Genomic DNA, 55151 nt, shown 5'->3' on the forward strand with positions numbered 1-55151 from the left:
GCTTCGCAATCCGCGAAGGCGGCCGTACGGTCGGCGCAGGTGTGGTTGCCAAGATTCTCGAGTAAAATCGAGGGTTGAAGTTGCAGTAAGTGGTGCCCGGAGCCGGGCGCCAGCGCCATAGCAGGTGCCCGGCTCTACGTTCTTTTACTATCTGGCGGCGCAATACCGCCTCGCTCTTTCCAAGGAATTGTCATGCAGAACCAGAAAATCCGCATTCGCCTGAAGGCTTTCGACTATCGCCTGATCGATCAATCGGCAGCTGAAATCGTCGACACGGCAAAGCGGACTGGCGCAATCGTTCGTGGTCCGGTGCCCCTGCCGACCCGCATTCAACGTTTCGACATCCTGCGTTCGCCGCACGTCAACAAGACGTCGCGCGATCAGCTCGAAATCCGTACGCACCAACGTCTGATGGACATCGTCGATCCGACGGACAAGACCGTCGACGCACTGATGAAGCTGGACCTGCCGGCTGGCGTGGACGTGGAAATCAAGCTCCAATAAGGCTTGTAGCGGTTGCCTGGCGTGCCGGGCAACGCTAAGTCATTGATTGCTTGCGGAAAACGAAAAGCCTCGCTATAATAGTGGGCTTTTCGCGCATTTGCGCAAAAAAGTCGGTGTGCTGCAGCGTGATTTCACGCCCGAAACGGCACCGGCATTTTGTAAATTAGCCCCGACCAATCGCAGTCGGGAATGGAGAAAACGATGAGCCTTGGACTCGTAGGTCGCAAGGTTGGCATGACCCGTATCTTCACGGCAGAAGGGGATTCGATTCCCGTTACCGTGCTGGACGTGTCCGACAACCGCGTGACGCAGATCAAGACTGTTGAAACCGACGGCTACACCGCCGTGCAGGTTGCATTCGGTACGCGCCGTGCATCGCGTGTGACGAAGCCGTTGGCCGGTCATCTCGCCAAAGCCGGTGTTCAAGCCGGTGAAATCCTCAAAGAATTCCAGATCGATGCTGCCAAGGCTGCCGAGTTGTCGAACGGCACCGTGGTCGGTCCCGACCTGTTCGAAGTAGGCCAAAAGGTCGACGTGCAAGGCGTGTCGATCGGTAAGGGCTACGCCGGTACCATCAAGCGTTACAACTTCGCATCCGGCCGTGCATCGCACGGTAACTCGCGCTCGCACAACGTGCCGGGTTCGATCGGTATGGCGCAGGATCCGGGTCGTGTTTTCCCGGGTAAGCGCATGACCGGTCACATGGGTGACGATACGGTAACCGTGCAAAACCTCGAAATCGCTCGTATCGACGCTGACCGCAAGCTGTTGCTGGTCAAGGGCGCCGTTCCGGGTGCGAAGGGTGGCAAGGTATTCGTTACGCCGGCCGTGAAGACGCGTGCCGTGAAAGGAGCGAAATAATGGAACTTAAGCTCCTGAATGCCAATGGTCAGGAAGGTGCAGGCGTTAGCGCGTCGGACGTAGTGTTCGGCCGCGATTACAACGAAGCCCTGATTCACCAGGTTGTGGTGGCGTATCAAGCGAATGCCCGTAGCGGTAACCGCGCGCAGAAGGACCGTGAGCAAGTCAAGCACACGACCAAGAAGCCGTGGCGCCAAAAGGGTACGGGTCGCGCCCGTGCCGGTATGTCGTCGAGCCCGTTGTGGCGCGGCGGTGGCCGGATCTTCCCGAATTCGCCGGAAGAAAACTTTTCGCACAAGGTTAACAAGAAGATGCATCGCGCAGGCCTCTGCTCGATCTTCTCGCAGCTGGCTCGCGAAGGCCGCATCTCGGTGGTTGACGAGCTGACGCTCGAAGCGCCGAAGACGAAGCTGCTGGCCGAAAAATTCAAGGCGATGGGTCTCGACTCCGTGCTGGTGATTACCGACACGGTTGACGAAAACCTGTACCTCGCGTCGCGCAACCTCGCCCATGTGGCAGTTGTCGAGCCGCGTTACGCCGACCCGCTGTCGCTGATCTACTTCAAGAAGATCCTGATCACGAAGGCTGCGGTCGCCCAGATCGAGGAGTTGCTGTCATGAGCGAGATTCGCAAGAACGATCATCGTTTGATGCAGGTCCTGCTCGCGCCGGTGATCTCCGAAAAGGCGACGCTGGTGGCCGACAAGAACGAGCAAGTTGTGTTCGAAGTCGCGCCCGATGCCACGAAGCAGGAAGTGAAAGCTGCAGTCGAGCTGCTGTTCAAGGTGGAAGTCAATTCCGTCAACGTGCTGGTCTCGAAGGGCAAAGCCAAGCGCTTTGGCCGCTTCATGGGCAAGCGCAAGGACGTGAAGAAGGCGTACGTCTGCCTGAAGCCCGGCCAGGAAATCAACTTTGAAGCGGAGGCCAAGTAATCATGGCAATCGTTAAAGTTAAGCCGACTTCGCCGGGTCGCCGTGCGATGGTCAAGGTGGTCAATAAGGATCTGCATAAGGGCAAGCCGTTCGCACCGCTGCTCGACTCGCAATCCACGACCGCCGGCCGTAATAACAACGGTCACATCACCACGCGTCATAAGGGTGGTGGTCACAAGCATCACTACCGTGTCGTCGATTTCCGTCGCAACAAGGACGGCATTCCGGCAAAGGTCGAACGTCTTGAGTACGATCCGAACCGTAGCGCGAACATCGCGCTGGTTCTGTACGCAGACGGCGAGCGCAAGTACATCATCGCTCCGAAGGGTGTGACGGTTGGTCAGCAACTGATGTCGGGTTCGGAAGCTCCGATCCGCGCAGGTAACACGCTGCCGATCCGCAACATTCCGGTCGGTACGACGATCCACTGCATCGAAATGCTGCCGGGCAAGGGCGCGCAAATGGCGCGTTCGGCTGGTACGTCGGCGATGTTGCTGGCTCGTGAAGGCATCTACGCACAGGTCCGCCTGCGCTCTGGTGAAATCCGCCGCGTTCACGTTGAATGCCGCGCGACGATTGGTGAAGTTGGCAACGAAGAGCACAGCCTCCGTCAAATCGGTAAGGCTGGCGCGAACCGCTGGCGCGGTATCCGCCCGACGGTGCGTGGCGTTGCAATGAACCCGGTCGATCACCCGCACGGTGGTGGTGAAGGCAAGACGGCTGCAGGTCGCGATCCGGTGAGCCCGTGGGGCACGCCTGCTAAGGGTTATCGCACCCGCAGCAACAAGCGCACGACGAGCATGATCGTCCAGCGCCGTCACAAGCGTTAAGGAGTAGGCAATGGCACGTTCTGTAAAAAAAGGTCCGTTCTGCGACGCCCATTTGCTGAAGAAAGTTGAGTCGGCAGCCGCTGCACGTGACAAGAAGCCGATCAAAACCTGGTCGCGTCGTTCGACGATTCTGCCGGATTTCATCGGTTTGACGATTGCTGTGCACAACGGACGTCAACACGTTCCGGTGTACATCTCGGAAAACATGGTCGGCCACAAGCTTGGCGAGTTTGCATTGACCCGGACGTTCAAGGGTCACGCAGCCGACAAGAAGGCTAAGAAATAAGGGGCTCATGATGGAAGTGAAAGCAATTCATCGCGGTGCCCGCATCTCGGCGCAGAAAACGCGCCTTGTGGCTGACCAGATCCGCGGTTTGCCGGTCGACAAGGCGCTGAACGTTCTGACGTTTTCGCCGAAGAAGGCTGCGGGAATCGTGAAAAAGGTCGTGCTGTCGGCGATCGCGAATGCGGAGCATAACGAAGGCGCCGATATCGACGAGCTCAAAGTAACGAGCATCATGGTCGACAAGGCTGCATCGCTCAAGCGTTTTACTGCGCGCGCTAAAGGCCGCGGTAACCGCATCGAGAAGCAATCCTGTCACATCACTGTGACGGTCGGGAATTAAGGGGTCATACGATGGGACAGAAAATTCATCCGACTGGCTTCCGTTTGGCCGTCAGCCGCAATTGGGCGTCGCGTTGGTACGCGAACAACAACAATTTCGCGGCGATGTTGCAGGAAGACATCGGTGTTCGTGAATACCTGAAGAAGAAGCTGAAAAACGCTTCGGTTGGTCGCGTCGTTATCGAGCGTCCGGCGAAAAACGCGCGCATCACGATTTATAGCTCGCGTCCGGGTGTCGTCATCGGTAAGAAGGGCGAGGATATCGAGCTGCTGAAGTCGGAACTGCAACGCCGCATGGGCGTTCCGGTCCACGTCAACATCGAAGAAATCCGCAAGCCGGAAACCGATGCGCAACTGATCGCTGACTCGATCACGCAACAACTCGAGCGCCGGATTATGTTCCGCCGCGCGATGAAGCGTGCGATGCAAAACGCAATGCGTCTGGGTGCTCAAGGCATCAAGATCATGAGCGCTGGCCGCCTGAACGGTATCGAAATCGCTCGTACGGAATGGTATCGCGAAGGTCGCGTGCCCCTTCATACGCTGCGTGCTGATATCGACTACGCAACTTCGGAAGCGAAGACGACGTACGGCATCATCGGCGTGAAGGTGTGGGTCTACAAGGGCGACACGCTCGGCCGCAACGACGCACCGGTGGTTGAAGAAGTCGCCGAAGAAAAGCGTCCGCGCCGTAACGCACGTCCGGGTGGCGATCGCCGTCCGCGTCGCGATGGTGAAGGTGGTGGCCCGGCAGGTGCACGCCGTGGCGCTCCCCGTCGTGCTGGCGGTGCCGGCGACGGCGGGAAGACTGGAGAATAACGATGCTGCAACCGAAACGCAGAAAGTATCGCAAAGAGCAGAAGGGTCGTAACACCGGTATCGCTACCCGCGGCAACGCGGTGTCGTTCGGTGAGTTCGGCCTGAAGGCTATCGGTCGTGGTCGTCTGACCGCGCGCCAGATTGAAGCGGCACGTCGTGCAATGACGCGTCACATCAAGCGTGGTGGCCGCATCTGGATCCGCATCTTCCCGGACAAGCCGATCTCGCACAAGCCGGCTGAAGTACGTATGGGTAACGGTAAAGGTAACCCTGAGTACTACGTCGCAGAGATTCAACCGGGCAAGATGCTGTACGAAATGGACGGCGTAACCGAAGAGCTGGCACGCGAAGCGTTCCGTCTGGCTGCAGCTAAGCTGCCGCTCAAGACGACGTTTATCGTGCGTCAGCTCGGCGCCTAAGGAGCAAATGATGAAGGCTTCCGAACTTCACCAGAAAGATCAGGCCGCGCTCAACAAGGAGCTGTCGGACCTGTTGAAGGCGCAATTCGGCCTGCGCATGCAACTCGCGACCCAGCAGCTCACGAACACGAGCCAGCTGAAGAAGGTTCGTCGCGACATCGCACGTGTGCGGACCGTCCTGACTGAGAAGGCGAACCAGAAATGAACGATAGCGTAAAAACCTCGCTCAAGCGGACGCTGGTCGGCAAGGTCGTCAGCAACAAGATGGACAAGACGGTCACCGTGCTGGTTGAGCACCGCGTGAAGCACCCGATCTACGGCAAGTACGTTGTGCGTTCGAAGAAGTACCACGCGCACGACGATGCGAACACGTACAACGAGGGTGACCTCGTTGAAATCCAGGAAACGCGTCCGATTTCGAAGACGAAAGCTTGGGTTGTGGCTCGCCTGGTCGAGGCTGCTCGCGTCATCTGACGCCGCAAAGTTGTAGAAGTAGTTGAAATCGCAGTAAGTTTCGCTTGCAAGACCGAGATTATTTGTTATAATCTCGGTCTTCCCTCTTTTATGGGAGCCCCGTCGCGGGCGAAGTTGGTGGGGGAAGCGGTGCAGGCGCCAGTCTGTTCCGAAGGATTCACCGGATTGCGATGGCGGGTTTCGTTTGCCGTCGCTGCTGTTCATACCCAAGCAGCCGATTGGCTGACGGGACCAAGACTGACCGGGTACGCCATGGTGGTGTGACCGGATTAAGTTGGGATAGATAAACCATGATCCAGACCGAAACTCGGCTTGAAGTGGCCGACAACACCGGTGCGCGTGAAGTCATGTGCATCAAGGTTCTCGGCGGCTCGAAGCGTCGTTATGCCAGCATTGGCGACATCATCAAGGTGACCGTCAAAGAAGCAACGCCGCGCGGGCGCGTGAAGAAAGGCGAAATTTACAACGCCGTGGTGGTTCGCACCGCCAAGGGCGTGCGCCGTCAGGACGGCTCGCTGATCAAGTTCGATGGCAATGCTGCAGTGCTGTTGAATGCCAAGCTCGAACCTATTGGCACCCGTATTTTCGGGCCTGTTACGCGCGAGTTGCGCAGCGAACGATTCATGAAGATCGTTTCGTTGGCACCTGAAGTGCTGTAAGGAGTCGCGATGAACAAGATTCGCAAAGGTGACGAAGTTATCGTCATCACCGGCAAAGATAAAGGCAAGCGCGGCGTCGTGCTGTCCGTTGGCGAAGACAAGGTAATTGTCGAGGGCATCAACCTCGTCAAGAAGCACGTCAAGCCGAACCCGATGAAGGGTACGACGGGTGGCGTGGAAGCCAAGACGATGCCGCTGCAAATTTCGAACGTCGCATTGGTCGACGCGAATGGCAAGGCGTCGCGTGTAGGCATCAAGGTCGAGGGAGACAAGAAAGTCCGTTTCCTTAAGACGACCGGTGCCGTGCTGAGCGCCTGACGCTGCGGAGTAAAAAAATGGCTCGTTTGCAAGAGTTTTACAAAGAGAAGGTTGTACCCGGCCTCATCGAGAAGTTCGGTTACAAGTCCGTGATGGAAGTGCCGCGCATCACCAAGATCACCCTGAACATGGGCCTTGGCGAAGCGGTTGCTGACAAGAAGATCATCGAAAACGCCGTTGGCGACCTGACGAAGATCGCAGGCCAGAAGCCGGTGATCACGAAGGCACGCAAGGCAATCGCTGGCTTCAAGATCCGTCAGGGCTATCCGATCGGTGCAATGGTCACGTTGCGTGGTCAGGCAATGTACGAATTTCTGGACCGTTTCGTGACGGTTGCGCTCCCCCGTGTGCGCGACTTCCGTGGCGTGTCGGGTCGTGCGTTCGATGGTCGCGGCAACTACAACATCGGTGTGAAAGAGCAGATCATTTTCCCCGAAATCGACTACGACAAGATCGACGCACTGCGTGGGCTGAACATCAGCATCACGACAACTGCGAAGACCGACGACGAAGCAAAGGCTCTGCTCGCCAGCTTCAAGTTCCCGTTCAGAAACTGAGGTTACCGTGGCTAAACTGGCACTGATCGAACGTGAAAAGAAGCGTGCTCGCCTGGCCGCTAAGTACGCTCCCAAGCGTGCTGAGCTGAAAGCGATCATCGGCGATATGAGCAAGTCGGACGAAGAGCATTACGCAGCACGTCTGGAACTGCAACAACTGCCGCGCAACTCTAACCCGACCCGTAAGCGCAATCGTTGCGCAATTACCGGTCGCCCGCGTGGCACGTTCCGTAAATTCGGGCTGGCGCGTAACAAGATTCGCGAAATCGCGTTCCGCGGCGAGATCCCTGGCCTGACCAAGGCGAGCTGGTAATAGGAGAAACGTAAATGAGCATGAGTGATCCTATCGCCGATATGCTGACTCGCATCCGCAATGCGCAGATGGTTGAGAAAGTTTCGGTGACAATGCCCTCGTCGAAAGTCAAGGTTGCGATTGCGCAGGTCCTTAAGGACGAAGGCTATATCGATGATTTCGCAGTGAAGTCCGAAGGTGCGAAGTCTGAATTGAACATCGTGTTGAAGTACTACGCTGGCCGTCCGGTGATCGAGCGCATTGAACGCGTTTCGAAGCCTGGTCTGCGTGTGTACCGCGGCCGTAACGACATCCCCGTGGTCATGAATGGCCTCGGCGTGGCAATCGTGTCGACGCCGAAGGGCGTGATGACGGACCGCAAGGCGCGTGCAACGGGCGTTGGCGGCGAAGTCATCTGCTACGTCGCTTAAGGCCGAAAGGAGAGAAACATGTCTCGAGTAGGTAAAAGCCCGATCGCGCTGCAAGGCGCAGAAGTGGCCCTGAGCGACGAACGCATTACCGTCAAGGGCCCGCTGGGTACGATTTCGCAGGCTGCAAACAGCCTCGTGAAGGTGGTGAACGACAACGGCACGCTGAAGTTTGAGCCGGTGGACGAAAGCCGCGAAGCGAATGCGATGTCGGGCACGATGCGCGCACTGGTTGCGAACATGGTGAACGGCGTGACGAAGGGTTTCGAGCGCAAGCTGACGCTGGTTGGCGTCGGTTACCGCGCACAGGCGCAAGGCGACAAGCTGAACCTGTCGCTGGGTTTCTCGCACCCCGTGGTGCACCAGATGCCGGAAGGCGTCAAGGCTGAAACCCCGACGCAAACCGAAATCGTGATCAAGGGGATCAATAAGCAACAAGTTGGCCAGGTCGCTGCAGAAGTGCGCGGCTATCGCCCGCCGGAGCCCTACAAGGGCAAGGGTGTGCGTTACGCCAACGAGGTTGTGATCCTCAAAGAAACGAAGAAGAAGTAAGGGTGCGCAATCATGGATAAGACTCAATCTCGCCTGCGCCGCGCTCGTCAGACGCGTATCAAGATCGCTGAGCTGCAGGTCGCGCGTCTCGCCGTGCATCGCACGAACACGCACATCTATGCGCAAGTGTTCTCGCCGTGCGGCACCAAGGTGCTCGCCAGCGCGTCGACGCTCGAAGCCGAAGTGCGTGCGCAACTGGCTGATCAGACTGGCAAGGGCGGCAACGTCGCCGCTGCGACCCTGATCGGTAAGCGCATTGCAGAAAAGGCTAAGGCTGCCGGCATCGAATCCGTCGCCTTCGACCGTTCGGGTTTCCGTTACCACGGCCGCGTGAAAGCGCTGGCTGATGCGGCGCGCGAAGCCGGACTCAAGTTCTAAGGGAAGAATTCGTCATGGCAAAGATGCAAGCGAAAGTTCAGGCTGACGAACGCGACGACGGCCTGCGCGAAAAGATGATTTCGGTCAACCGCGTGACCAAGGTTGTGAAGGGCGGCCGGATTCTCGGTTTTGCCGCACTGACCGTGGTCGGCGACGGTGATGGCCGCGTCGGTATGGGCAAGGGCAAGGCGAAGGAAGTGCCGGTCGCTGTTCAGAAGGCGATGGAACAGGCTCGCCGCAACATGTTCAAGGTGCCGCTTAAGAACGGTACCCTGCAACACGAAGTGCACGGTAAGCACGGCGCATCGATGGTCCTCCTCGCTCCGGCGAAGGACGGTACCGGTGTGATCGCTGGCGGCCCGATGCGCGCAGTGTTCGACGTGATGGGCGTGCAGAACGTTGTGGCCAAGAGCCACGGTTCGACGAACCCGTACAACCTCGTTCGTGCAACGCTCGACGGTCTGCGCAAGCAGTCGACGCCGGGTGATATCGCGGCGAAGCGCGGCAAGTCCGTCGAAGATATTCTGGGCTAAGGTGGACACCATGTCTGATAAAACTGTCAAGGTCCAGCTCGTCAAGAGCCTGATCGGCACCCGTGAAACGCACCGTGCAACGGTGCGTGGCTTGGGCCTGCGCCGACTCAACTCGGTTAGCGAGTTGCAGGACACGCCGGCTGTGCGCGGCATGATCAACAAGGTTTCGTACCTCGTTAAGGTCATCAGCTAAGCGGCTGACCAGGACTCAAGGAGTTGATAATGGAATTGAATAACCTGAAGCCGGCTGAAGGCTCGAAGCACGCTAAGCGTCGCGTCGGCCGTGGCATCGGCTCCGGTCTGGGCAAGACGGCTGGCCGCGGTCACAAGGGTCAGAAGTCGCGTTCGGGCGGCTTTCACAAGGTTGGCTTCGAAGGCGGTCAAATGCCGCTGCAACGTCGCCTGCCGAAGCGTGGCTTCACCTCGCTGACGAAGGAATTCGTCGGTGAAGTGCGTCTCTCTGATCTGGAAAAGCTGCCGGTCGACGAAATCGATCTGTTGGCTCTGAAGCAAGCCGGCCTGCTCGGCGAGCTGATCAAGAGCGCCAAGATCATCGCGACGGGCGAGCTTAAGCGCAAGATCGTTGTGAAGGGTCTGGGTGCGACGAAGGGTGCGCGCGCTGCTATTGAAGCAGCCGGCGGCTCTTTTGCCGAGTAACGCGCAAGTTATTTGCCGTCACTAGCATTTGCATCGGAGAAGGTACTTGGCTAACAGTCCGAGTCTCGCAAAACCCGGTCGCAGCGCGGCGAAGTTCGGCGATCTGCGTCGGCGTGCAGTATTCCTGCTGCTGGCGTTGATCGTCTACCGTATCGGCGCGCACATTCCGGTGCCGGGTATTGACCCGGACCAGCTGGCAAAGTTGTTCCAAAGCCAGTCGGGCGGCATCCTTGGCATGTTCAACATGTTTTCGGGTGGTGCACTTTCGCGGTTCACGATTTTTGCGCTGGGGATCATGCCGTACATTTCGGCGTCGATCATCATGCAGTTGCTGGCGATTGTCTCGCCGCAGCTGGAAGCGCTGAAAAAGGAAGGGCAGGCGGGTCAACGGAAGATTACGCAGTACACGCGTATCTTTACGGTCCTGCTGGCGACATTCCAGGCGTTCGGCATTGCCGTCGCACTGGAAAATCAGCCGGGCCTGGTGATCGATCCGGGGATGGTATTTCGGCTGACGACGGTCGTGACGCTGGTGACCGGCACGATGTTCCTGATGTGGCTGGGTGAGCAGATCACGGAACGCGGGCTTGGTAACGGTATCTCGATCATCATTTTCGGCGGTATTGCGGCGGGTTTCCCGAACGCAATCGGTGGTCTTTTCGAACTGGTGCGAACCGGCTCGATGAGCATCATCTCGGCGATTATCGTGGTCGCGCTGATTGCCGGTGTGACGTATCTGGTGGTGTTCATCGAACGCGGCCAGCGCAAGATTCTTGTGAATTACGCCAAGCGGCAAGTCGGTAACAAGATTTACGGCGGACAGTCTTCACATCTGCCGCTGAAGTTGAATATGTCGGGCGTGATTCCGCCGATCTTTGCATCGTCGATCATTCTCTTCCCGGCAACCATCCTGAACTGGTTTAGTTCGGGGTCGCGTACCAGCTGGTTCGCAGACACGTTGCACAACGTGGCCGAAGCCCTTAAGCCCGGTCAACCCGTGTACGTGTTGCTGTACGCGTTGGCGATCGTCTTCTTCTGCTTCTTCTACACCGCACTGGTGTTCAACAGCAGAGAAACGGCCGACAACCTGAAAAAGAGTGGCGCTTTCGTCCCAGGCATCCGCCCGGGCGATCAAACGGCGCGATACATCGACCGCATTCTCACGCGTCTGACGCTGGCTGGTGCGATCTACATCGTGTTTGTTTGTCTGCTGCCTGAATTTTTGGTACTGCGCTGGAACGTGCCGTTTTATTTTGGTGGAACGTCGCTGCTGATCATTGTCGTCGTCACAATGGATTTCATGGCGCAGGTGCAGTCGTACGTTATGTCGCAACAGTATGAATCGCTGCTGAAGAAAGCTAATTTCAAAGGCGGCGGCGTCCCGATGCGTTGAAAGGACTTATGGCCAAAGACGATGTTATCCAGATGCAGGGTGAAGTCATCGAAAACCTGCCTAACGCTACCTTTAGGGTGAAGCTGGAAAACGGCCATGTCGTATTGGGACACATATCCGGCAAGATGCGGATGCACTACATCCGAATCTTGCCGGGCGACAAGGTAACGGTTGAATTGACGCCTTACGATCTGTCGCGTGCGCGGATCGTGTTCCGGGCGAAGTGATTTGAAAAAAGGGTAATATCATGAAAGTGATGGCATCGGTTAAGCGCATTTGCCGCAATTGCAAGATCATCAAGCGCAAAGGCGTTGTGCGCGTGATTTGCAGCTCTGATCCGCGCCACAAACAGCGTCAAGGCTGAACGCCGCGCTTTTTGCTGCGCTTTTTGTTTGAGGAAAAACAATGGCTCGTATCGCAGGGGTTAACATCCCGAATCACCAGCATACCGAAATCGGCCTGACGGCAATTTACGGTATCGGCCGCACGCGCTCGCGCGACATCTGCGTCGCTGCTGGTGTGGCATTTTCGAAGAAGGTCAAGGACCTGAACGACGCAGACCTCGAAAAGCTGCGTGAAGAAGTCGGCAAGTTCATCGTTGAAGGCGATCTGCGCCGTGAAACGACGATGAACATCAAGCGCCTGATGGATCTCGGCTGCTACCGCGGCGTGCGTCATCGCAAGGGCCTGCCCCTGCGTGGCCAACGCACGCGTACGAATGCCCGTACGCGCAAGGGTCCGCGTCGTGCAGCGCAATCGCTGAAGAAGTAAGCGGAACTGACAGTTACAGGAAAACGTAATGGCTAAGGCTTCGAACAACTCCGCGGCGCAACGCGTTCGCAAGAAGGTCAAGAAGAACGTCGCCGAGGGCGTGGTTCACGTTCACGCGTCGTTCAACAACACCATCATCACGATCACCGATCGTCAAGGCAATGCACTTGCCTGGGCAACGTCGGGTGGTCAGGGCTTCAAGGGTTCGCGTAAATCGACCCCGTTTGCAGCCCAGGTGGCAGCTGAATCGGCTGGCCGCGTGGCGATGGAATACGGCGTGAAGAACCTCGAAGTGCGTATCAAGGGCCCCGGTCCTGGCCGCGAATCGGCGGTGCGCGCGTTGCATGGTCTTGGCATCAAGATCACCGCGATCTCCGACGTGACGCCGGTCCCGCACAACGGCTGCCGTCCGCCGAAGCGTCGTCGTATCTAAGACGCTGTTTTCGCTAGCGCCTGTTGCCGCCGGTGTTCAAGCCGGCGACCACAGGCTGCTTGCGCTATTGAATTGACTAAGCCCACCGTTCGACCCAAAGGGTTCGGACTAGCGCGAGTGGATGCATTCGTGTGATCAATCATAGAAGGAATCAACGTGGCACGTTATATCGGCCCTAAGGCCAAGCTGTCCCGCCGTGAAGGCACTGACCTCTTCCTGAAGAGCGCCCGTCGTTCGCTCGCTGACAAGTGCAAGCTTGACAGCAAGCCTGGCCAACATGGCCGCACGTCGGGTGCACGTACGTCCGACTACGGCACGCAGCTGCGCGAAAAGCAAAAAGTGAAGCGCATCTACGGTGTCCTCGAGCGTCAATTCCGCCGTTACTTCGCTGAAGCCGACCGCCTGAAGGGCAACACGGGTGAAAACCTGCTGCAATTGCTCGAATCGCGTCTCGACAACGTCGTGTATCGCATGGGCTTCGGCTCGACGCGTGCTGAAGCGCGTCAGCTCGTAAGCCACAAGGCGATCACGGTGAACGGCGTGGTGTCGAACATTCCGTCGATGCAAGTGAAGGCAGGCGACGTCGTCGCAGTGCGCGAACAAAAGAAGAAGCAGGCGCGTATTCTCGAAGCGCTGTCGCTGGCCGAGCAAGGCGGTCTGCCGAGCTGGGTCGCTGTCGATTCGAAGAAGTTCGAAGGCACGTTCAAGAGCAAGCCGGAACGCAGCGACATCGCTGGCGATATCAACGAAAGCCTGATCGTCGAATTGTATTCGCGGTAATCGGATTAACGGCCGGGGCACCCCGATTGCGTTGCGCAAGGGGGCGTCTCGGCTGTTTATTTTCAGGTTGTTACCGGTCAGCCTTATCGGTGTAACGAGCCGAGGGTATTGAAAAGGAAAACCTATGCAAACCAGTTTGTTGAAGCCCAAGATCATCGCTGTTGAATCGCTTGGTGAGAGCCACGCGAAAGTGGTCATGGAACCGTTTGAACGCGGTTACGGCCACACCTTGGGTAACGCGCTTCGGCGCGTGCTGCTGTCGTCGATGATCGGCTACGCGCCGACCGAAGTGACGATCGCAGGCGTCGTACATGAGTATTCGACGCTCGACGGTGTGCAAGAGGATGTGGTCAACCTGTTGTTGAACCTGAAGGGCGTAGTCTTCAAGCTGCATAACCGTGACGAAGTGACGGTTACGCTGCGCAAGGAAGGCGAAGGCGTTGTCACCGCTGGCGACATCGAACTCGCGCACGATTGCGAAGTGATCAACCCGGATCACGTGATTGCGCATTTGTCGAAGGGCGGTAAGCTCGACGTGCAGATCAAGGTCGAAAAGGGCCGTGGTTATGTGCCGGGCAATGTGCGTCGTTATGGCGAAGAGTCGGCCAAGATCATCGGCCGTATCGTGCTGGACGCGTCGTTCTCGCCGGTTCGCCGCGTGAGCTACGCCGTTGAAAGCGCGCGCGTCGAACAGCGTACCGACCTCGACAAGCTCGTGATGAACATCGAGACCAACGGTGTGATCTCGCCGGAAGAAGCGATCCGTCAATCGGCGCGTATTCTGGTTGATCAACTGTCGGTGTTCGCTGCACTGGAAGGCACCGAAGCAACGGCGGAAGCGCCGTCGCGTGCGCCGCAGATCGATCCGATCCTGCTGCGTCCAGTTGATGATCTCGAACTGACGGTTCGTTCCGCGAACTGCCTGAAGGCTGAGAACATTTACTACATCGGCGACCTGATCCAGCGCACGGAAAACGAGTTGCTCAAGACCCCGAACTTGGGTCGCAAGTCGTTGAACGAAATCAAGGAAGTACTGGCGTCGCGTGGTTTGACGCTCGGCATGAAACTCGAAAACTGGCCGCCGGCAGGTTTGGACAAGTAAGTCGAGTAGTAGTCTCGGGATAAGCCCCCGCCGCTGCACTGGCAAAGACGCGGATTTTCCTTTAAAATCCGCGTCTTGTCTTTTTTCACTACCGGCCCGTGCACTCGTCACCGTTGGGAAACCGAGGGTAGACCGAGCGCGATAGAAGAGCTGGACCAAAACTTTGAATCAAAGGAATTAACATGCGTCACCGTCATGGTTTGCGGAAACTGAACCGCACGAGCAGCCACCGTCTGGCAATGCTCCGTAACATGTCCAACTCGTTGATCGAGCACGAAGTCATCAAGACGACGCTGCCGAAGGCGAAAGAACTCCGTAAAGTCGTCGAGCCGCTGATCACGCTCGGCAAGAAGCCGTCGCTGGCAAATCGTCGTCTGGCGTTCAACCGCCTGCGCGATCGTGACTCGGTCACGAAGCTGTTCGAAGTTCTCGGCCCGCGTTACGCTACCCGTCCGGGCGGCTACCTGCGCGTCCTGAAGTTCGGTTTCCGCGTCGGCGACAACGCACCGATGGCACTGGTCGAATTGCTGGACCGTCCGGAAGTCGAAGAAGTTGAAGTGCAAGAAGCTGAGTAAGCTTTTTAGCATCGAAGAAAAAGCCAGGCGCCAAGCCTGGCTTTTTTGTTTATGGCGGCGAATTTCACTGCGGCATGTCGATCGCGGCGGCCAAATGCCGCATGCTTGCTGCGCGGGCGTCTGCGGCTTCGCAAGGCTAGGTGATACGATATTGGCACTTGAATTGTGCGTGTCTGGAGCCTTCGTGAGCGCGAGCTTGAATGTGACCTTGATTCTGACCACGGTACCGGATGCCGCCGCTGCTCAGAAGCTCGCCACAGATGCGTTGGCCGCGCGGCTATGCGCCTGCGTCACGCAGTTGGGCACGGTGCAGTCCAGCTATCACTGGCAGGGCGCGGTCGAAACAGCGCAGGAGATCCAGTTGCTGTTCAAGACAAGCGCGGCACGCGCGCTCGAACTCGAGCAATACATTCAGGCGCACCATCCCTACGACACGCCGGAAATCCTCTCGTGGCAAGCTACGGCATCGGCCGCGTACGGCCAATGGATCACTGCGGAAACCCAACGTCCTCTCCATGTTTAACGGTCTCAATCGACGTGCGCGCCACGCGTTGCGCGCAGTCTTCGTCCTGCTCGGCTGCCTGGTCTTTGCGCAGTTCAGCACGCTTGCCCGCGCTGCGGACGACTTCCTCGATCCCGCCGTCGCCTTCAAATTCAGCGCAACCGAGAAGCCGGGCGAAATCGACGTCACGTACAAAATCGCGGATGGTTACTACATGTATCGCGAGCGCTTCGCGTTCGCGACCCGCAACGGCACGACGACGATTGGCGAGCCCCAATTGCCGGCCGGTCATGTCAAGTTCGATCAGACCTTCAACAAGAACGTTGAGACGTATCGCAATGAGCTGACGATCCGCATCCCGGTGAAACAGGCCCAGGGGCCGTTCGACCTGGCCGTCACGTCTCAGGGCTGTGCCGATGCAGGCATCTGCTATCCGCCAATGGAGCGCGTGTACCACGTGAGCGGCGAGGCTTTGCAGCCCGCCGGCAGTGCGGCGGCTACCGCCGCCACGCAGCTATCCGCAGCGGCCGGCGCGCCGTGGTATGAGCGCGCCACCAGCGCCGACTATGCGCAATCGCTGCTGCAAGGCGGTGGCTTCTTCGCGATCATCGGGCTCTATTTCGTGGCCGGCGCCGTGCTCAGCCTGCTGCCGTGCTCCTATCCGATGATCCCGATCCTGTCGGCAATCATCATTGGTGAAGGCGCGCGGGTGACGCGTGCCCGCGGCTTTGCCTTGTCGCTGGCCTATGTGATCGGCATGGCGCTCGTGTACACGGCGCTTGGCATTGCGGCCGCACTCGTTGGGCAGAGCCTTGGCGCGTGGCTGCAGAACCCGTGGGTGCTCGGTACATTCGGTGTATTGCTGACCGTTTTCGCCTTGACGCTGATCGCTGGCTTCGACATCGCGTTGCCGCAGCGCTGGCAGGATGGCGTGTCGCGCGCGTCGACTGGACGTTCCGGCGGCAAGTTTGCCGCTGTCGCTGTTATGGGGGCGTTGTCCGCGCTGGTGGTCGGGGCCTGCATGACCGCGCCGCTTTTTGCTGTGCTGGCATTCATCGCGCATACGGGCGACGCGTTGCTCGGTGGCGCGGCGCTATTCTCGATGGGGCTAGGGCTCGGCGTGCCGCTCCTGATCATCGGTCTTGGCGCCGGTACTTTGCTGCCGCGCGCCGGCGCATGGATGGACGGCGTCAAGGTGTTTTTCGGCGTGGTGCTGCTTGCAGCGGCCCTGTGGATCGTCTGGCCGGTGCTTGGTGCGGCCGCGACCATGCTGTTGAGCGCGTTGTGGCTGCTGATTGCCGCAGCCGGGCTTGGTCTTTTCTCGGCCCCAGCGGTGGCCGCTTCGGTGTGGCGCCGGCTTGGCCGTGGTATCGGAGCGGCGCTGGCAATCTGGGCCGCGGTGCTGCTGGTTGGCCTGGCAGCGGGCTCGTCCGATCCTCTGCGTCCGCTAGCGGTCCTGGCCGCGCGTGGCGGTGGGGACGCCAACCTTAGCGTGGCAAACGCCTCCAACAAGCCCAATACAGCGTCACAGAGCGATCTGACGTTCGCTTCGGTTCGTTCCTCGACCGAGCTCGACGAGGCCGTCAAAACGGCTGCGCAGCCCGCTATGCTCGATTTTTACGCAGACTGGTGCGTGAGCTGCAAAGAGATGGAGAAGTTCACGTTCAGCGATCCGCGCGTTCAGGCGAAGTTGAAGCAGATGAACCTGCTACGCGCCGACGTGACCGCGAATAACGCCGACGACCAGATGCTGCTCAAGCGCTTCAGCCTGTTCGGGCCGCCGGGCATCATCTTTTTCGACCAGGGCGGCAAGGAAGTGCTTCGCGTCGTCGGCTACGAGTCCGCGGACAAGTTTTTGCGCACCCTCGATCGCGCCAACGCGCCCGGGGCGTAACGGAAAGCAGCTAGGCCGCCTGAGCGCACAAAAAAACCCGCACCCCCGACGCGCCCGCAAAAAAACGCGCGCCAGAACACGCATAAAAAACGGAGGCACGACTTAAAGTCGGCCTCCGTTTTTTTTGGGGCGTTGTCAGAAGACTAGCGTCGCCGATAAAGCAACACGTTAAATCACTTCTGCGAGCGCAAAATCCGCGCGGCATCCAGCGCGAAGTAGGTCAGCACGCCATCCGCGCCTGCCCGCTTGAACGCCAGCAGCGATTCCATCATCGCCTTGTCGTGATCGAGCCAGCCATTTTGCGCGGCCGCCTTCAGCATCGCGTATTCGCCGCTGACCTGATACACGTAGGTCGGAAACTTGAACTCGTCCTTCACACGACGCACGATGTCCAGATACGGCATGCCCGGCTTGACCATCACCATATCCGCGCCTTCTTCGATGTCCGCCTGCACTTCGCGCAACGCTTCATCCGAGTTGGCCGGGTCCATCTGGTAGGTCATCTTGTTGCCCTTGCCGAGGTTCGTCGCGGAACCGACGGCATCGCGGAACGGGCCGTAAAACGCCGACGCAAACTTTGCTGCATAAGCCATGATGCGCGTGTGGATATGTCCCTCGCTCTCGAGCATTTCGCGGATCGCGCCGATGCGGCCGTCCATCATGTCCGAGGGCGCAACGATATCGACGCCCGCTTCAGCTTGCACACGCGCCTGTTCCACGAGGATCTCGACGGTCTCGTCGTTGATCACGTAGCCCGCTTCGTCCAGCACGCCGTCCTGGCCGTGGCTCGTGTACGGATCGAGCGCGACGTCGGTCAACACGCCGAGGTCGGGAAAGTTCTTTTTCAGTTCGCGAACCGCGCGCGGAATCAGGCCGGCCGGGTTGGTCGCCTCGCGGCCATCAGGCGTTTTCAAGGAGGGGTCGATTGCCGGAAAGAGCGCCAGTACCGGCACGCCCAGCTCGACACATTGCTCGGCCACGCCCATCAGCAGATCCACCGACACACGCTCGACGCCAGGCATCGACGGTACGGCTTGCCGCACGTTGGTGCCTTCGACGATAAACACGGGATAGATCAGATCGTTGGTGGTGAGGATGTTTTCTCGCATCAGGCGGCGCGAGAAGTCGTCACGGCGCATACGGCGCGGACGGTAGTGCGGAAAGAAGCTCATAACCGAATCGAGGAAACGTGGATGTGTGGAGTGGGCGAGTAACGCGTGCCTCCGCTCCCGGAAACTTTTCGAGACAATGGTATATCATACCGATCGAGCAAGGCGCCCTGCGCTGACCTCCCCGCTTCTCCTCCCTGAGCGGGTGCCTGTCGTTTTTTCGATTAGGCTGTTTGACCCGCCGTTAAAGCGGCGGGTTTTTTTATGGGCGGCCGGAATGGCGTTTTTTTGCCTGGATTCGTACCCGCCGCGCGATTACTGCGGCGCGTCCGTTTCGCCCTTCGCCTCGGGGATCAGCCAGCTTTCGATCAGTTCATGCGCTTCGTCGATGCCGACGCGCTTGAGCGCCGAGAAGAGCTGCGCGGTCAATTCCCCCTGGTAGCCAGCGGCGCGATATTCGGCCAAACCTTTCTGCGTTGCGCGCAAGGCGTTGACGCTTTCCTGACGCGTCAATTTGTCGCACTTCGTCAGCAGCGTGTGGATCGGCTTGCCGGTCGGCGCGAACCACTCGATCATCCGCCGGTCCAGGTCCGTCAACGGGCGGCGCGAGTCCATCATCAGGATCATGCCGCGCAGTTGCGAGCGCGATTGCAGGTAGGTGGAGAGCAGCGCTTCCCAGTGGGCCTTGGCTGCGCCCGGCACTTCCGCATAGCCGTATCCCGGCAGGTCGACCAGATGTGCAGTCGGCTCATCCTCCTTGCCCACCGAGAAATAGTTGATGTGCTGGGTGCGGCCAGGCGTCTTACTGGCGAACGCCAGACGCTTCTGATTGCACAGAATATTGATGGCCGTGGACTTGCCCGCATTCGAGCGTCCCGCAAAGCAGATCTCGGGTTGCGCGGTGGCCGGCAGATCACGCAAGTGATTGACGGTCGTGAAAAAGCGGGATTGGTGGAGCAGGAAGGACATGATCAGGCCGGTATTCGAGACGCCGGGGAACCCGGAGTGGGGACGGGTCAAGCCCGACTGGCGTCTTAGCGATTAGCGAGTTATTGTACAATACGATGGTTTACTGAAAACCTGAGGGGGCCAGCCCGCGTGCCTTGGCGGCTCTTTGCGGTCACTCAGTCGCTGTCGTATCTTGCAAAACCTCTAAAATCCCACAAGACGAGACAGGGTGTGCGAATGAATCGACTGTGCAAGACTCTGATGGTGCTTCAAGTAGCGGCAGGTCTTTCAGGTTTGGCAATTCAGGCACGAGCAGCAGATCCGGCAAAGCCGGACGTCAATCGGGGGCAGGCAATCGCAGTGCAGGTTTGCGCGACATGTCACGGTGCAGACGGCAACAGTGCTGGCGGTGCGTATCCAAAGCTGGCGGGTCAGCATCCCGAGTATCTCGTCAAGCAACTGATGGATTTCAAAACGCAGCCGGGCGCCAAGCAGCCCGCGCGCAACAATGCGATCATGGCGGGCATGGCCGCGGCGCTGTCCGATCAGGACGTGGTCAACGTGGCTGCTTATTTTTCGACGCAGACCCCGAAGCCAGGCTACGCGCATAACAAGGACACCGTCCCGCTCGGCCAGAAGATTTACCGCGGCGGTATTGCGGACAAGGGAATACCGGCGTGCGCAAGCTGCCACGGGCCGACCGGTCAGGGGATTCCGTCGCAGTATCCGCGTCTTTCGGGCCAGTGGGCCGAATACACGGTGGCGCAGTTGACCGCGTTCACGCAGGGTCCGGGCGCACGTAACAACAATGAGGCGATGCACGCTATTGCATCGCGTCTGTCGGACAGCGAGATCAAGGCTGTAGCCGATTACATCGCGGGCTTGCACTAAGAAGTCCGCACGCAAGCAACCACCGGCCCGGCGAGGCCGGTACAAAACAAGAAAAGGGTGAGGGCGTCGTGTTTACGACAGCCCTTCACCCTTTTTTGCTGTTCAGTCGGAGTATGAATGAGCGTCACCACGTCGGGTTTGCAGTCGAAGTCGGGCAATCGCATCACGCGCAGCATCATCGAGGTATTGAGTTCGATGCGTTTCGCGATCGCGCTGCTCGTGATTCTGTCGATCGCCAGCATCATCGGCACCGTCCTCACGCAGGACGATCCGTATCCCAACTACGTCAATCAGTTCGGCCCGTTCTGGGCAGACATCTTCCGCTCGCTGAGCCTGTACACGGTGTACAGCTCGTGGTGGTTCATGCTGATTCTCGGCTTCCTGATGGTGTCGGTGTCGCTGTGCGTGATCCGCAATGCACCGAAAATGGTTGCGGACGCCAAGAGCTGGAAAGACAAGGTCCGCGAAGGCAGCTTGCGCGCGTTCCATCACAAGGGCGAGTTCGCGGTGCACGGCAAGCGCGCGCAGACCGCGGCGGTACTCGCCAAACTCTCGGCCAAGCTCGGCTACAAGTTCGTCACGCGTGAGTCGGACGGCGCAACGCTGATCGCCGCCAAGCGCGGCGCGCTGACCAAGTTTGGCTACATCTCCGCGCACATTGCGATTGTGGTGATCTGTCTGGGCGGCCTGCTCGACAGCAATCTGCCGATCAAGCTGCAAATGTGGCTGTTCGACAAGTCGCCGATCCGCGCCAACACGGTGATCAACGACATTCCGCCGGAACATCGCCTGTCGCAATCGAACCCGACTTTCCGCGGCTATGCATGGGTGCCGGAAGGGCAGCACGTGTCGACGGCGATCCTTAACCAGCCGGACGGCTCGCTGATCCAGGACCTGCCGTTCTCGATCGAGCTGAACAAATTCATCGTCGATTACTACTCGACGGGCATGCCGAAGCTGTTCGCGAGCGACATCGTCGTGGTCGACCATAAAACGGGCGCACGCGTGCCGGCGCGCGTCGAAGTGAACAAGCCGTTCACCTACGACGGCGTGTCGATCTACCAGTCGAGCTTCCAGGACGGCGGCTCGCAGATGCAGATGACCGCGTACCCGATGTCCGGTGCGAGCGCGAAGACCGCGCCGTTCGGCGGCACGATCGGCGGCAATGCGCCGTTGGGCACGGCCACGCCGCTGGCTGACGGCCAGACCGTCGAATTCACCGATTTCCGCGCGATCAACGTCGAAAACGTCTCCAATGGCAGCGGCCAGAACGATGCACGTGGTGTCGCCGCGCATCGGTCGCTGAAAGAAGCATTCGACGAGCGTCTCGGCTCTGGCGCCAAGAGCTCGAAGCCGCTCGATCTGCATAACGTCGGTCCGTCGGTGCAGTACAAGGTGCGCGACAAGGACGGCCAGGCGCGCGAGTACAACAACTACATGCTGCCGGTGGACGTCGCGGGCGAAAAGATGTTCCTCGCCGGCATGCGCCTGAACCCAGACGACCCCTTCCGCTACCTGCGGATTCCCGCCGACACCGGCGGGACCGTCAAGGAATGGATGAACCTGCGCGCCACGCTTGAAGATCCGGCCATGCGCGCGGCGGCCGCTCACCGTTTCGCGCTGCGCTCGGTGCCGGGTTCAAATACCGAACTGCAACAGCACCTCGAAGAAAGCGCATTGCGTGTCCTGACCCTGTTTGCCGGTGCGGACAACAGTATCAAGATGCCGAACGGCCAGACGGTTGGCGGCTTCCAGGCAGTCGCCGGGTTCATCGACCATTCCGTGCCGAAGGGTGAGCAGGAAAAAGCCGCCGGCCTGCTGCTGCGCATGCTGGAAGGCGCGACGTGGGACCTGTGGCAACTGTCGCGTGAGCAGCTGGGCGAGCCGGATGCGCAGCCCAATGCGGACGCCAGCCGCTTCGTCCAGAGCTCGATCAATGCAATATCCGACAGCTTTTTGTATGGTTCGCCGGTCTATTTACAGCTCGACTCATTCAAGCAGGTGCAAGCTTCGGTATTTCAGTTGACGCGCGCGCCGGGCAAAAAAGTCGTGTATCTTGGCAGCCTGCTCCTCGTGTTGGGCATCTTTTCGATGTTCTACGTCCGCGAACGGCGCCTCTGGTTCTGGCTCAAAGATACCGATCACGGCACGAATGTCGTGATGGCGATGTCGAGCGCGCGCAAAACGCTCGATTTCGAAAAGGAGTTCGTTCAAACGCGCGACGCTGTCGGCGCCGCGTTGGGCGCCAAACTCACTGAAGCATCCGACGCCGCCGGCGCTTCCGACAAACCCGGCCCAGCCGGCGCGCCGTCCGCACGCTCACAAGATTCGACCCGGTAAGATCATGGACTTGACTCAGGTTTCCTCATCCTCCTCTTCAGCCTCGCGGCCGCAGAAGTCGTTCGCGAACGAGGCACTCAACGTTGCTCAGTACGACGAGCGGCCGTTCCTGAAACGCCTCGGTGTCGTCGACTGGCTGTTCGCCGTCGTGATGGTCGCGGGCGCCGGGTTTGCGCTGTCGCGCTATCACCCGTTCATGAACTACTACGACAAACTGGTGCTGTGCCTGGCGGTGCCGGTGTTCGTCGTACTCGGCTGGCGCTGGAAGCCGGTGCGTCCGCTGATGGTGGGCATCGCCGCGCTGTCGTTGCTGGCGATCCAGATCTATCACGGCGATCTGACGCGCGCGGATAACGCGTTCTTGCTCAAATATTTCCTGTCGAGCCAGTCCGCGATTCTGTGGATGAGCGCGCTCTTCGTCTTTGCTACCGTCTTCTACTGGATCGGCCTGCTGTCGCGTTCACCGACCGGCGCCGCGATCGGTTCGAAAATGACGTGGGCCGCGGTGGTGATGGGCTTCGTCGGTCTGATGGTGCGGTGGTACGAGTCGTACCTGATCGGCGCGGACGTCGGCCATATTCCAATTTCGAACCTCTACGAAGTGTTCGTGCTGTTCAGCCTGATCACGGCGCTGTTCTATCTGTACTACGAGCAGCACTACAACACGCGTGCGCTCGGCGCATTCGTGCTGCTGGTGATCAGCGCGGCGGTCGGCTTCCTGATGTGGTACTCGGTCGCGCGCGACGCCCAGCAGATCCAGCCGCTCGTGCCGGCGCTGCAGAGCTGGTGGATGAAGATCCACGTGCCGGCTAACTTCATCGGTTATGGCAGCTTCGCGCTGTCGGCCATGGTCGGCGTTGCGTATCTGGCGAAAGAACGCGGCGTGCTGGCCGACCGCCTGCCGCCGCTCGATGTGCTCGACGACCTGATGTACAAGTCGATCGCCGTCGGCTTCGCATTCTTCACGATCGCGACGATTCTCGGCGCGCTGTGGGCCGCGGAAGCATGGGGCGGTTACTGGAGCTGGGACCCGAAGGAAACGTGGGCGCTGATCGTGTGGCTGAACTACGCGGCCTGGCTGCATATGCGCCTGATGAAGGGCCTGCGCGGCGCGGTGGCGGCATGGTGGGCGCTGACCGGCCTGCTGGTGACGACCTTCGCGTTCCTCGGCGTCAACATGTTCCTGTCGGGGCTGCATAGCTACGGCAAGCTGTAAGATCTGCCGTTCTGAGCCGACTAAAAACCGCCGCGTGTTTCGCACCGGCGGTTTTTTTACGTCCGGCGGAATATTCGCTGCATCCAGTGTGTTTGTTAGATCAGCACCCAAGGATGGCTGGGCGAGTGGCTAAACGAGCCGATCATCAATATGGCCCCGTAAGATAGACAACCCGATGGGCCGGCAAGGAGCAGCACGATGTGGATCAAGCGAAGCGACAGAACTCAACTCGTCGGCGATGACATCGCACGCAGCGAAATCACGCCTCAGCATGTCTTCGAGCACCGGCGGCGCGTGTTGCAGGCTGCGGGCGCGTTGGCGCTCGGTAGTCTGATCGGCGTAAATGGCGAAGCGCTAGCCGCGTATTCGTCGCCGGATCCGAAGGCGCAGAAGCTCATGGCGAAGACCAACCCGAAGTTCGTCGCGCCCGACAAGATCACGCCGTACAAGGACATCACCACGTACAACAACTACTACGAGTTCGGCACCGACAAGGCGGATCCCGCGCACAACGCCGGTACGTTGCGTCCGCACCCGTGGAAGGTGAGCGTCGAGGGCGAAATCAAGAATCCGAAGGTGTACGACATCGACGAATTGCTGAAGCTCGCGCCGCTCGAGGAACGCGTGTATCGGTTGCGTTGTGTCGAAGGCTGGTCGATGGTGATTCCGTGGATTGGCGTGCCGCTCGCGGAGTTGATCAAGCGCGTGCAGCCGACCGGCAACGCCAAATACGTGCAATTCATCACGCTCGCCGATCCGTCGCAAATGCCTGGCCTGTCGACGCCGGTACTCGACTGGCCGTACACCGAAGGTCTGCGAATGGACGAAGCAATGAACCCGCTGACGTTCCTGACGATGGGTCTCTACGGCCAGGTGCTGCCGAATCAGAACGGTGCGCCGATCCGTGTCGTGGTGCCGTGGAAGTACGGCTTCAAGAGCGCGAAGTCGCTGGTGAAAATCCGCTTCCTCGACAAGCAGCCGCCGACCAGCTGGAACACGTATGCTTCGAACGAATACGGTTTCTATTCGAACGTGAATCCGAACGTCGATCACCCGCGCTGGAGCCAGGCCACCGAGCGGCGCATCGGCGAAGATGGTTTCTTTACGCCCAAGCGCAAGACGTTGATGTTCAACGGCTACGGCGATCAGGTCGCGTCGCTGTATCAGGGCATGGACCTGAAGAAAAACTTTTGAGCGGCATCATGGCTTCCTCCGACACGCAACCTGTTACCGAGACCTCGCGAACAACGCCGCGTACCAAAGCGCCGGCGTCAGCGACGACAAAGCGGGCCGCCACCGGTGCGCGCTGGATCGTACCCGCGAAAATCGTGGTGTTCATTGCGGCGTGGTATCCACTTGCGCGCATCGTGCTGTTCGGCGTGACCGATCGGCTGGGCGCGAATCCGATCGAGTTCATCACGCGCTCGACGGGCCTGTGGACGCTCGTCTTTCTTTGCATCACGCTGGCGGCGACGCCGTTGCGTCGACTGACCGGCATCACTGCAATGGCCAGGTTTCGCCGGATGCTAGGTCTCTATGCATTCTTCTACGCGACGCTGCACTTCACCACATACCTGTGGTTCGACAAGTGGTTCGACGTTGCCGCGATTCTCAAGGACATCGGCAAACGGCCTTTCATCACTGTGGGTTTCGCGGCGTTCGTGCTGCTGATCGCATTGGCCGTTACATCGCCGCGCGCGATGGTGCGAAAACTTGGACGCCGCTGGCAGACATTGCATCGCGCGATCTATGCGATCGGCGGGCTCGCGATCCTGCACTTCTGGTGGATGAAGGCGGGCAAGCACGACCTGATCTTGCCGAAGATCTACGGGGCGATCATGGTTGCGTTGCTGGGGTGGCGTTTGCTCGTATGGCTGCGCGAGCGGAGGGTAAAGGCACGCTGACCACCAGGTACAAGCGCGCAAATAAAAAGGCGATGCCGCAGTGGCATCGCCTTTTTTTACGTGAGATCCAAGCTCAGACGTTTACGCCGGCAAGATCGTCTCGCCTGCAAACAGCTGCTTCACCTCTTCACGTGCACGGACCACATGCACCTGTGTACCATCAACCATCACCTCGGCCGCACGCGGACGGGTGTTGTAGTTCGAGCTCATCACAAAGCCATAGGCGCCGGCCGAGCGAATCGCCAGCAGATCGCCCGATTCGACCGCCAGCAGACGCTCGCGACCCAGCCAATCGCCGCTTTCGCAAACCGGGCCGACCACGTCGTACACGTGGGCGGGCACGTCGCGCTTAACGACCGCCTCGATCGCGTGATACGCCTCGTACATCGCAGGGCGTGCGAGGTCGGTCATCGCCGCGTCGACGATGGCGAAGTTCTTTTCCGCGCCAGGCTTCAGAAATTCGACGCGCGTAAGCAGTACACCGGCATTGCCGACCAGCGAACGGCCCGGCTCGAAATACACTTCACGATGCCCATGACCGCGCGCTTCAATGCGATCCAGCACGGTGCGCACGAAGTCGCCGATTTCCGGCGGCGTTTCGTCGTCGTACGTGATGCCGAGACCACCACCTACGTCGATGTGGCGGATCTTCACGCCATCCTGTTCGATCTGTTCGACCAGTTCGAGAACCTTGTCGACCGCGTCCAGATACGGTGCGACCTCAGTGATCTGCGAGCCGATATGGCAGTCGATGCCGACCACGTCGAGGTGCGTCATCGCCGCGGCGGCGCGATACGTAGCGCGCGCATCTTCGAACGCGACGCCGAACTTGTTCGACTTCAGGCCGGTGGAAATATACGGGTGCGTTTTCGCATCGACGTCCGGATTCACGCGCAGCGAGACGGGGGCCTTTTTGCCCATTTCCGCCGCCACCGCATTCAGACGGTCGAGCTCGGGAATCGACTCGACGTTGAAGCATTTGACGCCGGCCGCGAGCGCCTGACGCATCTCGTCCGCATGCTTGCCGACGCCGGAAAACACGGTGTTTTCCGCTTTGCCGCCGGCGGCCAGCACGCGCGCCAGCTCACCGCCCGACACGATGTCGAAGCCCGCGCCGAGACGCGCGAACACGTTCAGCACCGCGAGATTACTATTGGCCTTGACGGCGACGTGCACGGTCGCATGGCGGCCGGCGCAAGCGCCTGCGTAGGCATTCCACGCTTCGGTGAGCGCGGCGCGCGAATAGACGTACAGCGGCGTGCCGAACTGTTCGGCGAGTGAGGCGGCGGACACGCCCTCGGCGTGCAACACGCCGTCGACGTAGTCAAATGCGGATCGAGTCATGCGAAAGTCTTATTGAGCGGGAGTGACGGCGGAGGCAGGTTGCGCAGGCGCAGCAGCGGATGCGGGCGGCGCGGCGAGTTCGCTTTCCGGCGCCAACGAGAGCGGCGCGCCGGAAGTATCCGGCACCTCACCCATCGTGGAGGGGGTTGCCGTGCCCGATTTCACTGTATCCGGCGACGGCGGTTGTGTGCGATCGATCGGCTTGGCCGGTAGCGGCGGCACGGTGGGCAAATAGAGCGAACCGCGTTGCCCGCAGCCGGCAAGTGCACAACCTGCGAGAATGGCTAAACCCGCTACAATCGCGCGGCCGGGCACCGCCGCGCGCATCCGAGATACGACTCGCATGACTGTCCCTGAATAAATAATCGATGGAGTTTAGCATGTCCGATAGTGATTACCTGACCCGCGCGGAAGCCGCGCTAGCCGCCATCGAACGCGCGCTCGACGACACGGAAGCCGACATCGAACTCGAGCGCAGCGGCAATGTCCTGACCCTCGAATTCGAGAACCGCACGAAGATCATCGTCAACCTGCAGCCGCCGATGAGCGAGATCTGGATCGCCGCGAAAGCGGGTGGTTTCCACTTCCGTTTCATCGACGGTGAATGGCGCGATACGCGCAGCGGCACCGAGTTTTTCGCCGCGCTGTCGGAGTACGCGACGCAGCAGGCCGGCGAGCCGGTTCAGTTCAAAGCGTAAAGCGTTTGGTAAAAACCGCCGCGCATCGAGCGCGGCGGTTTTTTCTGGCGAACGTTGCCGCCTCTTCTGAGCGCGTCTTTAGTGCCCGCGGAACAGGTTCATGATGTCCTGCTTTTCCTGTTCGCCGACCTGCTCGGGCGCGGCCGCGGACGCACCGCTCGCCTCGGCATCCAGCGCTGCCTGACTGATACCGACCGTCGAGACGAATCCGTGGCCCGGCGTGAACTCGTCGAAATACAGTTCTGAGCCGAGCTCGGTCACACCGTCGGGCATCGGCATCTTGTAGTCCGGCACACCCTTGAGCGCGCGCGCCATGTATTCGATCCAAACCGGCAACGCGAGGCCGCCGCCCGTTTCCTTATCGCCGAGACTGCGCGGGTTGTCGTAACCGATCCACGCGATCGCTGTGAGCGTGTGCTGATAGCCGCCGAACCACGCATCGCGCGAATCGTTCGTCGTGCCGGTCTTGCCGCCGAGGTCGGTACGTTTCAGCACGTTGCTCTTCGCGCCCGTGCCTCGTTGCGCGACGCTTTGCAGCAGGCTGTTCATCACATACGCATTGCGCGGTTCGATCGCGTGCGGCGCGCTCTGCTCGGCGACCAGCGGTTGCGCGTGCGCCACGACGATGCCGCGCTGATCGGTGACTTCCGCGATCAGATACGGGTTGATGCGATAGCCGCCGTTAGCAAACACCGAGAACGCGCCGGCCATCTGCAAGGGCGTAACGAGTCCCGCGCCGAGCGCCATCGGGAGGTAAGCTGGGTGACGATCCGCGTCGAAGCCGAAACGCGTGATGTATTGCTGCGCGTACTTGGTGCCGATGTGGTTCAGGATGCGAATCGACACGAGGTTCTTCGACTTCTGCAGGGCGGTGCGCATGGTCATAGGACCATCGAAACCGCCGCCGTAGTTCTTCGGTTCCCACGCCTGGCCGCCCGTCTCCGCAGCGCTGAAAAAGAGCGGCGCATCGTTGATCACCGTGGCCGGTCCGAGCCCCTTTTCGAGCGAGGCCGAATAGATGAACGGCTTGAAGCTCGAGCCCGGTTGACGCCACGCCTGGGTCACGTGGTTGAACTTGTTCTTGTTGAAGTCGAAACCGCCGACCAGCGCGCGAATCGCGCCATCCTGCGGCACCACCGAAACGAATGCGCCTTCCACTTGAGGCAACTGCGTGATCGACCAGTTGCCCTCGTCATCCTTCACGACGCGAATGATCGCGCCGGGCCGCACGCGTTGATTCGGCTGCGCGCGCGTGCCGAGCGCGAACTGCGCGAAGCGCAGGCCGTCGCCCTGAATGGTCGCGACGTTGCCGTCGATGAAGGTGGCCTGCACCTGCTTCGGGCTCGCCGCCGTGACCACCGCGGCGATGATTTCACCGTTGTCGGGATGTTCGAGCAACGCGTCGTCGATGGCCTGTTCGCGGTCGTCCGCATCGGACGGCAAATCGATAAACGCTTCCGGCCCGCGATAGCCGTGGCGCCGTTCGTAGTCCATCAGACCTTTGCGCAGCGCCCGGTAAGCAACGTCCTGGTCGGCCGAGTCGATGGTGGTCACCACGTTCAGCCCACGCGTGTACGCCTCTTCGCGATACTGCGCGTACATCATCTGCCGCACCATTTCCGCGACGTATTCCGCGTGCACGCTGAATTCCTTGCCCGCGCCCTTGACAATCAGCGGCTGCCTGCTTGCCTCGTCGTATTGTTCCTGAGTGATGTAGTGCAGTTCGTACATGCGCTGCAGGATGTACTCCTGGCGGATCTTCGCGCGCTTCGGATTGACCACCGGGTTATACGCGGACGGCGCCTTCGGCAAACCCGCCAGCATGGCGGATTCCGCCAGGGTCAGGTCCTTCAGATCTTTGCCGAAGTACACCCGCGCCGCGCTCGCGAAGCCATACGCACGCTGACCGAGATAGATCTGATTCATGTACACCTCGAGAATCTGATCTTTCGACAGCTTCGACTCGATCTTATACGCGAGCAGCATCTCGTAGATCTTGCGCGTGTAGGTCTTTTCACTCGACAGGAAGAAGTTGCGCGCCACCTGCATGGTGATCGTGCTGGCGCCTTGCGTGGCGTGGCCGTTGGTCAGCGCGACGAAGCCGGCGCGCGCGATGCCTGTGAGGTCGACGCCGCCGTGATCGTAGAAGCGCGCGTCTTCGATGGCCAGCACGGCTTTCTTCAGGCTATCGGGCACGTCCTGGATATGGACGATATCGCGCCGTTCTTCACCGAATTCGCCGATCAGCACGTGGTCGGCCGTATAGATGCGCAATGGCACCTTCGGCCGGTAGTCGGTCAGCGCATCGAGCGACGGCAGGTTCGGCGTTGCTACCACCAGCGCATAACCGAGCACCAGCAGCACGCACAGGATGCCTGCGACGATCAGACCCACCAGGCCGATGATGAGCTTGAGCCACAGGGGGCGTTTGCGCTTCTGCGGCGCGGGCGGCGGAGACGTGGGAGACGTGGATTGCATATGGGCACCAAAAAACAGTCCCGCGATTATAGCCGCCTCGCTTTTCAGCTTTCGGCGTGCTTACTGACAGTTCTTGACAAGTCTGCACGCCGCGCGCGGGAATGACTTCACTGTAGACGCTTTGATGGCCGAGAGGGCGCGCGTCGCGCAACGTTAGCCATTCGGCTGAGTGTCGCGCGGCGGCGCGGCTAAGCACAATCCTCACTCGTTACTCGCGTTCGAATGGTTCGTCGCGTGAGTCTGAGGGAGGGCGTGATGGCATTCAAAAGTTCGTGGCTTCAAGGTGTGCAACTCGGCGCACAGCGTTTCGCGGCGGGCATCGATGTGGGTTCGCAGGCGGTGCGGCTGGTCGTGGTGAGTCAGCATTCGCGCGCACGTGCCGCGCTGCACATCGAACATGCGAGCACCGTGCCGCTCGGCGCGGGCGCAATGGCCGGTACGGAGATCGCCGACCGGCATGCGGTGGCGCGTGCGTTGCGTGACGCATTCGCGGGGCTGCCGCGCGCGTGTGCGACGCATGCATTGCGCTGCGCGATGGCGCTGCCCGCCTCGGCCACGTTGACCACTACCGTGCCGCTCACACGGCTTGCCGCGCTCGTCGGTTGCGTGGGAGACGGCGGGCATGAACTCGCCGAACTCGAACCGGCGGTGATGAGCGAAGTCGAGCGCATCGCAGGCCTCGAGCGGCACGCGTTGGCGGTCGACTGGTTCGTCGACGAAACGCGTTCGCCAATCCGTTCGGTGACGATCGCCGCAACCGCACGCCAGCATCTCGAAGCGCGTATCGAATGCGCCGCGACCGCCGGCATCTCGCTCACCGCGATCGATGGCGAGCCGCACGCGGCATTGCGCGCCATGCGCTACGCGGCGAGTCACGAACTCGATCCGCACGAGCCCTACGTCGCACTCTGGATCGGCACGGACGGCGTATATGGCTGGCGCGTCGTCGACGACTGCCTGGTCGGTGAAATGCGCTACCCGGCGCCCGAACACGCCGATCTCGCGGATGCGTTGCGTGATCTTGTCCACGGTCCTGTACTCGATTGTGCGTTGTTGAGCGGCGAGGTCGATCTGCTCGACAGCGTGGGTTTCTCGATCGCGGATATCGCCGATGTGTTGGGTTGCACCGTGATGCCGTTCGAGTGTGCGGCGCTGGGTGGGCGCGCACGTCAACTGCACGATCCGCTGCTGCACGAGCCAGCTGCCGCGGTCGCATTCGGACTTGCGTTGCGCGGAGTACTCGAATGATGCGCGGTCTGCAGCCCCGTTTGGATCCGGCGGCCCCCGACACGCGTGCTTCTACGCGTGGCGTGCGCTTCACACAGCCGTGGCTCGGCGGCTTCAACCTGCTGCCGTACAGGCAACGCAACGCCCGGCTCGCGCGCCGGCGGCGTCTGCTCGAATGGTTTGCCGCCGCGCTAGCCGGTTTTGCGGCCGTGTTCGCGTTAGTCGGATGGCAGGCATTCGAAAGGGCGCGGCTGGATGCGCGGCGCGCGTCGGTCGAACAATCGCTCGCGCAACTGGCCGAGCCGCTCGCCGAGCACGCCAGATTGTTGCGGGTGCAGGACGAACAACGCAAAGGCGTGGCGCGTGCGATGAACTTGTCCGAGCCACTTACGCATTTGCGCGACCTGCTGGATGCACTGAGTTTTGAACCCGGTGACGGTGTGGTGTTGCAGCAGATGCGGCAGCGCCAGCATGAGACGGAGTTGCTCGCGACCTCGCGCGGACATATCGCATCGGCCGAGTGGCTCAAACGCTTGAGCGCGATCCGCGGCGTGAAGGGCGCCGAGGTGAGCGATCTGCGTCGCTCGGCGTCACGCAGCAGTCCGGTGGCGGCGGCCAGCGTGAGCGGCCCGATCGAATTCGGAGCGCATCTGCGTTGGGGCGACCCGCCGAAGAAAACAGCCCATGCGTCGGGCCTCGCCGCGCAACGTCACATGAAATCTGAACAGTCAGGAGATACGAAATGAGTACGACTTTTGTCGGGTTCGGCGGCGCGGCCAGCGCGCGGCCAGCGCTTTCTCAGTGGATGACGCGCGTGCGCGTGCCGCTCGCTGCCTGGAGTCGTCGGCGCCGTTGGGTGGTTGCGTTGCTGATCGCTGCAGTGGTGTTCGGACTTGGCACGCATGGTTGGGTTGTGGCCGATCTCGGCGGCGTCGAGGCGAGCCGTGCGGCATTGGAGGCGGCCACGCGGCACCTCACTGACGCGCACCGTGCGCTGACGCAATTGCCCGCGCTGCGTCGGGACGTTGCCGCCATGCCGGGCGCACAGTTGCCTGCGCCATGGACCTCCGCGGACGACGTGCGGATCGTATCCGAACTCGCGGCGCAGAATAGCGTCTCGTTGCTCTCGGTAGAACCGGGTGCTGCCAGTGGCTCAGGTGCCGAAAGCATGCGTCCTGTGCAACTCACCGCGCACACCGATTTCGTTCACCTGATGGCATTTCTGCGCGGCCTGTCGGATCTGCCGGTGCTGATCGTGCCCGTCGATGTGACGGTCAAGCGCGATGCGGATTCGTTAGCGGTGAAAGCAACGCTGCACGTATTCAGCGCGCTGAGGCCGCTGCCTTCAACTGCGAATGCGGACGCGTTTGCCGACGAAAGCCTCGATTCGGATGACGAAGAAAATATCGTGTTCTTCGACCCGTTCTCGCTTCCGCAGATGCTTGCGTCCGGTGAGCAGCCGCCTGATGCTTCGCAGCTGCGTCTGGTCGGCTTGCTGCACGATCGCACGCGCGGACTCGCCTTGCTCGATACGCCGGATGGTGCGACCACCGTCGTGTCCGGGCAGCAACTCGGTACCGAGCGCGTCACGCGGCTCGACGCGCTCAGTATCACGCTGGCCAACGGCGGTGTGACACGCACGCTGGCACTGACGGGGACGTCCTGATGAGGCTGATGAAGACGTTTGGTTTTGCGGAGTCGCGCGTCGGCGTTCGTGTGTGGTTTGGTTCGGGCGTGTGTCGCGGCTTGTCTGGAAGGATGCGTGCGAGCCCAGTTTGCAACTTGGTTCGCAGCTCGATTCACAATCCGCTTTGCAGCCTGCTTCGCAATCCGATTCGCAATCCGATTCGCAGCCTGATCGCATGCATGGCGATAAGCGTCGGCATCGCGCATGCTTCGACGCCACCGTTGCCGCCGCTGCCCGCATACATGCCGCTCGACGACGCCATTCCGCCGCCCGATGCTCGATACGACGTGCCACCTTTGCCGCGCGGCATCGCTGCCGAAGTACCCAACCCGTTCCGCGACAATTCCGTCGCCGACTCTGGCGTATCGCGAGGGACGGCACCAGCTGACATCGGACGCGCTGACGACCTTGCCGACGACGCAGACGGTTCGGTGCCACTACGGAGGCAATCCGCGATGTCGGCGCACAACGACGCCAAGGGAACCTCGGCGCTCGAAGGGCCGCCGGTGCCGTTGCCTCCGCTTGCGCGCCTGAGCAACGCACCGAAGACCCCCGACGACGCCAAACTCGCCGCCGACGACAAACCGATCTCGCTCAACTTCCAGCGCGCGGAACTCGGCGCGGTGCTTAACGCGTTCGCCCAGTTCACCGGCCTGAACATCGTCGCGAGCGAGAGAGTGCGTGGCGCCGTCACACTACGACTCGACAAGGTCCCGTGGCGCACTGCATTCGATACCTTGCTCGACGTCAACGGGCTCGCCATGGAGCGCCACGGCAACGTGATCTGGGTCGCGCCGATCGCGGAGCTGGCCGCGCGCGAACGGCAGCGTTTCGAAGCGCACGCGAGAGCCGCCGATCTCGAACCGCTCGCAAGCCGCACGTTCGAGCTGCACTACGCGCGGGCCGAAGACGTGCGGCGCCTGCTGACCGGCGCCGGTAACCAGCGCGTGCTGTCCAAACGCGGCGCCGCGACGGCCGATCCGCGCACCAATCTGCTGTTCGTCACCGATCTCGAAGGACGCCTCGCGCAAATCACGGCGCTGCTTGCTTCCGTCGACCGGCCGACCCGGCAGGTGTTGATCGAAGCGCGCATCGTCGAGGGAGAGCACGGTTTTTCGCGCAATCTCGGCGTGCGGCTCTCCATGGCGGCCACTAGCGCCGACGGCATCGCCCGAGGCCTGACCGGCGGCGCGGACGGCACCGTGTACGATCTGTCAGCGCGTCCGATTTCCGGTTTCGATGCCGCCACTGCCGGGCTGACCTTGTTCGCAGCCGGCGCGACGCGGCTCCTGAACATCGAGCTGAGCGCGCTGGAGGCCGAAGGCCGCGGCGAAATCGTCTCGAGCCCCCGGGTGGTGACGGCGGACCGGATGAAAGCGGTCGTCGAGCAGGGCACCGAGCTGCCCTATCAGGCGAAAGTGGGGCAGGGCGTGTCGGGCGTGCAGTTTCGCCGCGCTACGCTCAAACTGGAGGTCGAGCCGCAAATCATGCCGGACGGTAGAGTGGTGCTGGACCTCGACGTCGCCAAAGACAGCGTCGGCGAGCAGACCGACGCCGGGCCCGCGATTAATACCAAACACGTGCAAACGCGCGTCGAAGTCGAAGATGGTGGTACGGTGTCGATCGGCGGAATTTACGCGACCGACAACCGGGACGATGTGACGCGGGTGCCGCTCCTGGGCAAAATACCGGTTTTAGGCGCGCTTTTCCGCCATCGGGCCCATCGGGACCAGCGCAGTGAACTGGCAGTTTTCATCACGCCGCGCGTCGTTCAGACAAATTAGGGGCACGCTGCCGCCGCTCTCCAGCGGCGGCCTGCAGGCTCGACAAGGCAGCCGCTTTGCCAGTAAGCTGCGGCACGAACCATACCGGATTAGCCAGAGGGACACCGTTGCAAGCGCGGGACGCACACGCCAATGTATTTTTTGTAGGGCTCATGGGGGCAGGCAAAACCACCGTGGGCCGGGCCATTGCGCGCCGTCTCGATCGCCCGTTCTTCGATTCCGACCATGAAATCGAGGCGCGTACGGGCGCGCGCATCCCGGTGATCTTCGAGCTGGAAGGCGAAGCGGGCTTTCGCGATCGCGAAGCGCACGTGATTTCCGACCTGACCGGGCGCGACAATATCGTGCTGGCCACGGGCGGCGGCGCGGTGCTGCGGCCGGAAAACCGCGAAGCGCTGCAAAATCGGGGTGTGGTGATCTATTTGCGCGCCAATCCGCACGATCTGTGGCTGCGCACCCGACGCGACAAGAATCGCCCGCTTTTGCAGACTGAAGACCCCAAAGCGCGCCTCGAGGCGCTCTACGAAGTACGCGATCCGCTATACCGGGAATGCGCGCACTTCGTGATCGAAACTGGCCGGCCCTCGGTCAACGGACTCGTCAACATGGTTCTGATGCAGCTCGAGATGGCCGGCGTCGCCAAACATCCTGCGTCATAATGGACCGTATGATTACCGTCAATGTCGAACTGGGCGAGCGCGCCTACCCCATCCATATCGGTGCCGATCTGATCGGCCAGACCGCGTTGTTCGCGCCGCATATCGCCGGCAGTTCGGTCACTATCGTCACGAACACCACGGTTGACCCGCTGTACGGTGACAAGCTGCGCGCCGCGTTGGCGCCGCTTGGCAAGCAGGTGTCCACGGTTGTTTTGCCCGACGGCGAAGCGTACAAGAACCTCGAAACCCTGAACCTGATTTTCGACGCGCTGCTGGGCTCGCGCGCCGATCGCAAGACCACGCTGATTGCCTTGGGCGGCGGCGTGATCGGCGACATGACGGGGTTTGCCGCGGCCTGCTACATGCGCGGCGTGCCGTTCATCCAGGTGCCGACTACCTTGCTATCGCAGGTGGATTCGTCGGTGGGCGGCAAGACGGGCATCAACCATCCGCTTGGCAAGAACATGATCGGCGCGTTCTACCAGCCGCAGGCGGTGATCGCCGACATCGGCGCGCTGCGTACGCTGCCGGCGCGTGAACTGGCGGCGGGCGTCGCTGAAGTGATCAAGACCGGCGCGATTGCCGACGCCGGTTTCTTCAGCTGGATCGAGGCGAACGTCGAAGCGCTCAATCGCTGCGAGCCCGAAGTGCTGGCCTTGGCGGTCAAGCGCTCGTGTGAGATCAAGGCGTCAGTCGTGGCGCAGGACGAGCGCGAAGGCGGGCTGCGCGCGATCCTCAATTTCGGCCACACCTTCGGCCATGCGATCGAAGCCGGACTCGGCTACGGCGAATGGCTTCACGGCGAGGCGGTGGGCTGCGGGATGGTGATGGCGGCGGACCTGTCCGTGCGCATGGGTTATCTCGACGAAGCGGCGCGCAAGCGTCTCGTCGACGTGATCGTTGCCGCGCATCTGCCCACCCGGGCGCCTGCGCTCGGCGAGTCGCGTTATGTCGACCTCATGCGGGTCGACAAGAAGGCTGAAGCCGGCGCGATCAAATTCATTTTGCTGAAGCGTTTCGGTGAGACGCTGATCACCCAGGCGCCCGACGCCGAGGTGCACGCCACGCTGGCCGCCGCTGTCTAAACCGACCCGGCAGAGGCTTCGCAGCAAGGCAGCACGCACGAGCGTCACGAGGCGCCGCCCATGTTTCGGAGAATCCGGTGACTGACAGGCGCAGCGACGATGTAAAGCATGACCCGGCAGGCACGCCCGTGAGCGGCGTGCCGTCGCAGGAAGCACTCGAAGCGCACCTCGCGCCGTACGCGGCACATTCCGCTCAATCGCGCGGCCGCCTATATCCCGAAGCCGCGCCCAGCGCGCGCACCGAATTCCAACGCGATCGCGACCGCATTGTCCATTCGACGGCCTTCCGCCGGCTCGAATACAAAACCCAGGTATTCGTGAATCACGAGGGCGATCTGTTTCGCACGCGACTCACGCATAGCCTGGAAGTTGCGCAGATCGCCCGCTCGGTGGCCCGCAACCTGCGCGTCAACGAAGACCTCGTCGAAGCCATTTCGCTTGCGCACGATCTCGGTCATACACCGTTCGGCCATGCGGGCCAGGACGCGCTGAACGAATGTATGCGCGAGCATGGCGGCTTCGAACACAATCTGCAAAGCCTCGCGGTGGTCGACGATCTGGAGGAGCACTACGGCGCGTTCAACGGCCTGAATCTGTGCTTCGAAACGCGGGAAGGCATTCTCAAGCACTGCTCGCGCGAGAATGCGCGGCGCCTCGGCGCGCTCGGCGAGCGCTTTCTGGAGGGGCGGCAGCCTTCCATCGAAGCGCAGATCGCCAATGTCGCCGATGAGATCGCGTACAACAACCACGACGTCGACGACGGCTTGCGCTCGGGCTTGCTCACGGTCGAGCAGCTTGCCGAAGTGGAGTTATGGCAGACGCACTACGTCGCGGCGCGCGGCGACTTTCCGCAGATCGAAGGGCGCCGGCTGATTCACGAGACGGTGCGCCGCATCATCAATACGTTGATCGTCGATCTGATCGATACGACCTCGCTCAATCTTGCAAAGCACGCGCCGGCCTCGCTGGACGCAGTGCGCGCCGCACCGCCCCTGGTCGCGCATAGCGACGCAATCGCCGCGCAGGCGGCGGTGCTCAAGCGTTTCCTGTTCAAAAACCTGTACCGCCACTATCGCGTGATGCGCATGGCCAATAAGGCCCGCCGCGTGGTGGCCGGTTTGTTCGATGCGTTCACCGAAGATTCGCGGCTATTGCCACCCGGTTATCAATCAACGGACGCGTCGCGGCAACCGCGTCTGATCGCCCATTACATCGCGGGCATGACGGATCGATACGCGGTGAAGGAGTATCAACGGCTGTTCGTAATCGACGACAACTAAACGGGCCTGCACCGACGGGCGTCGGCGCAAAAAGGCCGCCGCGATGGCGGCCCGTCTCGCTGCTCGTTGCAAAAACCCGCCTAGCGCACCCGCGATGCGAACAGCGCACCCGCGATCAGCGCAACGCCGCCGACGATCGCAATCGTCTGCCAAGGGTTTTCGTGCACGTAGTCGTCGGCGTCGGCGATCGCCACTTCAGCGCGTTCGCGCATGGCTTCGCGGGTGTCGTTCAGGCGCTCGCGAGCGGTGTCGAGCTGCTTGCGCAGTTTGCTGCGCAGTGCCACTGCATCCGCCTGGGTGCCGTCCGCCAGGGTGGATTCGAGTTCCGACATCAGCGTGCGCAGTTCACCTGCGATATCTTCGGCCGCGTGGCGGCTATGGCGAGCGATACGCCGCGCACGGCGGCTGGTGGTGGTCCAGGATTCGCCGAGGGCGTCTCGCGTGTTCGGAAGTGTTGTCATGGTCGCTCCGTCGATGAGATGAGGATGAAAAAGGTCCCACGCTGGCATAGAGATACACGTCGCCACGCGGGAAACACTTCGAGAGCGCAACTTCGGTGCCAAACCCCAAGCCCCTACGCACCGTGGCGCGGGCCGCGATTCCTCAGCAGATATTGCACGAGCCGGCCCGCTTGCTGGTCAAATTTACAAACGCACGCTCGCACTTGCCCCGCTGGATGATCGCCACACACACCGCGAACAGCCCTTCCACGCGCACCAAATGAAAAACGCCGTCATTGGATGATGACAGCGTTGTCCAAGCCGCGAAAATTCGACTACCCTAACTAAACGGCCCCAATTTCGTGACGCGTTAGAAACGGTAACCGATGTTGACGTAGGTAACGATCGGGTTCAGCTTGATCTTGGTTTGCGATTGCACATTCAGCGTGCCGACCGGCGTGTTTGCGGCGGTGCTCAGCTTGGCGGTCGTGCTGAGCGGCAGGTACGAGACCGAGACGCCCGCGAACCAGTGCTGGTTGAACGCATAGGTGAAACCCGCATTAAACACCGGCTCCCACGAACTATCCGTAGAGACGCTGGTCGGACCATGCAGAACGTTTGCCTCGAATGCGCCGTTGGTGATCTTTTCGTCGGTGAACCAGATGCGGCTTACACCGATGCCGAGATACGGGCGGAAGGTGGCGGTCGGGGCGTTGAAGTAGTACTTGAACAGCAGAGTCGGGCTCCACTGTTTCGCCTGACCCAGCTTGCCGAATTGGGCGAGGCTGCCCGAGCCTTCAAGGTCGAACGAAGGTGGGACGCCGATCACGAACTCGGTCGCGATGTGATCTGTGATGAAGTAGCCGGCGGTGAAGCCAAGAGTGTCGGCTGAACTGAGTGATGCGCCGGTGTTGGCTTCGGTGATGTTGGTCGGGCTGCCGCCAATGCTTGTCACTTTCAACGGGTCGCTGCTCGATTGAGGCGCAAGATGGAACCAGCCTGATGTGACGTAAAAGCTTCCGGCCGATTGCGCGTGCGCTGCCGTTGTCATGCAGGCTAGCGCCGCGATCCCCGTTACGGCCTGTTTTAATTTCATATGTGCTCCTCCAAAAAAGGCCCGCTCATTATGACTACAACGTTTGAAACAAACCATACGCGGCGGTTAGAGCTTTCTCCCTAGGCTCCGCGTGGTTTCTGGCTTAGCCGTGCTGCGCCGAACCCCGGGCGCGCGCGGTTCTTCGGACCTTCGGGTATGTACCAACGCGACTATTGGATACTCCAGCATGGCACGGCTTGCACGTCTCTATGTCCCTGACCAGCCGCAGCACGTCATCCTCCGTGGACTCGATCAGCAGCCCGCATTCGTCGACGACCAGGACTACGAGCTTTTCATCGACTGTTTAAAAGCGGCTTCACGCGACCATCACTTGTCCATCCACGCGTATGCGTTGATGCCTGGCTCTGTCCAACTGCTCGTCACGCCCACTGAGGAGTCGAGCCTGCCGAAGGCGATGCAGGCGGTGGGGCGCCGCTACGTTGCGCACTTCAACCGGCGTTACGCGCGCCGCGGCACCCTGTGGGAGGGCCGCTACCGTGCCACGGTCATTGAAGGTGAGCGGTATTTCCTGCTGGCGAGCCGCGTGGTCGAGATGTCGCCGGTGCGAGCCGGGCTGGTGAGCGCGCCCGAGGACTACCGCTGGTCGAGCTACCGGCATCACATCGGCCTCACGCTCGACAGCCTGATTACCGACCACCCGTTGTACTGGTCGCTCGGCAACACGCCTTTCGAACGACAGCGCGCTTACCGCGAGTTGTGCGAGCAGCCGCTCGACGAACGCGAAGCCAGTCAGCTTCAGCAGGCCACCCTGAAAGGTTGGGTTCTGGGCAGCGACACCTATCGCGAATGGGCGGCGCGGGCCGCCAACCGGCGTGTTTCGCCGCTGCCGCGCGGCCGGCCGCGCAAGGTCCGCGAGACACCACAGACGCAATAAAACGTTCCATATCAAAGGGCTGCACCCGAAACGGCATCTTCGCATGCCGTTTTCTTTTGCACCTTTTTGATGTGGCACCAATAAAAAATAGCCGCAATGCACCAACTTGATAATTGGGGTTCAAACATCACGTTTTATTTGCTATTCCGTTGATTCGTCGCGTATATTCCGAATTCCGGCACTTTTTGGCACGCGTAGCATTCAAGCGTACTGAGTCGCCGACGTGGTTGCGCTGCGCACTGCGGCAATAGAAAAACGGTTTTAACGGCCTGTCCGGCCCCTCACAGACGGTGTCCCCATGAACGACCACCAGCAACCGACTCACCCGGTTCCCGCCGCGCAAGGTCTGTACGACCCGCAAAACGAACATGACGCCTGCGGCGTCGGCTTCGTCGCTCACATCAAGGGCAAGAAAAGCCACGAGATCATCGAGCAAGGCCTGAAGATTCTCGAGAACCTCGACCACCGGGGCGCCGTCGGCGCCGATCCGCTGATGGGCGACGGCGCGGGCATCCTGATCCAGATTCCGGACGGTTTCTACCGTGAGGAAATGGCCAAGCAGGGCGTCGTGCTCCCGCCGAACGGCGAGTACGGCGTGGGCATGGTGTTCCTGCCGAAGGAACATGCATCGCGTCTCGCCTGCGAACAGGAGCTGGAACGCACGGTGAAGGCTGAAGGCCAGGTCGTGCTGGGCTGGCGCGACGTGCCGGTCGACCACACCATGCCGATTTCGCCCACCGTCAAGGCGAGCGAGCCGCTGATCCGCCAGATCTTCATCGGCCGCGGCAAGGACATCATGGTGACCGACGCGCTCGAGCGGAAGCTGTACGTGATCCGCAAGACCGCGAGCCACCGCATCCAGGCGCTCAAGCTCAAGCACGGCAAGGAATACTTCGTGCCGTCGTGCTCGGCGCGCACGGTCGTCTATAAGGGTCTGCTGCTGGCGGGCCAGGTTGGCGTGTACTACCGCGACCTGCAGGACGAGCGCACGGTGTCGGCGCTGGCGCTGGTGCACCAACGCTTCTCGACCAACACGTTCCCGGCGTGGGAACTGGCTCACCCGTACCGCATGATCGCCCACAACGGCGAAATCAACACGGTGAAGGGCAACGTCAACTGGCTGAACGCCCGTACCGGCGCGATCGCGTCGCACGTGCTCGGCGACGATCTGCCCAAGCTGTGGCCGCTGATCTACCCGGGCCAATCCGACACGGCTTCGTTCGACAACTGTCTCGAACTGCTGGTGATGGCCGGCTATCCGCTCGTCCACGCGGTCATGATGATGATCCCGGAAGCATGGGAACAGCACACGCTGATGGACGACAACCGCCGCGCGTTCTACGAATACCACGCCGCGATGATGGAGCCGTGGGACGGCCCCGCCGCGATCGCCTTCACCGACGGCCGCCAGATCGGCGCCACGCTTGACCGTAACGGTCTGCGTCCGGCGCGCTACATCGTTACTGACGACGACCTGGTCATCATGGCGTCGGAAGCGGGCACGCTGCCTATCCCCGAGTCGAAGATCGTCAAGAAGTGGCGTCTGCAGCCTGGCAAGATGTTCCTGATCGACATGGAACACGGCCGCATCATCGACGACAAGGAACTGAAGGACAACCTCGCGAACGCCAAGCCGTACAAGAGCTGGATCGACGCTGTGCGCATCAAGCTCGACGAAATCGAGGCGAAGGCCGAAGACGTCGCGACGGAACGCCGCGAAGCCGCTGCTTTGCTGGATCGCCAGCAGGCGTTCGGCTACACGCAGGAAGACCTCAAGTTCCTGATGGCGCCGATGGCGCAAGCCGGCGAAGAAGCTGTCGGTTCGATGGGCAACGACTCGCCGCTGGCCGTCATGTCCAACAAGAACAAGACGCTCTATCACTACTTCAAGCAGCTGTTCGCGCAAGTCACGAACCCGCCGATCGACCCGATCCGTGAAAACATGGTGATGTCGCTGGTGTCGTTCGTCGGTCCGAAGCCGAACCTGCTGGACACGAACAACATCAACCCGCCGATGCGACTCGAAGTGTCGCAGCCGGTGCTCGACTTCAAGGACATCGCCAAGATCCGCGCGATCGATCAGTACACGGGCGGCAAGTTCAGCTCCTACGAACTGAACATCTGCTATCCGGTGGCCTGGGGCAAGGAAGGCATCGAAGCGCGTCTGGCTTCGCTGTGCGCGGAAGCCGTGGATGCGGTCAAGTCCGGCTACAACATGCTGATCGTGTCGGACCGCAAGACCGACCGCGACAACGTCGCGATCCCGGCATTGCTGGCCACCGCCGCGATCCATACGCACCTCGTCCAGCACGGTCTGCGCACGAGCGCGGGCCTCGTCGTTGAAACCGGCTCGGCGCGTGAAACGCACCACTTCGCGCTGCTTGCGGGCTACGGCGCGGAAGCCGTGCACCCGTACCTCGCGATGGAAACGCTCAGCCAGATGGCAGTGGGCCTGAAGGGCGACCTGTCGGCGGAGAAGGCGGTTTACAACTTCACCAAGGCAGTCGGCAAGGGTCTGATGAAGGTCATGTCGAAGATGGGCATTTCGACCTACATGTCGTACACCGGCGCGCAGATTTTCGAAGCGGTCGGTCTGTCTGAAGGCCTGGTGTCGAAGTACTTCAACGGCACTTCGTCGAAGGTCGGCGGCATCGGCCTGTTCGATGTTGCGGAAGAAGCGATCCGTCTGCATCGCGACGCGTTCGGCGACAACCCGGTGCTCGCGAACATGCTCGACGCGGGTGGTGAGTACGCCTATCGCGTGCGCGGCGAAGAACACATGTGGACGCCGGATGCGATCGCCAAGCTCCAACACTCGGCGCGCAGCAACTCGTACCAGACGTACAAGGAATACGCGCATCTGATCAACGATCAGACCAAGCGCCACATGACGTTCCGCGGCCTGTTCGAATTCAAGTTCGACCCGACCAAGGCGATTCCTCTCGACGAAGTGGAATCGGCGAAGGACATCGTCAAACGTTTCGCCACCGGCGCCATGTCGCTGGGCTCGATCAGCACGGAAGCCCACGCCACGCTGGCTGTCGCGATGAACCGCATCGGCGGCAAGTCGAACACCGGCGAAGGCGGCGAGGACGTGAACCGTTATCGCAACGAACTGCGCGGCATTCCGATCAAGAACGGCGACACCATGAAGTCGGTGATTGGCGACGAAGTGATCGTCGACATTCCGCTGAAGGACGGCGATTCGCTGCGCTCGAAGATCAAGCAAGTGGCGTCGGGCCGTTTCGGCGTGACGGCGGAATACCTCGCGTCGGCCGATCAGATCCAGATCAAGATGGCGCAAGGCGCAAAGCCTGGCGAAGGCGGTCAGCTGCCGGGTCACAAGGTGTCGGAATACATCGGCAAGCTGCGTTATTCGGTGCCGGGCGTTGGCCTGATTTCGCCGCCGCCGCACCACGACATTTACTCGATCGAAGATCTGGCGCAGCTGATTCACGACCTGAAGAACGCCAACTCGGCGGCCAGCGTGTCGGTGAAGCTGGTGTCGGAGTCGGGCGTCGGTACGGTTGCTGCCGGTGTCGCCAAGGCGAAGGCCGATCACGTCGTGATCGCCGGCCACGATGGCGGTACGGGCGCGTCGCCGCTGTCGTCGGTGAAGCATGCCGGTACGCCGTGGGAACTGGGTTTGGCCGAAACGCAGCAAACGCTGGTGCTGAACCAGCTGCGCGGCCGTATCCGCGTGCAGGCCGACGGTCAGATGAAGACCGGCCGCGACGTCGTGATTGGCGCGCTGCTCGGCGCGGACGAATTCGGCTTCGCGACGGCGCCGCTCGTCGTCGAAGGCTGCATCATGATGCGCAAGTGCCACCTGAACACCTGCCCGGTCGGCGTCGCGACGCAAGATCCGGTGCTGCGTGCGAAGTTCCAGGGCCAGCCGGAACACGTCGTCAACTTCTTCTTCTTCGTTGCGGAAGAAGCGCGCGAAATCATGGCGCAACTGGGCATCCGCAAGTTCGAGGACCTGATCGGTCACGCCGAGCTGCTCGATATGAAGAAGGGCGTCGAACACTGGAAAGCGAAGGGTCTCGACTTCTCGCGCGTGTTCTATCAGCCGCAAGTTTCGGCTGATGTCGCACGCAAGCACGTCGACGTGCAGGACCACGGTCTCGACCGCGCACTGGATCACGTGCTGATCGAGAAGGCGAAGGCCGCGATAGAGAAGGGCGAGCACGTCTCGTTCATCCAGCCGGTGCGCAACGTGAACCGTACGGTCGGCGCGATGTTGTCCGGCACGATCGCGAAGAAGTACGGCCACGACGGCCTGCCTGACGACACGATTCACATCCAGTTGAAGGGCACCGCAGGCCAGAGTTTCGGCGCGTTCCTCGCGAGAGGCGTGACGCTGGATCTGGTCGGCGACGGCAACGACTACGTCGGCAAGGGCCTCTCGGGCGGCCGCATCATCATCCGCCCGACCAACGATTTCCGCGGCAAGTCCGAAGAAAACATCATCTGCGGCAACACGGTGATGTACGGCGCGATCGAAGGCGAATCGTTCTTCCGCGGCGTCGCGGGCGAGCGTTTCTGCGTGCGTAACTCGGGCGCAACGGCGGTTGTCGAAGGCACGGGCGACCATGGTTGCGAATACATGACGGGCGGCACGGTGATCGTGCTCGGCGAAACGGGCCGTAACTTCGCGGCCGGTATGTCGGGCGGTATCGCTTACGTGTTCGACCCGGACAACACGTTCGCGGGCAAGTGCAACAAGTCGATGGTCGCGCTCGATCCGGTTCTGCAACAGGCGGAACAGGAACGCACGGTCGACAAGGGCTTGTGGCACAGCGGCGCAACCGACGAAGCCCTGCTCAAGGGTCTCATCGAACGTCACTTCCAGTTCACGGGTTCGCCGCGTGCGAAAGCGTTGCTGGAAAACTGGGATGCGTCGCGCCGTCAGTTCGTGAAGGTGTTCCCGACCGAATACAAGCGCGCACTGGGCGAAATGGCAGCGAAGAAGGCGAACAAGGAAGTCCTCGCCGCTTAACTGGCCCGCCCGCGGCTCGACCCGCAGACGTCACACTTAGCCGTACCCGCCGCTCGACGATTCGATTGTTCGACGCGCGGCGGGTGTAGATCACCTCACCTGATACAGATAGAGAAGAGAACCACATGGGCAAGGCAACCGGTTTTCTCGAGTTCGAGCGCCGCCACGAGGCGTACGAAGCTCCGCTCACGCGTGTGAAGCACTACAAGGAATTCGTCGCGGCACTGACCGACGACGAAGCCAAGATTCAAGGCGCACGTTGCATGGACTGCGGCATTCCGTTCTGCAACAACGGCTGCCCGGTGAACAACATCATCCCGGACTTCAACGACCTGGTGTTCCATCAGGACTGGAAGACCGCGATCGAAGTGCTGCACTCCACGAACAACTTCCCCGAGTTCACGGGCCGCATCTGCCCGGCGCCGTGCGAAGCGGCGTGCACGCTCGGCATCAACGACGACGCGGTCGGCATCAAGTCGATCGAACACGCGATCATCGACAAAGCGTGGGCCGAAGGTTGGGTCGCACCGCTGCCGCCGAAGCACAAGACGGGCAAGAAGGTCGCTGTGGTCGGATCAGGCCCCGCCGGTTTGGCCGTCGCGCAGCAACTCGCGCGCGCGGGGCACGATGTCACCGTGTTCGAAAAGAACGACCGCATCGGTGGCTTGCTGCGTTACGGCATTCCTGACTTCAAGCTGGAGAAGTGGCTGATCGACCGCCGCATGCGCCAGATGGAAGCCGAAGGCGTGACGTTCCGCGCTAACGTATTCGTCGGCAAGGCGGATTCGCTGCCGACGCATATCGGTAACACCGCGAAGGAAACCATCACGCCGGCCGAACTGAAAGAACAGTTCGACGCGGTCGTGATCGCCGGCGGTTCGGAAACGCCGCGGGATCTGCCGGTGCCGGGCCGCGAGCTGGAAGGCATCCATTACGCGATGGAATTCCTGCCGCAGCAGAACAAGGTCAACGCCGGCGACAAGGTCGCGAACCAGTTGCTCGCCAAGGGCAAGCATGTGGTCGTGATCGGTGGCGGCGATACGGGTTCGGACTGCGTCGGTACGTCGAACCGTCATGGCGCGAAGAGCGTCACGCAATTCGAACTGCTGCCGCAACCGCCGGAAGAAGAGAACAAGCCGCTCGTGTGGCCGTACTGGCCGATCAAGCTGCGCACGTCGTCGTCGCATGACGAAGGTTGCTCGCGCGATTGGGCGGTGGCTACCAAGCGCCTCGAAGGCAAGAACGGCAAGGTCGAGAAGCTGATCGCGGCGCGCGTCGAATGGAAGGACGGCAAGATGCAGGAAGTGCCGAACTCGGAATTCGAAATGAAGGCCGACCTGGTGCTGCTGGCCATGGGCTTCACGCAACCGGTGTCGCCGGTGCTCGAAGCGTTCGGCGTCGACAAGGACAACCGTGGCAACGTGCGCGCTTCGACTGAAGGCGACAAGGCGTATTACACGTCGGTGGACAAGGTCTTCACCGCGGGCGATATGCGTCGTGGCCAGTCGCTGGTGGTGTGGGCGATCCGCGAAGGCCGTCAGTGCGCACGTTCGGTCGATGCGTTCCTGATGGGTCATTCGGAACTGCCGCGCTAACGTAACGTCTCCGGCCGGTTTTCGCTCTTCAACGCGGAAACCAGCCACTACTTGCAGGATGTGGTGGAGACGACAAAGCGGTAAAAACAAAGCCGGGCACCTGAGAGGGTGACCCGGCTTTTTATTGCTACTTCCGATACCGCGCCAACGTCAGCCCGTCCAGATCGATTTCCGGCGTGCGCTGCGTAATCAGATCCGCGACCACCCGGCCCGAGCCCATCGACATCGCCCAGCCCGTTGAGCCGTGCCCGAGATTCAGCCACAGATTGTCTACGCCGGACGGGCCGAGCAACGGCGCGCCATCGGGCGTCATTGGCCGACGGCCCACCCAGAAATGCGCCGAGGTCGGGTTGGCCGCGTGCGGAAACCAGTCCTTGAGCACTTTCATCAGCGTCTGCAAGGCCTGCTCACGCAGAGTCGTCTGGCGATTGCCGAGCTCCGCGGTGCCGGCCACGCGCAGGTTGTTGCCGAAGCGCGTGATCGCCGTCTTCAGCGACTCGTCCATCAGCGCCGCATGCGGGGCCTTTTCATCGTCGGTGACCGGCAGCGTCGCCGAGTAGCCTTTGACCGGGTAGAGCGGCACCTTCACACCGAGCGGCGCGAGCAGCGCCGCACTGTCGACGCCCAGCGCCACCACGACCGCATCCGCCTGCAATGTCTCGCTGCCGCGTTCGCTCTCGAGATGCACCGCGCGCACCGTACCGCCTCGCACGTCGAGCGAACTTACCCGTGTGTCGAAGCGAAACTGCACGCCGTTGCGCTCGCAGATCGCCCGCAATTCGCGGGTGAAGCGGGCGCAATCACCGGCTTCGTCGTCGGGGAGATAGAGACCCGAGAGCGGCGTCTGACGCGCCCAGCGCAAACCCGGTTCGATCTCGACGCACTGCGCCGCGCTGACCTCGCGGTGCGCGATGCCCGCGTCGCGCAGGACCGCCAACGCCGGTTGCGCGAGCTCGACGTCGTACTCGCTGCGGAACAACTGCAGATAGCCCTGGCTGCGGCCATAGTCGAACGGATGACGGCCACGGAATTCGTGCAGGCACTCGCGGCTGTAATAAGCGATGCGCTGCATGCGCTGCTTGTTGACGCGAAACCGTTCGAGGTCGCATTCACGCAGCCAGCGCGCGATCCAACGCCATTGAGCCGGATCCAGGGTAGGGCGGAAAATCAGCGGTGAGGCCGGCTCGAACAGATACTTGAGAATCTTCGTCGGCATGCCGGGCGCGGCCCACGGCGTGACGTAGCCCGGCGCGATCACGCCGGCGTTGCCGAAGCTGGTGGAGAGCGCGACGTCCGGCTCGCGCTCGATCACGGTGACGTCGCAGCCTTGCTGGCGCAGATAAAACGCGGTGGCGACGCCAATGACGCCGCCGCCCAGAACAATCGTTTTCATGGTTGTGTACAGCGATTTCAGGCGGTAGGGCTGGTCGCGCCAAGCACTTTGCCCTTGGTTTCCGGCAGACATACGGCGGCGACGATCACCAGCAGATAGCCCGAACCGGCGACGATTCCCATCGCCTTAACAAGCGTCATGGTTTGCGACAGTGTACCCACCAGGATCGGAAAGAACGAGCCGAGACCGCGGCCCAGGTTGTAGCAGAAGCCTTGTCCCGAGCCGCGGATCGCATTCGGATAGAGTTCCGACAAATATGCGCCGACGCCCGCGAAAATCCCCTGCACGACGATGCCGAGCGGAAAGCCGAGCGCGAGCATCATGCCGTCGGTGATCGGCAGCATCGTGTAGACCATGCCGAGCACGAACGAGCCGATTGCGAACAGCACGAACGACGCGCGCCGGCCGATCTTGTCGCACAGAATCGCGCCGACGATATAGCCGGTGAACGAGCCGACGATCAGCACGATCAGATAGCCGCTGGTGTTGAAGACCGACAGATGGCGCACGGTCTTCAGATAGGTCGGCAGCCAGGTGGTGATCGCGTAGTAGCCGCCGAGCATGCCGGTGCACAGCGCGCTGCCCAGCAGGGTGGTTTTGAGGTGAGGGAAGGAGAAGATCTGCAGGAAGTGCGAGGTATCGAAACCGCTGTCGCGCGCGCGGCGTGTTTCGAGAAAGATGTCAGGATCGCTGACATTGCGGCGAATGTAGAAGATCCACAGCGCGGGCAGCAGGCCGATCCAGAAGCAGGCGCGCCATGCGACCTGTTCCGGCAGCAGCGCGAAGAACGCCCAATAGATGATGGCCGCCGCGGCCCAGCCGACGGACCAGCTGCTCTGCACGGTGCCGACGGCTTTCGCGCGATGTTGAGGTGAACGGATGGTTTCAGCCATCATGATCGTCACGACCGACCATTCGCCGCCGAAGCCGATGCCTTGCAGCGTGCGGGTGGTGAGCAGTTGCCAGAACGAGTGGGTGAAGCCTGACAGGCAGGTGAAGATCGCGAAGGTGGCGATGGTCCACTGGAGCACACGGACGCGTCCGTAGCGGTCAGCCAGAATGCCGGCGAGCCAGCCGCCGATCGCCGACGAAATCAGCGAACTGGTCGCGATCATGCCGGCTTCGCTTTTGGTCATGCCCCACGTTGCGATCAGCGTCGGGATGAGGAATGAGTAGATCATGAAGTCGAACGCGTCGACTGCGTAGCCGCCGAAGCCAGCGTAGAGGGTCCGGCGTTCGCGCTGGGTCAGTTCGGTGAACCATTGGAGAGAGGGCATGTTTTTTTGTGGTCTCCAGGCAGTTTTTGCCTTCCGGCGGCTTGATCGGGGGTTTTTTTGTATTCTAAGGGGACGAGGTGTTGTGCGGCCAGTTGTGGTCAAAAATGGCGATGGAGTAAGAAATTTCATTGCTGTTCATTACCAACTACTACGAAGTAACCCGAAAAAAATTATTCGCCGTTAAACTGCGCCGGCAGCACTCAAGCTGGGAAAGTCCTATTCACGTCCGCACCCGTCACCCTTAATGCACGCAACCGCAAAAACCTGCTCGCCATCCCGTCGCTCCGCGAGTACGCCTTTGCGGGCTTATCAATCGCGCCGCGCATTCCTGAAATCCTCGGCAAGCGTGTTGCTGCTCTCCGGCATGGGCAGTTCGCTGCTGTCGGCTTGCGGGGGCGGAAATCTGGACGCCGATCAGCCGGAAACGCCTCGCCTCGCCTCGGTAAGTAACTTCCGCGATGTGGCGGGCGCGGCCGCCGGCTATCCCACAGTTGACGGCAAACAGATGCGCCGCGGGGCCTTTTATCGCGCGAACACGCTGACCTTGAGCGCCGCCGACACGATCACGATCGACAAACTCGGCATCGCCTCGGTCTACGATCTGCGCACGCCCGGTGAAATCGCGCGTACCGCGGATATCCTGCCGGCCGGCGCGACCTCGCAAGCGCTCGACGTGCTCGGTGTCAGCGACTTCGTCGCTCCAACCTTCGATACGGCAGCTGCCGCCGTCGCGTTCATGGAGGCTCAGGCGCGCGCCTATGTCACCGGCGCCGCCCAGCGCGTCGGCTACGGCGAGCTTCTCACGCGACTCGCCAATGGCGCCGGCGCGCAACTGTTTCATTCCAATGCGGGTAAGGATCGCGCCGGTTGGGTCTCGGCTCTCCTGCTCAGCATTGCCAACGTGCCACTCGACGTCATCATGCAGGACTATCTGCTGAGCAACGTCTATCTGGCCCAATCGATCGCGGCGCAGACCGAGGTGATACGCGCGCAAAGCGGCGACGCGGTCGCCGCGAGCGAGTCACCCCTGTTCACCGTCCAGGACAATTATCTGCAGGCGGGGTTCGATCAGGTGCAGGCGAGCTACGGCACGATGGCGAGCTATCTGACACAAGGCCTGGGTCTGTCTCAAGCCACCATCGACGCGTTGCACGACCGCCTCGTCGTCTGACCCGCGCTCGCCGCGCCTGGCGCGCCCGATGCGCCTGGTATTGCGTGGACCACACCGGCAGGTACAAACGAAAAAAAGTCCGCCCCAAATAAGCGGGCGGACAGAGAAGGGCGGCATCGAGGTTGCCGGGGGCGACTATAAGGCCGCAACCATCACAAAAGGCCATCTGGTAAGGGCGCGTAAGTGCCCATGCTCAATGGCGCTTCACCCTTCTCGATCATTCTTACGCGTGTGCCGGCTCAACCGGCAATTCGATCCGCACTTCCAGCCCGCCTTGCACGTGATTGCGCACATGGCAGCGTCCGCCGCGATCGTGCGCGAGGCGCGCGACAATCGCGAGACCCAGGCCGCAATGACCTTCGCCTCCGCGGGCGGCGTCGAGCCGCACGAACGGTTTCATCGCCGCCGCGATGCGGTCGTCGGGAATGCCTGGGCCGTGGTCGCGCACGCTGATGATCCAACGGCTGTCATCGCGCGCGGTGGCGATATCCACCGGCGGTGAGCCGTGCTCGAGCGCGTTATCGACCAGGTTCGTGACCAGCCGGTCGAGCAAGGTGCGCGGCAGCGTGAACGACGAACCGGCCCGCAGATCGAGCGTGAAGAGCGGCGTCTCGGCGCTGTCGCCGGCGGAAAACTGTTCCTGCAGGAATTCGTCGACCTCGACCGGCGGCCCGGTGTCGGCGGACTGACCCGCAAACTCCAGAAACTGCTGGACGATGTTGGTCAGCGAGTCGACGTCGCGTATCAGGCCGGCCCGCTCGCTTTCCGCAACCAGTACGCTCGCACGCAATTTGAGCCGCGTGAGCGGCGCTTTCAGGTCATGTGCGACGCCGGCCAGCATCACCGCCTGGTCGTCGCCGGCCTCGTTCAGGCGGCGCATCATGTCGTTGAAGGAGCCGATCAGATCGCGCAGTTCGCGCGGGCCCTGCACGGTCACAGGTTCCGGCCGGCCGCCTGAACCGAACGCGCGAGCGGCATCGGCCACGCGCGACAGCGGCCGCTGCATCTGCCAGACCGCGAACAGCGACAGAATCAGCGCCGCCGCCAGCATCGAGACGGATTCGATCACGAAGCGCGGGCGCGGCGGCACGTCCACCGGCACGACAACCCAGTTCGATTTGCCGGGGAACAGCACCCATAGCTGCGGCGGGCGCAGGTCGTCGACGGCGATCTGCGTGCCGGGCGGCAGGTTCTCGCGCAAGTGCCGGCTCAATTCGACCAGCGGACGCTGATCCGGCGTGCGCAGATGGACGCTCGACGGCATGTTCCACGTAGGCACGAGGTGCACCCGCATGGCGGGCGCGAGCGCGGCGCCCTTCATCGGCTCACCGTTGATGGCCTGCAGCACGAGCAGAATGCCGCGTGCGAAACCGTCGATTTCGTGGCGCGGCGGCTGCATCACCACCAGTACGAACCATCCGGCCTGAATTGCGAACAACACCGCTGCCGACAATAACGCCATTCTGCCGAACAGCGTGTTCAGCGGGTTTCTCATGCGCTTGAGGCAGCCTCGTCGGCGAACGGTGTGCCGTCGGCGTCCGGCACGAATACGTAGCCTTTGCCGCGCACTGTCTGCACGTAGCAGGGATTGGACGGGTCGTCTTCGATCACGCGGCGCAGGCGCCAGATCGGCACGTCGAGGCTGCGATCGCGGAAGGCGAGGTTGTCACGATGTACGAGATCGTGGATCAGCACGCGCGACAGCACTTTGTACGGATTGTTGACGAAAATCTTTAGCAGGGCGAACTCGCTGTCGCGCAGCGGCAGCTTCGAGTCGTCGCGCGACAGCGCGCGCGTGGCGAAGTCGAGTTCGAATGGCCCAAAGCGATACGGCTTGCGGGCTTCCGGCGCGCTCGTGGTGGACGGCCCGCGCCGGCGCAACACCGTATGGATGCGCGCGAGCAGCTCGCGTGGGTCGAACGGCTTGGTCAGGTAGTCGTCCGCGCCGAGCGAAAGCCCGACGATGCGGTCGGCTACCGTACCGCGCGCCGTTACGAAAATCACCGGAATGTCGTCGCCGGCGGCACGCAGCGCGGTGAGCGCGCGTAAGCCGTCGGTGTTCGGCATCATGATGTCGAGCACGACGACCGACGGTCGTTCACGTTCGAGCCGGCGTTGCAAATGGGTGCCGTCGTGCAGCACTGACGCGTCGAACCCGTTCGTCTGCAGAAACTTGCAGAGCAGATCGCGCACTACCGGGTCGTCGTCGACGATAAGGACCTGTGGATTCATAACGAAATTTTAGACTGGCACGCGCGGCGCGCGATCGACTGTTTTCTTACCAATGCTTACCCCGGCTCGCGCCGTGCCCTCCGGCGCGGGCGTAAGGCCCGCCACCAAAGGCTCACGGCATATTTCACGGCCGCCATATCCGGCAACGCGCCGGCGACGCACCGGTAAGGCATTGGCCCATTTGCCCATGCATAGCGCGGCGTGGAAGCCATTTTGCACCGCTTGAATTTCTTCCGGGAAAGAATCTGTGCGCAATTGCTACTGACGGCAAGGGGTCGCAACGGGTCGTAAGAACCGAGGAAAAGCGCGCGTTCCTTCGCGCATCGCCACTACGTGCGCAGCGAGATGATTCGTCATGCAGTACGTTGCGCCGCATGCCGAAAACAGCCTAACGCCTTGGGCCCACGGCAGGCGGCGTGAAATCGAAACCTAGCGCCACGCGAGGCTCACCATGACCGTTCATAGCAATCTCAGCTCAACCCGCTTTTCTTCGCTCGCGCCCACGCCGCCAGCGGAAAAACCCGCAGCCCCAACCAACTCGCTGGCCACGCCGCAGACACGGGAGCCCGCTAGTGAGGCTCCGCCGTCGCTGCCGACGGGGCTGGTCGGGCATCACGTCAACACGACTGCCTGACGCACCGAGGCCCGTGTGTCGACCCCGAGCATTCCTGAACGTTTCATCCGTGTCGCTGCGTGGTTGACGCTCGGCGCGGCGCTGCTGCCACTCGGCGGCTGCGCCGTCGCCGCGCTGCCGTGCCGGCTGACTGCGGCTACGCTGAAAATCGTCCCGGTCGTCGGCCATGCCGCCGCCACCCCGTTCGACATGTGTTCATCCGCGATCGACTGAATCATGACACTCAAACGGTTTGCCTGCGTGCTGGCGCTGCTGGGCGGCGCGTTCTCGATGTTCGCTGCGGCGCAGCCCGTCGTGCGCGAAGCGAACGCGGCCAGCGCCGCGTCGAAGGCGGGTTCCGCTGACGCACGGCGGCGCTCGCAGGACATGCCGTTTGCATTTCGCGGCATTGCGCTCGGCATCACGCTCGACGAGTTCCGCGCAGGTTCGACCGTGCGCGCTACGCCGATTGGCAGCGTGCCCGTCTGCGAGACGGATGTGCAGGCAGGCGCACTCGGCATGCGGCTGAAATCGCGCGAGAGTCTGACGGTGGCCTGTCGCTGGGCGCATCGTGCAGACGATGGTTGGGCGGTGTCGCAAGCCGTCGTCGACGGCGCGCCGGCACTGGAGCATGTGCTGCGCTTTGCGCGTGTCGACGGCCAGAGTGCGTTGCGTCTGTACGAGATTTCCTTTGTGATCGACGAGATCACCGCCGAAGACCTGCGCGAGGCGCTCGCGGACCGTTATGGCACGCCGCATCTGGTGACGCAAAGCGTGTCGTCATCGGGCGCGCTACCGGTCTACGTGTGGGAAAACGCGGTGAGTTCGATCACGTTGTGCTTTTTGCCGGGCACCCGCAACGGCACGCTCACCTATTTGCTGAAAGGCTCGGACGCATGGGTGAAATCGGTCGTACGGCAATGGCAGGCGAGCGGTGCCGAGGCGGGATGATGTGACGCCTCATCTGTCACGCTGGTTGCGGGCGCATGCGTGGTTCAGATTGCATCGTTGAACAAAGCATCGGCACCACGACTGCAAAGTCCGTTTTTTACCCGGCCGATCCGGCCAAGGAGCATGTATGACTGCGCTACGTCTCACTGTCGCGCTAGGCGCGGCGGCCTGCCTCACGGCTTGCGGGAGCGGCCAACAGCCGTCAATCGTCGAAACGCCGATGTCGCCGCCGCTCGCGTCGGCGCCGCTGAACGTCAACACGCAGGGCGCGATCTATCAGGCTGGCGCGCCCTTGCTGCTCTACGAAACGCCGCGTGCGCAGCATATTGGCGATGTGCTGACGATCCGTCTGTCGGAGTCATACAGCGGCAACAATAGCGCGACCGCCGCCGCGAGCCGTTCGAGCAGCATCACCGCGACCGCCGCCGATCAGTCGACCAACGCCGCTGCGCGGCTAGCGAGGCTGTTCAACATCGGCTCGGCCAGTACGGAATACAAGGGGCAGGGCAGTCTCACCGACGTCAGCGGCATGACCGGCACATTGGCCGT

At 61.5% G+C, this 55151-nt stretch carries 63 protein-coding genes and 1 pseudogene (1 of these 64 running past the window's edge); 53 read left to right on the forward strand and 11 right to left on the reverse strand.

Features of this window, described 5'->3' with window-relative positions; all coding sequences use genetic code 11:
• From M0D68_RS27265 to dsbD, 32 genes and pseudogenes are all read left to right on the forward strand, one after another.
• A pseudogene (locus M0D68_RS27265) lies at positions 1 to 65 on the forward strand (elongation factor Tu); the annotation flags it as partial.
• A 127-nt stretch (positions 66 to 192) separates the two neighbouring features.
• Positions 193 to 504 carry a 30S ribosomal protein S10 gene (gene rpsJ, locus M0D68_RS27270; RefSeq protein ID WP_006998489.1) on the forward strand — a complete coding sequence of 104 codons (312 nt, stop codon included), beginning with the start codon at positions 193 to 195 and terminating at the stop codon, positions 502 to 504.
• Positions 505 to 705: 201 nt separating this feature from the next.
• Entirely contained in the window at positions 706 to 1365 is a 660-nt protein-coding gene (gene rplC / locus M0D68_RS27275; RefSeq protein WP_007180137.1) for a 50S ribosomal protein L3, read from the forward strand.
• Entirely contained in the window at positions 1365 to 1985 is a 621-nt protein-coding gene (gene rplD / locus M0D68_RS27280; protein WP_007180136.1) for a 50S ribosomal protein L4, read from the forward strand. The genes rplC and rplD overlap by 1 nt, the downstream gene beginning before the upstream one ends.
• Positions 1982 to 2296: a 50S ribosomal protein L23 gene (gene rplW / locus M0D68_RS27285; RefSeq protein ID WP_007180135.1), complete on the forward strand. Its 315-nt coding sequence runs from the start codon at positions 1982 to 1984 to the stop codon at positions 2294 to 2296. The genes rplD and rplW overlap by 4 nt, the downstream gene beginning before the upstream one ends.
• Before the next feature lie 2 nt (positions 2297 to 2298).
• Positions 2299 to 3126 carry a 50S ribosomal protein L2 gene (rplB, locus tag M0D68_RS27290; RefSeq protein WP_063497538.1) on the forward strand — a complete coding sequence of 276 codons (828 nt, stop codon included), beginning with the start codon at positions 2299 to 2301 and terminating at the stop codon, positions 3124 to 3126.
• A 10-nt stretch (positions 3127 to 3136) separates the two neighbouring features.
• Positions 3137 to 3412, forward strand: a complete 276-nt coding sequence (rpsS, locus tag M0D68_RS27295; protein ID WP_054036552.1) for a 30S ribosomal protein S19 — start codon at positions 3137 to 3139, stop codon at positions 3410 to 3412.
• Between the two features lie 7 nt (positions 3413 to 3419).
• Positions 3420 to 3752 carry a 50S ribosomal protein L22 gene (gene rplV, locus M0D68_RS27300; protein WP_197070230.1) on the forward strand — a complete coding sequence of 111 codons (333 nt, stop codon included), beginning with the start codon at positions 3420 to 3422 and terminating at the stop codon, positions 3750 to 3752.
• Positions 3753 to 3763: 11 nt separating this feature from the next.
• Positions 3764 to 4570: a 30S ribosomal protein S3 gene (rpsC, locus tag M0D68_RS27305; RefSeq protein ID WP_011490053.1), complete on the forward strand. Its 807-nt coding sequence runs from the start codon at positions 3764 to 3766 to the stop codon at positions 4568 to 4570.
• A gap of 2 nt (positions 4571 to 4572) precedes the next feature.
• Complete coding sequence (gene rplP, locus M0D68_RS27310; protein WP_007180131.1) at positions 4573 to 4989, forward strand: 50S ribosomal protein L16; 417 nt, start codon at positions 4573 to 4575, stop codon at positions 4987 to 4989.
• A 10-nt stretch (positions 4990 to 4999) separates the two neighbouring features.
• Positions 5000 to 5194, forward strand: a complete 195-nt coding sequence (gene rpmC / locus M0D68_RS27315; protein ID WP_007180130.1) for a 50S ribosomal protein L29 — start codon at positions 5000 to 5002, stop codon at positions 5192 to 5194.
• Positions 5191 to 5463 carry a 30S ribosomal protein S17 gene (gene rpsQ / locus M0D68_RS27320; RefSeq protein ID WP_007180129.1) on the forward strand — a complete coding sequence of 91 codons (273 nt, stop codon included), beginning with the start codon at positions 5191 to 5193 and terminating at the stop codon, positions 5461 to 5463. Before rpmC ends, rpsQ begins: the two co-directional genes overlap by 4 nt.
• Before the next feature lie 290 nt (positions 5464 to 5753).
• Positions 5754 to 6122 (forward strand): 50S ribosomal protein L14, encoded by a 369-nt coding sequence (gene rplN, locus M0D68_RS27325; protein ID WP_006052212.1) that lies wholly within the window; start codon positions 5754 to 5756, stop codon positions 6120 to 6122.
• Positions 6123 to 6131: 9 nt separating this feature from the next.
• Positions 6132 to 6440, forward strand: coding sequence for a 50S ribosomal protein L24 (gene rplX / locus M0D68_RS27330; protein ID WP_028199569.1), 309 nt, complete (start codon positions 6132 to 6134; stop codon positions 6438 to 6440).
• 17 nt (positions 6441 to 6457) lie between these two features.
• Complete coding sequence (gene rplE, locus M0D68_RS27335; RefSeq protein ID WP_006052214.1) at positions 6458 to 6997, forward strand: 50S ribosomal protein L5; 540 nt, start codon at positions 6458 to 6460, stop codon at positions 6995 to 6997.
• Between the two features lie 7 nt (positions 6998 to 7004).
• A complete protein-coding gene (gene rpsN, locus M0D68_RS27340) occupies positions 7005 to 7310 on the forward strand; it encodes a 30S ribosomal protein S14 (protein ID WP_006052215.1) in 306 nt (101 codons plus the stop codon).
• Between the two features lie 14 nt (positions 7311 to 7324).
• On the forward strand, positions 7325 to 7720 hold the full coding sequence (rpsH, locus tag M0D68_RS27345; protein WP_006052216.1) for a 30S ribosomal protein S8: 396 nt from the start codon (positions 7325 to 7327) through the stop codon (positions 7718 to 7720).
• 18 nt (positions 7721 to 7738) lie between these two features.
• The gene (gene rplF / locus M0D68_RS27350; protein WP_028199570.1) at positions 7739 to 8269 is read left to right on the forward strand and encodes a 50S ribosomal protein L6; all 531 of its coding nucleotides are present in this window, start codon (positions 7739 to 7741) and stop codon (positions 8267 to 8269) included.
• Positions 8270 to 8281: 12 nt separating this feature from the next.
• Positions 8282 to 8647, forward strand: coding sequence for a 50S ribosomal protein L18 (gene rplR / locus M0D68_RS27355; protein ID WP_006052218.1), 366 nt, complete (start codon positions 8282 to 8284; stop codon positions 8645 to 8647).
• Between the two features lie 14 nt (positions 8648 to 8661).
• Positions 8662 to 9180, forward strand: a complete 519-nt coding sequence (rpsE, locus tag M0D68_RS27360) for a 30S ribosomal protein S5 (RefSeq protein ID WP_006052219.1) — start codon at positions 8662 to 8664, stop codon at positions 9178 to 9180.
• Between the two features lie 10 nt (positions 9181 to 9190).
• Positions 9191 to 9373, forward strand: coding sequence for a 50S ribosomal protein L30 (gene rpmD, locus M0D68_RS27365; RefSeq protein ID WP_007180126.1), 183 nt, complete (start codon positions 9191 to 9193; stop codon positions 9371 to 9373).
• A gap of 29 nt (positions 9374 to 9402) precedes the next feature.
• Positions 9403 to 9837 carry a 50S ribosomal protein L15 gene (gene rplO, locus M0D68_RS27370; protein WP_054036556.1) on the forward strand — a complete coding sequence of 145 codons (435 nt, stop codon included), beginning with the start codon at positions 9403 to 9405 and terminating at the stop codon, positions 9835 to 9837.
• A 46-nt stretch (positions 9838 to 9883) separates the two neighbouring features.
• Complete coding sequence (gene secY / locus M0D68_RS27375; protein ID WP_063497536.1) at positions 9884 to 11230, forward strand: preprotein translocase subunit SecY; 1347 nt, start codon at positions 9884 to 9886, stop codon at positions 11228 to 11230.
• Between the two features lie 8 nt (positions 11231 to 11238).
• Entirely contained in the window at positions 11239 to 11457 is a 219-nt protein-coding gene (gene infA / locus M0D68_RS27380; RefSeq protein WP_004521905.1) for a translation initiation factor IF-1, read from the forward strand.
• Between the two features lie 20 nt (positions 11458 to 11477).
• A complete protein-coding gene (gene rpmJ / locus M0D68_RS27385; protein WP_004199844.1) occupies positions 11478 to 11594 on the forward strand; it encodes a 50S ribosomal protein L36 in 117 nt (38 codons plus the stop codon).
• Between the two features lie 41 nt (positions 11595 to 11635).
• Complete coding sequence (gene rpsM / locus M0D68_RS27390) at positions 11636 to 12001, forward strand: 30S ribosomal protein S13 (protein WP_006052223.1); 366 nt, start codon at positions 11636 to 11638, stop codon at positions 11999 to 12001.
• 28 nt (positions 12002 to 12029) lie between these two features.
• A complete protein-coding gene (gene rpsK / locus M0D68_RS27395; protein WP_006052224.1) occupies positions 12030 to 12434 on the forward strand; it encodes a 30S ribosomal protein S11 in 405 nt (134 codons plus the stop codon).
• Between the two features lie 156 nt (positions 12435 to 12590).
• Positions 12591 to 13214 carry a 30S ribosomal protein S4 gene (gene rpsD / locus M0D68_RS27400; RefSeq protein ID WP_027800372.1) on the forward strand — a complete coding sequence of 208 codons (624 nt, stop codon included), beginning with the start codon at positions 12591 to 12593 and terminating at the stop codon, positions 13212 to 13214.
• A 124-nt stretch (positions 13215 to 13338) separates the two neighbouring features.
• Positions 13339 to 14316, forward strand: a complete 978-nt coding sequence (rpoA, locus tag M0D68_RS27405) for a DNA-directed RNA polymerase subunit alpha (RefSeq protein ID WP_006052226.1) — start codon at positions 13339 to 13341, stop codon at positions 14314 to 14316.
• 182 nt (positions 14317 to 14498) lie between these two features.
• Positions 14499 to 14891: a 50S ribosomal protein L17 gene (gene rplQ, locus M0D68_RS27410; protein ID WP_006052227.1), complete on the forward strand. Its 393-nt coding sequence runs from the start codon at positions 14499 to 14501 to the stop codon at positions 14889 to 14891.
• A gap of 196 nt (positions 14892 to 15087) precedes the next feature.
• Positions 15088 to 15414 carry a divalent-cation tolerance protein CutA gene (gene cutA, locus M0D68_RS27415; RefSeq protein ID WP_256456501.1) on the forward strand — a complete coding sequence of 109 codons (327 nt, stop codon included), beginning with the start codon at positions 15088 to 15090 and terminating at the stop codon, positions 15412 to 15414.
• Complete coding sequence (gene dsbD, locus M0D68_RS27420; protein ID WP_266225950.1) at positions 15407 to 17287, forward strand: protein-disulfide reductase DsbD; 1881 nt, start codon at positions 15407 to 15409, stop codon at positions 17285 to 17287. The genes cutA and dsbD overlap by 8 nt, the downstream gene beginning before the upstream one ends.
• A gap of 173 nt (positions 17288 to 17460) precedes the next feature.
• On the opposite strand, the gene hemB is transcribed toward dsbD, so the two are convergent.
• Together hemB and yihA are read right to left on the reverse strand one after the other, a co-directional pair.
• Positions 17461 to 18459: a porphobilinogen synthase gene (gene hemB / locus M0D68_RS27425; protein WP_093643376.1), complete on the reverse strand. Its 999-nt coding sequence runs from the start codon at positions 18457 to 18459 to the stop codon at positions 17461 to 17463.
• Between the two features lie 252 nt (positions 18460 to 18711).
• On the reverse strand, positions 18712 to 19365 hold the full coding sequence (gene yihA, locus M0D68_RS27430) for a ribosome biogenesis GTP-binding protein YihA/YsxC (protein WP_175054086.1): 654 nt from the start codon (positions 19363 to 19365) through the stop codon (positions 18712 to 18714).
• A gap of 216 nt (positions 19366 to 19581) precedes the next feature.
• On the opposite strand from yihA, the gene M0D68_RS27435 reads away from it, so the two are divergent.
• The 5 genes from M0D68_RS27435 to msrQ all read left to right on the forward strand — a co-directional run bounded on the left by M0D68_RS27435 (position 19582) and on the right by msrQ (position 25695).
• Complete coding sequence (locus tag M0D68_RS27435) at positions 19582 to 20235, forward strand: cytochrome c (RefSeq protein WP_200621092.1); 654 nt, start codon at positions 19582 to 19584, stop codon at positions 20233 to 20235.
• 117 nt (positions 20236 to 20352) lie between these two features.
• The gene (locus tag M0D68_RS27440) at positions 20353 to 22575 is read left to right on the forward strand and encodes a cytochrome c biogenesis protein ResB (RefSeq protein ID WP_266225951.1); all 2223 of its coding nucleotides are present in this window, start codon (positions 20353 to 20355) and stop codon (positions 22573 to 22575) included.
• Positions 22576 to 22579: 4 nt separating this feature from the next.
• Entirely contained in the window at positions 22580 to 23791 is a 1212-nt protein-coding gene (gene ccsB, locus M0D68_RS27445) for a c-type cytochrome biogenesis protein CcsB (protein WP_211703579.1), read from the forward strand.
• 198 nt (positions 23792 to 23989) lie between these two features.
• Positions 23990 to 24985 carry a protein-methionine-sulfoxide reductase catalytic subunit MsrP gene (gene msrP, locus M0D68_RS27450; RefSeq protein ID WP_266225952.1) on the forward strand — a complete coding sequence of 332 codons (996 nt, stop codon included), beginning with the start codon at positions 23990 to 23992 and terminating at the stop codon, positions 24983 to 24985.
• An 8-nt stretch (positions 24986 to 24993) separates the two neighbouring features.
• Positions 24994 to 25695: a protein-methionine-sulfoxide reductase heme-binding subunit MsrQ gene (msrQ, locus tag M0D68_RS27455; RefSeq protein WP_266225953.1), complete on the forward strand. Its 702-nt coding sequence runs from the start codon at positions 24994 to 24996 to the stop codon at positions 25693 to 25695.
• Between the two features lie 81 nt (positions 25696 to 25776).
• Here msrQ and lysA read toward each other — a convergent pair whose 3' ends face one another.
• Positions 25777 to 27039, reverse strand: coding sequence for a diaminopimelate decarboxylase (gene lysA, locus M0D68_RS27460; RefSeq protein ID WP_266225954.1), 1263 nt, complete (start codon positions 27037 to 27039; stop codon positions 25777 to 25779).
• A 9-nt stretch (positions 27040 to 27048) separates the two neighbouring features.
• Positions 27049 to 27384, reverse strand: a complete 336-nt coding sequence (locus tag M0D68_RS27465; RefSeq protein ID WP_211703575.1) for a lipoprotein — start codon at positions 27382 to 27384, stop codon at positions 27049 to 27051.
• A gap of 35 nt (positions 27385 to 27419) precedes the next feature.
• Between M0D68_RS27465 and cyaY the strand changes: the two genes are divergently transcribed.
• Positions 27420 to 27737 carry an iron donor protein CyaY gene (cyaY, locus tag M0D68_RS27470; protein WP_093643394.1) on the forward strand — a complete coding sequence of 106 codons (318 nt, stop codon included), beginning with the start codon at positions 27420 to 27422 and terminating at the stop codon, positions 27735 to 27737.
• A 78-nt stretch (positions 27738 to 27815) separates the two neighbouring features.
• Here cyaY and M0D68_RS27475 read toward each other — a convergent pair whose 3' ends face one another.
• The gene (locus M0D68_RS27475) at positions 27816 to 30215 is read right to left on the reverse strand and encodes a penicillin-binding protein 1A (RefSeq protein WP_200650938.1); all 2400 of its coding nucleotides are present in this window, start codon (positions 30213 to 30215) and stop codon (positions 27816 to 27818) included.
• Between the two features lie 255 nt (positions 30216 to 30470).
• Between M0D68_RS27475 and pilM the strand changes: the two genes are divergently transcribed.
• The 7 genes from pilM (at position 30471) to M0D68_RS27510 (ending at position 37937) form a co-directional block, all read left to right on the forward strand.
• Positions 30471 to 31463, forward strand: coding sequence for a type IV pilus biogenesis protein PilM (pilM, locus tag M0D68_RS27480; protein ID WP_266225955.1), 993 nt, complete (start codon positions 30471 to 30473; stop codon positions 31461 to 31463).
• The gene (locus M0D68_RS27485; RefSeq protein WP_266225983.1) at positions 31463 to 32188 is read left to right on the forward strand and encodes a fimbrial assembly protein; all 726 of its coding nucleotides are present in this window, start codon (positions 31463 to 31465) and stop codon (positions 32186 to 32188) included. The genes pilM and M0D68_RS27485 overlap by 1 nt, the downstream gene beginning before the upstream one ends.
• Positions 32185 to 33108 (forward strand): hypothetical protein, encoded by a 924-nt coding sequence (locus M0D68_RS27490; RefSeq protein WP_266225956.1) that lies wholly within the window; start codon positions 32185 to 32187, stop codon positions 33106 to 33108. The genes M0D68_RS27485 and M0D68_RS27490 overlap by 4 nt, the downstream gene beginning before the upstream one ends.
• A 200-nt stretch (positions 33109 to 33308) precedes the next feature.
• Positions 33309 to 34913, forward strand: a complete 1605-nt coding sequence (locus M0D68_RS27495; protein ID WP_266225957.1) for a type IV pilus secretin PilQ — start codon at positions 33309 to 33311, stop codon at positions 34911 to 34913.
• 107 nt (positions 34914 to 35020) lie between these two features.
• Complete coding sequence (locus M0D68_RS27500) at positions 35021 to 35572, forward strand: shikimate kinase (protein WP_093643398.1); 552 nt, start codon at positions 35021 to 35023, stop codon at positions 35570 to 35572.
• On the forward strand, positions 35572 to 36657 hold the full coding sequence (gene aroB, locus M0D68_RS27505) for a 3-dehydroquinate synthase (protein ID WP_200619838.1): 1086 nt from the start codon (positions 35572 to 35574) through the stop codon (positions 36655 to 36657). The genes M0D68_RS27500 and aroB overlap by 1 nt, the downstream gene beginning before the upstream one ends.
• A gap of 77 nt (positions 36658 to 36734) precedes the next feature.
• Positions 36735 to 37937: a deoxyguanosinetriphosphate triphosphohydrolase gene (locus M0D68_RS27510; RefSeq protein ID WP_266225958.1), complete on the forward strand. Its 1203-nt coding sequence runs from the start codon at positions 36735 to 36737 to the stop codon at positions 37935 to 37937.
• Positions 37938 to 38017: 80 nt separating this feature from the next.
• Here M0D68_RS27510 and M0D68_RS27515 read toward each other — a convergent pair whose 3' ends face one another.
• Both M0D68_RS27515 and M0D68_RS27520 read right to left on the reverse strand, forming a co-directional pair.
• Entirely contained in the window at positions 38018 to 38398 is a 381-nt protein-coding gene (locus M0D68_RS27515; protein ID WP_093643400.1) for a YqjD family protein, read from the reverse strand.
• Positions 38399 to 38747: 349 nt separating this feature from the next.
• Entirely contained in the window at positions 38748 to 39473 is a 726-nt protein-coding gene (locus M0D68_RS27520; RefSeq protein ID WP_200619836.1) for an OmpW family protein, read from the reverse strand.
• 187 nt (positions 39474 to 39660) lie between these two features.
• Here M0D68_RS27520 and M0D68_RS27525 point away from each other — a divergent pair, with 187 nt between their 5' ends.
• The 3 genes from M0D68_RS27525 to M0D68_RS27535 all read left to right on the forward strand — a co-directional run bounded on the left by M0D68_RS27525 (position 39661) and on the right by M0D68_RS27535 (position 46965).
• Positions 39661 to 40368, forward strand: coding sequence for a transposase (locus tag M0D68_RS27525; protein ID WP_054036587.1), 708 nt, complete (start codon positions 39661 to 39663; stop codon positions 40366 to 40368).
• A gap of 298 nt (positions 40369 to 40666) precedes the next feature.
• Positions 40667 to 45370 (forward strand): glutamate synthase-related protein, encoded by a 4704-nt coding sequence (locus M0D68_RS27530; protein WP_200650943.1) that lies wholly within the window; start codon positions 40667 to 40669, stop codon positions 45368 to 45370.
• Between the two features lie 125 nt (positions 45371 to 45495).
• Positions 45496 to 46965, forward strand: coding sequence for a glutamate synthase subunit beta (locus M0D68_RS27535; RefSeq protein ID WP_093643403.1), 1470 nt, complete (start codon positions 45496 to 45498; stop codon positions 46963 to 46965).
• Between the two features lie 127 nt (positions 46966 to 47092).
• On the opposite strand, the gene M0D68_RS27540 is transcribed toward M0D68_RS27535, so the two are convergent.
• Positions 47093 to 48358: a D-amino acid dehydrogenase gene (locus M0D68_RS27540; protein ID WP_256455948.1), complete on the reverse strand. Its 1266-nt coding sequence runs from the start codon at positions 48356 to 48358 to the stop codon at positions 47093 to 47095.
• A 17-nt stretch (positions 48359 to 48375) separates the two neighbouring features.
• Positions 48376 to 49635: an MFS transporter gene (locus M0D68_RS27545; RefSeq protein ID WP_200619834.1), complete on the reverse strand. Its 1260-nt coding sequence runs from the start codon at positions 49633 to 49635 to the stop codon at positions 48376 to 48378.
• Positions 49636 to 49879: 244 nt separating this feature from the next.
• Here M0D68_RS27545 and M0D68_RS27550 point away from each other — a divergent pair, with 244 nt between their 5' ends.
• The gene (locus tag M0D68_RS27550; RefSeq protein ID WP_266225959.1) at positions 49880 to 50806 is read left to right on the forward strand and encodes a tyrosine-protein phosphatase; all 927 of its coding nucleotides are present in this window, start codon (positions 49880 to 49882) and stop codon (positions 50804 to 50806) included.
• A gap of 223 nt (positions 50807 to 51029) precedes the next feature.
• Here M0D68_RS27550 and M0D68_RS27555 read toward each other — a convergent pair whose 3' ends face one another.
• Positions 51030 to 52301: an ATP-binding protein gene (locus M0D68_RS27555; protein ID WP_211703570.1), complete on the reverse strand. Its 1272-nt coding sequence runs from the start codon at positions 52299 to 52301 to the stop codon at positions 51030 to 51032.
• Positions 52298 to 53038: a response regulator gene (locus tag M0D68_RS27560; RefSeq protein WP_093643412.1), complete on the reverse strand. Its 741-nt coding sequence runs from the start codon at positions 53036 to 53038 to the stop codon at positions 52298 to 52300. Before M0D68_RS27560 ends, M0D68_RS27555 begins: the two co-directional genes overlap by 4 nt.
• A 451-nt stretch (positions 53039 to 53489) precedes the next feature.
• On the opposite strand from M0D68_RS27560, the gene M0D68_RS27565 reads away from it, so the two are divergent.
• The 4 genes from M0D68_RS27565 to M0D68_RS27580 form a co-directional block, all read left to right on the forward strand.
• Positions 53490 to 53672 (forward strand): hypothetical protein, encoded by a 183-nt coding sequence (locus M0D68_RS27565; protein ID WP_211703569.1) that lies wholly within the window; start codon positions 53490 to 53492, stop codon positions 53670 to 53672.
• 45 nt (positions 53673 to 53717) lie between these two features.
• The gene (locus tag M0D68_RS27570) at positions 53718 to 53885 is read left to right on the forward strand and encodes a DUF6726 family protein (RefSeq protein ID WP_323135781.1); all 168 of its coding nucleotides are present in this window, start codon (positions 53718 to 53720) and stop codon (positions 53883 to 53885) included.
• Positions 53886 to 53888: 3 nt separating this feature from the next.
• A complete protein-coding gene (locus tag M0D68_RS27575; RefSeq protein WP_093643418.1) occupies positions 53889 to 54602 on the forward strand; it encodes a hypothetical protein in 714 nt (237 codons plus the stop codon).
• A gap of 127 nt (positions 54603 to 54729) precedes the next feature.
• Positions 54730 to 55151 carry the 5' portion of a flagellar basal body L-ring protein FlgH gene (locus M0D68_RS27580; RefSeq protein ID WP_093643420.1) on the forward strand. 250 nt of this gene lie beyond the right edge of the window, so 422 of the gene's 672 nt are visible here — the first part of the coding sequence; the start codon lies at positions 54730 to 54732; its stop codon lies beyond the right edge, outside the window.

This window comes from Paraburkholderia sp. SEWSISQ10-3 4 (assembly GCF_030464785.1).
Lineage (GTDB): Bacteria > Pseudomonadota > Gammaproteobacteria > Burkholderiales > Burkholderiaceae > Paraburkholderia > Paraburkholderia aspalathi.

Bases quoted from the DNA above. Each gene is read 5' to 3' on its own strand.
- rpsJ (WP_006998489.1), top strand. From the start codon at position 193: ATGCAGAACCAGAAAATCCGCATTCGCCTGAAGGCTTTCGACTATCGC.
- rplC (WP_007180137.1), top strand. From the start codon at position 706: ATGAGCCTTGGACTCGTAGGTCGCAAGGTTGGCATGACCCGTATCTTC.
- rplD (WP_007180136.1), top strand. From the start codon at position 1,365: ATGGAACTTAAGCTCCTGAATGCCAATGGTCAGGAAGGTGCAGGCGTT.
- rplW (WP_007180135.1), top strand. From the start codon at position 1,982: ATGAGCGAGATTCGCAAGAACGATCATCGTTTGATGCAGGTCCTGCTC.
- rplB (WP_063497538.1), top strand. From the start codon at position 2,299: ATGGCAATCGTTAAAGTTAAGCCGACTTCGCCGGGTCGCCGTGCGATG.
- rpsS (WP_054036552.1), top strand. From the start codon at position 3,137: ATGGCACGTTCTGTAAAAAAAGGTCCGTTCTGCGACGCCCATTTGCTG.
- rplV (WP_197070230.1), top strand. From the start codon at position 3,420: ATGATGGAAGTGAAAGCAATTCATCGCGGTGCCCGCATCTCGGCGCAG.
- rpsC (WP_011490053.1), top strand. From the start codon at position 3,764: ATGGGACAGAAAATTCATCCGACTGGCTTCCGTTTGGCCGTCAGCCGC.
- rplP (WP_007180131.1), top strand. From the start codon at position 4,573: ATGCTGCAACCGAAACGCAGAAAGTATCGCAAAGAGCAGAAGGGTCGT.
- rpmC (WP_007180130.1), top strand. From the start codon at position 5,000: ATGAAGGCTTCCGAACTTCACCAGAAAGATCAGGCCGCGCTCAACAAG.
- rpsQ (WP_007180129.1), top strand. From the start codon at position 5,191: ATGAACGATAGCGTAAAAACCTCGCTCAAGCGGACGCTGGTCGGCAAG.
- rplN (WP_006052212.1), top strand. From the start codon at position 5,754: ATGATCCAGACCGAAACTCGGCTTGAAGTGGCCGACAACACCGGTGCG.
- rplX (WP_028199569.1), top strand. From the start codon at position 6,132: ATGAACAAGATTCGCAAAGGTGACGAAGTTATCGTCATCACCGGCAAA.
- rplE (WP_006052214.1), top strand. From the start codon at position 6,458: ATGGCTCGTTTGCAAGAGTTTTACAAAGAGAAGGTTGTACCCGGCCTC.
- rpsH (WP_006052216.1), top strand. From the start codon at position 7,325: ATGAGCATGAGTGATCCTATCGCCGATATGCTGACTCGCATCCGCAAT.
- rplF (WP_028199570.1), top strand. From the start codon at position 7,739: ATGTCTCGAGTAGGTAAAAGCCCGATCGCGCTGCAAGGCGCAGAAGTG.
- rplR (WP_006052218.1), top strand. From the start codon at position 8,282: ATGGATAAGACTCAATCTCGCCTGCGCCGCGCTCGTCAGACGCGTATC.
- rpsE (WP_006052219.1), top strand. From the start codon at position 8,662: ATGGCAAAGATGCAAGCGAAAGTTCAGGCTGACGAACGCGACGACGGC.
- rpmD (WP_007180126.1), top strand. From the start codon at position 9,191: ATGTCTGATAAAACTGTCAAGGTCCAGCTCGTCAAGAGCCTGATCGGC.
- rplO (WP_054036556.1), top strand. From the start codon at position 9,403: ATGGAATTGAATAACCTGAAGCCGGCTGAAGGCTCGAAGCACGCTAAG.
- infA (WP_004521905.1), top strand. From the start codon at position 11,239: ATGGCCAAAGACGATGTTATCCAGATGCAGGGTGAAGTCATCGAAAAC.
- rpmJ (WP_004199844.1), top strand. From the start codon at position 11,478: ATGAAAGTGATGGCATCGGTTAAGCGCATTTGCCGCAATTGCAAGATC.
- rpsM (WP_006052223.1), top strand. From the start codon at position 11,636: ATGGCTCGTATCGCAGGGGTTAACATCCCGAATCACCAGCATACCGAA.
- rpsK (WP_006052224.1), top strand. From the start codon at position 12,030: ATGGCTAAGGCTTCGAACAACTCCGCGGCGCAACGCGTTCGCAAGAAG.
- rpoA (WP_006052226.1), top strand. From the start codon at position 13,339: ATGCAAACCAGTTTGTTGAAGCCCAAGATCATCGCTGTTGAATCGCTT.
- rplQ (WP_006052227.1), top strand. From the start codon at position 14,499: ATGCGTCACCGTCATGGTTTGCGGAAACTGAACCGCACGAGCAGCCAC.
- dsbD (WP_266225950.1), top strand. From the start codon at position 15,407: ATGTTTAACGGTCTCAATCGACGTGCGCGCCACGCGTTGCGCGCAGTC.
- hemB (WP_093643376.1), bottom strand. From the start codon at position 18,459: ATGAGCTTCTTTCCGCACTACCGTCCGCGCCGTATGCGCCGTGACGAC.
- yihA (WP_175054086.1), bottom strand. From the start codon at position 19,365: ATGTCCTTCCTGCTCCACCAATCCCGCTTTTTCACGACCGTCAATCAC.
- M0D68_RS27435 (WP_200621092.1), top strand. From the start codon at position 19,582: ATGAATCGACTGTGCAAGACTCTGATGGTGCTTCAAGTAGCGGCAGGT.
- M0D68_RS27440 (WP_266225951.1), top strand. From the start codon at position 20,353: ATGAGCGTCACCACGTCGGGTTTGCAGTCGAAGTCGGGCAATCGCATC.
- ccsB (WP_211703579.1), top strand. From the start codon at position 22,580: ATGGACTTGACTCAGGTTTCCTCATCCTCCTCTTCAGCCTCGCGGCCG.
- msrP (WP_266225952.1), top strand. From the start codon at position 23,990: ATGTGGATCAAGCGAAGCGACAGAACTCAACTCGTCGGCGATGACATC.
- msrQ (WP_266225953.1), top strand. From the start codon at position 24,994: ATGGCTTCCTCCGACACGCAACCTGTTACCGAGACCTCGCGAACAACG.
- lysA (WP_266225954.1), bottom strand. From the start codon at position 27,039: ATGACTCGATCCGCATTTGACTACGTCGACGGCGTGTTGCACGCCGAG.
- M0D68_RS27465 (WP_211703575.1), bottom strand. From the start codon at position 27,384: ATGCGAGTCGTATCTCGGATGCGCGCGGCGGTGCCCGGCCGCGCGATT.
- cyaY (WP_093643394.1), top strand. From the start codon at position 27,420: ATGTCCGATAGTGATTACCTGACCCGCGCGGAAGCCGCGCTAGCCGCC.
- M0D68_RS27475 (WP_200650938.1), bottom strand. From the start codon at position 30,215: ATGCAATCCACGTCTCCCACGTCTCCGCCGCCCGCGCCGCAGAAGCGC.
- pilM (WP_266225955.1), top strand. From the start codon at position 30,471: ATGGCATTCAAAAGTTCGTGGCTTCAAGGTGTGCAACTCGGCGCACAG.
- M0D68_RS27485 (WP_266225983.1), top strand. From the start codon at position 31,463: ATGCGCGGTCTGCAGCCCCGTTTGGATCCGGCGGCCCCCGACACGCGT.
- M0D68_RS27490 (WP_266225956.1), top strand. From the start codon at position 32,185: ATGAGTACGACTTTTGTCGGGTTCGGCGGCGCGGCCAGCGCGCGGCCA.
- M0D68_RS27495 (WP_266225957.1), top strand. From the start codon at position 33,309: ATGGCGATAAGCGTCGGCATCGCGCATGCTTCGACGCCACCGTTGCCG.
- aroB (WP_200619838.1), top strand. From the start codon at position 35,572: ATGGACCGTATGATTACCGTCAATGTCGAACTGGGCGAGCGCGCCTAC.
- M0D68_RS27515 (WP_093643400.1), bottom strand. From the start codon at position 38,398: ATGACAACACTTCCGAACACGCGAGACGCCCTCGGCGAATCCTGGACC.
- M0D68_RS27520 (WP_200619836.1), bottom strand. From the start codon at position 39,473: ATGAAATTAAAACAGGCCGTAACGGGGATCGCGGCGCTAGCCTGCATG.
- M0D68_RS27525 (WP_054036587.1), top strand. From the start codon at position 39,661: ATGGCACGGCTTGCACGTCTCTATGTCCCTGACCAGCCGCAGCACGTC.
- M0D68_RS27530 (WP_200650943.1), top strand. From the start codon at position 40,667: ATGAACGACCACCAGCAACCGACTCACCCGGTTCCCGCCGCGCAAGGT.
- M0D68_RS27535 (WP_093643403.1), top strand. From the start codon at position 45,496: ATGGGCAAGGCAACCGGTTTTCTCGAGTTCGAGCGCCGCCACGAGGCG.
- M0D68_RS27540 (WP_256455948.1), bottom strand. From the start codon at position 48,358: ATGAAAACGATTGTTCTGGGCGGCGGCGTCATTGGCGTCGCCACCGCG.
- M0D68_RS27545 (WP_200619834.1), bottom strand. From the start codon at position 49,635: ATGCCCTCTCTCCAATGGTTCACCGAACTGACCCAGCGCGAACGCCGG.
- M0D68_RS27550 (WP_266225959.1), top strand. From the start codon at position 49,880: ATGCACGCAACCGCAAAAACCTGCTCGCCATCCCGTCGCTCCGCGAGT.
- M0D68_RS27555 (WP_211703570.1), bottom strand. From the start codon at position 52,301: ATGAGAAACCCGCTGAACACGCTGTTCGGCAGAATGGCGTTATTGTCG.
- M0D68_RS27560 (WP_093643412.1), bottom strand. From the start codon at position 53,038: ATGAATCCACAGGTCCTTATCGTCGACGACGACCCGGTAGTGCGCGAT.
- M0D68_RS27565 (WP_211703569.1), top strand. From the start codon at position 53,490: ATGACCGTTCATAGCAATCTCAGCTCAACCCGCTTTTCTTCGCTCGCG.
- M0D68_RS27575 (WP_093643418.1), top strand. From the start codon at position 53,889: ATGACACTCAAACGGTTTGCCTGCGTGCTGGCGCTGCTGGGCGGCGCG.